17 protein-coding genes and 3 pseudogenes (2 of these 20 only partly in view) are annotated in these 57671 nt (G+C 72.4%); 9 read left to right on the top strand and 11 right to left on the bottom strand.

Translation table 11 applies throughout. The annotated features are described in order from the left end of the window. The 5 genes from ACIRC0_RS33985 to ACIRC0_RS33965 form a co-directional block, all read right to left on the bottom strand. A protein-coding gene (locus tag ACIRC0_RS33985; RefSeq protein ID WP_403624149.1) for a non-ribosomal peptide synthase/polyketide synthase crosses the window boundary here: on the bottom strand, positions 1 to 11380 show its 5' portion. 8564 nt of this gene lie to the left of the window's left edge; the window shows 11380 of its 19944 coding nt (coding positions 1–11380); its start codon is at positions 11378 to 11380; its stop codon lies beyond the left edge, outside the window. Positions 11381 to 11393: 13 nt separating this feature from the next. Further along, positions 11394 to 30011 carry a non-ribosomal peptide synthase/polyketide synthase gene (locus ACIRC0_RS33980; RefSeq protein WP_403624146.1) on the bottom strand — a complete coding sequence of 6206 codons (18618 nt, stop codon included), beginning with the start codon at positions 30009 to 30011 and terminating at the stop codon, positions 11394 to 11396. A 445-nt stretch (positions 30012 to 30456) separates the two neighbouring features. Further along, positions 30457 to 31809 (bottom strand): serine hydrolase domain-containing protein, encoded by a 1353-nt coding sequence (locus ACIRC0_RS33975; RefSeq protein ID WP_403624143.1) that lies wholly within the window; start codon positions 31807 to 31809, stop codon positions 30457 to 30459. A gap of 101 nt (positions 31810 to 31910) precedes the next feature. Further along, complete coding sequence (locus ACIRC0_RS33970) at positions 31911 to 33122, bottom strand: cytochrome P450 (protein WP_403624140.1); 1212 nt, start codon at positions 33120 to 33122, stop codon at positions 31911 to 31913. 1213 nt (positions 33123 to 34335) lie between these two features. Beyond that, positions 34336 to 35121 carry a thioesterase II family protein gene (locus tag ACIRC0_RS33965; RefSeq protein ID WP_403624137.1) on the bottom strand — a complete coding sequence of 262 codons (786 nt, stop codon included), beginning with the start codon at positions 35119 to 35121 and terminating at the stop codon, positions 34336 to 34338. A gap of 287 nt (positions 35122 to 35408) precedes the next feature. Between ACIRC0_RS33965 and ACIRC0_RS33960 the strand changes: the two genes are divergently transcribed. Then, entirely contained in the window at positions 35409 to 36053 is a 645-nt protein-coding gene (locus tag ACIRC0_RS33960; protein ID WP_403624134.1) for a dihydrofolate reductase family protein, read from the top strand. Between the two features lie 149 nt (positions 36054 to 36202). Here ACIRC0_RS33960 and ACIRC0_RS33955 read toward each other — a convergent pair whose 3' ends face one another. Continuing rightward, entirely contained in the window at positions 36203 to 36562 is a 360-nt protein-coding gene (locus ACIRC0_RS33955; protein WP_403624132.1) for an excisionase, read from the bottom strand. 104 nt (positions 36563 to 36666) lie between these two features. Between ACIRC0_RS33955 and ACIRC0_RS33950 the strand changes: the two genes are divergently transcribed. The 3 genes and pseudogenes from ACIRC0_RS33950 to ACIRC0_RS33940 form a co-directional block, all read left to right on the top strand. After that, positions 36667 to 37602, top strand: coding sequence for a Clp protease N-terminal domain-containing protein (locus ACIRC0_RS33950; RefSeq protein ID WP_403624129.1), 936 nt, complete (start codon positions 36667 to 36669; stop codon positions 37600 to 37602). A 226-nt stretch (positions 37603 to 37828) separates the two neighbouring features. Continuing rightward, the gene (locus tag ACIRC0_RS33945; protein ID WP_403624127.1) at positions 37829 to 38944 is read left to right on the top strand and encodes an FAD-dependent oxidoreductase; all 1116 of its coding nucleotides are present in this window, start codon (positions 37829 to 37831) and stop codon (positions 38942 to 38944) included. A gap of 155 nt (positions 38945 to 39099) precedes the next feature. Then, positions 39100 to 39411: pseudogene (locus tag ACIRC0_RS33940) on the top strand (NADPH-dependent F420 reductase); the annotation flags it as partial. 423 nt (positions 39412 to 39834) lie between these two features. Here the strand turns inward: ACIRC0_RS33940 and ACIRC0_RS33935 are convergent. Next, a complete protein-coding gene (locus ACIRC0_RS33935) occupies positions 39835 to 41544 on the bottom strand; it encodes an MFS transporter (RefSeq protein ID WP_403624124.1) in 1710 nt (569 codons plus the stop codon). A gap of 382 nt (positions 41545 to 41926) precedes the next feature. After that, positions 41927 to 42247, bottom strand: a complete 321-nt coding sequence (locus tag ACIRC0_RS33930; RefSeq protein WP_403624121.1) for a hypothetical protein — start codon at positions 42245 to 42247, stop codon at positions 41927 to 41929. Between the two features lie 410 nt (positions 42248 to 42657). On the opposite strand from ACIRC0_RS33930, the gene ACIRC0_RS33925 reads away from it, so the two are divergent. The 3 genes from ACIRC0_RS33925 (at position 42658) to ACIRC0_RS33915 (ending at position 44833) form a co-directional block, all read left to right on the top strand. Next, positions 42658 to 43143 carry a DUF2975 domain-containing protein gene (locus tag ACIRC0_RS33925; protein WP_403624118.1) on the top strand — a complete coding sequence of 162 codons (486 nt, stop codon included), beginning with the start codon at positions 42658 to 42660 and terminating at the stop codon, positions 43141 to 43143. Continuing rightward, on the top strand, positions 43143 to 43364 hold the full coding sequence (locus tag ACIRC0_RS33920) for a helix-turn-helix transcriptional regulator (RefSeq protein ID WP_266636582.1): 222 nt from the start codon (positions 43143 to 43145) through the stop codon (positions 43362 to 43364). The genes ACIRC0_RS33925 and ACIRC0_RS33920 overlap by 1 nt, the downstream gene beginning before the upstream one ends. A gap of 833 nt (positions 43365 to 44197) precedes the next feature. After that, positions 44198 to 44833 (top strand): maleylpyruvate isomerase N-terminal domain-containing protein, encoded by a 636-nt coding sequence (locus tag ACIRC0_RS33915; RefSeq protein WP_403624115.1) that lies wholly within the window; start codon positions 44198 to 44200, stop codon positions 44831 to 44833. A gap of 390 nt (positions 44834 to 45223) precedes the next feature. Here ACIRC0_RS33915 and ACIRC0_RS33910 read toward each other — a convergent pair whose 3' ends face one another. After that, complete coding sequence (locus ACIRC0_RS33910) at positions 45224 to 45658, bottom strand: MarR family winged helix-turn-helix transcriptional regulator (protein ID WP_403624113.1); 435 nt, start codon at positions 45656 to 45658, stop codon at positions 45224 to 45226. On the opposite strand from ACIRC0_RS33910, the pseudogene ACIRC0_RS33905 reads away from it, so the two are divergent. Next, positions 45579 to 45740: pseudogene (locus ACIRC0_RS33905) on the top strand (transposase); the annotation flags it as partial. The gene ACIRC0_RS33910 and the pseudogene ACIRC0_RS33905 overlap by 80 nt on opposite strands. 54 nt (positions 45741 to 45794) lie before the next feature. Here the strand turns inward: ACIRC0_RS33905 and ACIRC0_RS33900 are convergent. Both ACIRC0_RS33900 and ACIRC0_RS33895 read right to left on the bottom strand, forming a co-directional pair. Continuing rightward, positions 45795 to 45917: pseudogene (locus ACIRC0_RS33900) on the bottom strand (hypothetical protein); the annotation flags it as partial. Further along, entirely contained in the window at positions 45886 to 46446 is a 561-nt protein-coding gene (locus ACIRC0_RS33895; RefSeq protein WP_403624110.1) for a DUF3322 domain-containing protein, read from the bottom strand. The gene ACIRC0_RS33895 and the pseudogene ACIRC0_RS33900, both read right to left, overlap by 32 nt. A gap of 714 nt (positions 46447 to 47160) precedes the next feature. Here ACIRC0_RS33895 and ACIRC0_RS33890 point away from each other — a divergent pair. Then, positions 47161 to 57671, top strand: the 5' portion of a protein-coding gene (locus ACIRC0_RS33890; protein WP_403624107.1) for a LamG-like jellyroll fold domain-containing protein. It continues 415 nt past the right edge of the window; 10511 of the gene's 10926 nt are visible here — the first part of the coding sequence; the start codon lies at positions 47161 to 47163; its stop codon lies off the right edge, out of view.

Here is a 57671-nt window from a genome sequence, read left to right as displayed (position 1 = left end):
GGATGCGCCAGGAGACGCCGTCGACGACCAGGTGGTGGGCGGTCACGACGAGTTGTCCCGCCTGGTGCGGGCCCCGGTCGAAGAACAGGAGGCGGGCGACCCGCCCCTCGGTGGGATCGAGGGCGGCCTGCGCCTCGTCCGTGGTCCGCTGAACCTCCGCCTCCAGGTTCGTTGCGTCCAGCCCGGACACCTCGTGGCGGGTGAAGACGGTGTCCGGCGCCTCGGCCAGGACCTCCTGACGCCAGCCGCCGTCGGCGTGCCGGAACCGGGTGCGCAGGGCCGCGTGATGGCGTACGAGCGTGTCGGCGGCCCGCTGCAGGGCCGACGGGTCGGTGCCCGGGGCCAGTTCGAGGCGCTGGGTCATGGTGAAGCGCAGCCGCTCCCCGGGGGCCCGCCCGTCGAGGTACCAGTGCTGGATGGGGGTGAGCGGTGCCTCCCCGGGCGGAGTGTCGCCGGTGGTCGCCGGAGGGGGAGCGGACTCGCCGGCGCGCAGGGCGAGTTCGGCGACCGTCTGATGGCGGAAGACGTCCTTCGTGGTGAGGGCGAGTCCGGCCTGGCGGGCGCGGGAGACGATCTGGATGCTGAGGATGGAGTCGCCGCCGAGCGCGAAGAAGTTGTCGTCGGCGCCGATCCGTTCGACGCCGAGCACCTCGGCCCAGATGGCGGCGAGGCGTGCCTGTGTGCCGGGCCGCGGGGCCACGTACGGGGTGCCGCTGTCCGGCTGGGCGGGCGGCGCGGGCAGCGCGCGCCGGTCGGTCTTGCCGCTGCTGGTACGCGGAATGCGGGCCAGTGGTACGAACGCGGCGGGCACCATGTGGTCCGGCAGGGTCCGCCGCAGCGCCACCCGGAGGGCGTCGGCCGACAGCACCGTGTCACCGGCCGGCACCGCATAGGCGACCAGCATGAGGCGGCCCGCCTGTTCGCGGGCGGCGACCGCGGCGTCGGCGACGTCCGGCTGGGCGAGGAGGGCCGCCTCCACCTCGCCGGGCTCGATGCGGAACCCGCGGATCTTCACCTGCTCGTCGACCCGGCCCAGGAACTCCAGCAGCCCGTCGCGGCCCCAGCGGGCCCGGTCGCCGGTGCGGTACATCCGTTCCCCCGGCGCCCCGAGCGGGTCGGCGAGGAAGCGGGTGGCGGTCAGGCCGGGCCGGTTCAGGTAGCCCCGGGCCAGCTGCGCCCCGGCCAGGTACAGCTCGCCGGGCACCCCGGGCGGCACCGGGCGCAGGGCGCCGTCGAGGACGTAGGCCCGCAGGTTGCCACCGGGGCGGCCGATGACCGGCCGGCCGGGGCCCTGCGTGACGCGGCCGTAGACGGCGTCCACGGTGCACTCGGTGGGCCCGTACATGTTGTACACGGCGACGCCCAGCTCCCGTTCCGCGGCGGCGAGTCGCCGCCAGGTGGCGGTGGGCACGGCCTCGCCGCCGACGAGCAGCAGGCGCGGGTGGTGGCGGCCGGGGGCGAGCAGTCCGGCGGTGAGGAGTTCGCGCAGGAAGGACGGGGTGACGTTGACCAGGTCCAGCCGGTGTTCGGCGACCCGGGCGCAGAACGCCTCCGGGTCCAGGCGGGCGTCCTCGTCGATCAGGTGCACCTCGTGGCCGAGCGCGAGCAGCAGTGGCCCTTCCCAGGAGGTGTCGAAGGAGAAGGAGGCGCTGAGCGCGGCCCGCAGCCGCCGCCCGTCGGCGGTGTGCGGGGCGAGCAGGCCGGCGCGGTGGTCGTGGCAGAGGTTGACCAGCTGCCGGTGCTCGACGGCGACGCCCTTGGGGCGGCCGGTGGAGCCGGAGGTGTAGACGACATAGGCGGTGTGCTGCGGCAGCAGCGGCCGGTGCCGGTCGGCATCGGTCGGGTCGTGGGCGGGCAGCCGGTCCCAGGGCACCTCGCCGAGGCCGGTCAGCAGCGTGTGCGGCCGGGCGTCGTCCAGCAGCAGACGGACGCGCTCCTCGGGAAGCGCGGGATCGAGGCAGAGGAGGGTCGCACCCGCCTTGAGGACCGCGAGCAGCGCCACCACCAGCTCGGACGTGCGCGGCAGCCGTGCCGCGACGATGTGTTCGGGACCGGCCCCGAGCGCGATGAGGTGGTGGGCGAGCCGGTTGGCCCGGCCGTTCAGCGTGGCGTAGTCCAAGGTGGCGTCCCGGGCCGCGAGGGCCGTGCGGTGCGGGGTCCGGGCGGCCTGTGCCTCGAACAGGGCGGGGAAGGTGGCGTCCGGCTCGGGAAGCCGGACGCCTTCGCCCTGCCGCAGCACCTGGCTCCGCTCGCCGTCGCTCATCAGCGGCAGCGCGCCGACGGCACGCCAGTCGTCCTCGGCGACGGCCTCCAGCAGGATCCGCAGCCGGTCGGCAAGGCGTTCGGCGGTGTCGGCGTCGAACAGCCGGGTGTTGTACTCCAGGTGGCCGGTGAGACCACCGTCGCGCTCGACGAAGTCGAAGGCGAGGTCGAAGGTGGCGTTGCGGACCGGCACAGTCACGGGTTCCACCTGCAGACCCGGCAGCCGGGGAGCCTCCGCGCCCAGGTTGTGCAGGGCGACCATGACCTGGAACAGCGGCGTGCGGCTGGTGTCCCGCTCGGGCTGCACCGCGTCCACCACGCGCTCGAAGGGAACCTCCTGGTGGGCGAAGGCCTCCAGGACGGTGGTGCGCACCTCGGCCAGCAGCTCGCGGAACGGCAACCGGGGGCGCACCCGGGCACGCAGCACGAGCGTGTTGACGAACATGCCGACCACGTCGTGCAGTTCCGGTCGCTCGCGGCCGGCGGTGACGGTGCCGACGGTGACGTCCTCCTGACCGGCCCAGCGGGCGAGCAGTACCTGACAGGCGGTCACCAGGGTCATGTACAGGGTGGCGTCCGCCTCACGGCCGCGTGCGCGCAGCCGTTCGGTGAGCGCGGTGGGCAGGGTGAAGGTCACCAGGGCTCCGTCGCGGGTGCGGACGGCCGGGCGCGGCCGGTCGGTGGGCAGCTCCAGCGGGGTGACGCCGTCCAGGGCTCTGCGCCAGTGAGCGAGGTCGGCCTCCGCGCGGTCGGCGCGGGAGCGCTGCCAGGCTGCGTAGTCGGTGTAGCGCACGGGCAGGGCGGGCAGCTCCGGGGGCCGATCGTCGTGGGCCGCCGTGTACAGCTCGCTCAGATCGCGGCCGAGGACGCCCATGGACCAGCCATCGGTGACGATGTGGTGCACGGCGAGGACGAGCACGTGCTCGTCGGCGGTGAGCCGGGCCAGCCGGGCCCGCAGCAGTGGCCCGGTGGTCAGGTCGAAGGGGGTGGCGGCCTCGCGCTCCAGCAGGGCGTCCAGGGCGGCGGCGTCCGGGCAGTCCTCCAGCGGGAGGTCCACGGGGCCCGGCGAGTGGACGACCTGGCGTGCCTGGCCGTCCTGCTCGGCGAACGTCGTGCGCAGCGCCTCGTGCCGGGCCACCAGTGCGTCCAGCGCGGTGCGCAGGGCACCGGTGTCGAGCGGGCCGCGCAGCCGCAGGACCGACAGGGTCGTGTACTCGGTGCTGCCCGGCTCGAACCGGTCCAGGAACCACAGGCGTTGCTGGGCGTAGGACAGGGGCGCCGGGGCGTCCTCGGCGGCGGCCTGAATGGCGTCGGCCGCGGTGGTGTCCCCCGCGGGCGGCTCGCCCAGGGCCGCCGCGAGGTCGGACAGCGTGGAGTGGGTGAACAGCAGCCGGGGCGACACGTCCGTGCCGAAGGCGGCGCGCAGCCGGGAGGTGACCCGCACGGCCAGGATGGAGTCGCCGCCGAGGGCGAAGAAGTTGTCGTGCGCCCCGATCTCGCCGGTGTCCAGGACGTCCGCCCAGGCCGCGGCGACCAGCCGTTCGGCGGCTGTGCGCGGGGCGGTGCGCTCGCCGTCGGTGGCGAAGCCGTCCGGACCGGGCGCGGGCAGGGCGCGCCGGTCCAGCTTGCCGTTGACGGTGAGCGGCAGCGCCACCATCGGCACATAGGCGGCCGGCACCATGTGCGCCGGCAGCAACCGTTGCAGGTGGGCGCGGAGTTCCGCTGCGGGCGGGGGAGGTGTCACCCGGTCGCCGCTGCCGGTGCCGACGACGTGGGCGACCAGCCGGCGGGTCCCGGCGGTGTCCTCGTACACGCCGACGGCGGCCGCGCCCACGCCCGGGTGGGTGTGCAGGGCGGCCTCGATCTCGCCGGGCTCGATGCGGTAGCCGCGGATCTTCACCTGCTGGTCGGCGCGGCCCAGGTACTCCAGGGTGCCGTCCGCCCGCCGACGGGCCCGGTCCCCTGTGCGGTACATCCGGCTGCCGGGGCGGCCGAAGGGGTCGGCGACGAAGCGGGCGGCGGTCAGGCCGGGCCGGTTCAGGTAGCCGCGGGCCAGGCCCTCCCCGGAGACGTACATCTCACCGATCGCGCCCGGCGGTACGGGCTTGAGCCTGTCGTCGAGGACGTGCACGCGCAGGTCGGGGATCCCGGTGCCGATGGGGCTCCCCATGCCGGTGGCGGCGGTCGTGCGGTCCAGCGGGGCGTAGGTGACATGCACGGTGGTCTCGGTGATGCCGTACATGTTCACCAGACGGGGTGCGGTGTCCGGGTGGCGGGCGTACCAGTCGGCGAGCCGGGACACGTCCAGCGCCTCGCCGCCGAAGACGACCGTGCGCAGCGCCAGCCGGGCGCCGGTCTCCGGGTGTTCGGCGTCGGCACGGACCAGCGGGTAGAAGGCGGACGGGGTCTGGTTGAGGACGGTGACCCGTTCGTCGGCGAGCAGGCGCAGGAACTCCTCGGGGGAGCGGGCGGTGTCGTCCGGGACGACCACGAGCCGGCCGCCGTGCAGCAGCGGGCCCCACAGCTCCCACACCGAGAAGTCGAAGGCGTAGGAGTGGAACAGCGTCCACACGTCGTCCGGGCCGAAGCCGAACCAGTGCCGGGTCCGGGCGAACAGCCGCACCACGTTGGCGTGCGGGACGACGACACCCTTGGGGCGGCCGGTGGATCCGGAGGTGTAGATGGCGTAGGCGGGGCTCTCGGGCAGCGGGCGCAGACCCGGGTCCGCCGGGCCGCCGACCGGGCGCCGGGCCAGGTCGGCACGCACGCCGGGGTCGTCCAGCAGCAGGACGGGCGCGGTGGTGTCCGGGGCGGCCTGCGCGGTGGTCACCACGGCCACCGGCCCGGCGTCGGCGAGGAGATGGGTGACGCGTTCGGCCGGCAGCCCGGGGTCGAGGGGCAGGTAGGCGGCGCCGGCCTTGAGCACGGCGAGGACGGCCACGACCAGGTCGGTCGAGCGGGGCAGCGCGAGCGCCACGAACTTCTCCGGCCCGGCGCCGAGTTCGGCGAGCCGGTGGGCGAGCCGGCCGGACCGCGCGTCCAGCGTGGCGTAGTCGAGGCGGTCGTCGCCGCAGGTGACGGCCTCGGCGTGCGGGGTGCGGGCGGCCTGTGCCGCGAAGAGGTCCACCAGGGTCTCGGTGGGCCGGCCCGCTTCGGTGCCGTGCCACTCGGCCGGCATCCGCCGCCGCTCCTCGGCGGTGGTCCAGGCGAGGGCGTGCAGCGGGCGGTCCGGGTCGTCGGCCAACTCGGTGAGCAGCAGGCAGAGTCGGCCGGCGAGATCCCGTACGGTCGTGGCGTCGAACAGCTCGGGGTCGTAGGCGAGGTCGAAGCCGAACCGCTCGCCCTGATAAGCACGCAGGACGAGGGCGTAGTTGGTGGCGTCGTGCGAGGACACGTCGGACACCCGGATCCCGGACGTGGCCGAACGCGCCTCGTCGAAGGGGTAGTTCTCGAAGGCGACCATGCTGTCGAACAGCGCGCCGCCGGACGGCACGTCGCTCAGGCCGGTCACCTCGGCCAGGGACACGGTCGCGAACCGCCGCGCCTCGGCCTGTGCCTCCTGCAGCTCCCTCAGCCAGGCGGTGGCGGTGCGCGCGGGATCAACCCTGACGCGCGTCGGCAGCGTGTTGATGAACATGCCGACCATCGACTCGACGCCGGGCAGGTCGTCGGGGCGGCCGGAGACGGTGGTGCCGAACACCACGTCCCGTTCGGCGCTGTAGCGGGACAGCAGCAGCGCCCAGGCGCCCTGCACCACGGTGCCCAGGGTCAGCCCGGCCTCCCGTGCGCTGCGCGCCAGCCGCGCGGACACCTCATGCGGCAGCCCGGCCGTGTGCACGCCCGCGGAACGGGTCTCGTGCCCGGGCCGCCGCACGCGGTCGACCGGCAGCGGGGTCGGGGTGGCGAACCCTTTCAGGGCGCCCCTCCAGTACCCGCGGGCGGCGTCGGCGTCCTGGCCGGCCAGCCAGCGCACGTAGTCACCGAAGGGCCGCCGCAGCGGCGGCCGGGCCTCGGTGCCGGTGGTCAGCGCCGTGTACTCCGCGAACACGTCGGTGAGCACCTGGGCCAGGCTCCAGCCGTCCAGGATCAGGTGGTGGGAGGTCCACAGCAGGTGCAGCCGGGCGTCGGGCAGCCGGACCAGGGTCAGCCGCATCAGGGGGGCCGTGCCGAGGTCCAGCCCGCGCGCGAGGTCGTCGGCCCGCAGCCGGGCCAGCCGTTCGGCGCGCTCTTCGGGGCCCAGCTCACGCCAGTCCAGTCGGGTGACGGGCATGTCGACGTCCCGGTGCACGACTTGGAGCGGTACCGGTACGCCCTCCCACACCACGGAGGTGCGCAGCGCGGGTGTGCGGTCGGTCACCCGTTGCCAGGCGACGGCGAGGGCGTCCGGGTCGTTCACGCCCTCCAGCAGCAGTGCCGCCTGATCGACGTACACGTCGTCCGGGCCGCCGACCAGGCGGTGGAAGAGCATGCCCTCCTGCAGCGGGGTGAGCGGCAGCACGTCCTCCACGTCCCGGCCGTCGCCGACCAGGCGGTCCACGCCGGCCTGGTCCAGGTGGGCCAGCGGGAAGTCGGACGGGGTGCGGCCACCGGCGCCGGGGCGGGCGCAGTGCTCGGCGATGGCGGCCAGCGCGCGGACCATGCCGTCGGCCAGCTCCCGCACGGTGCCGGCCCGGTGCACCTGGTCGCTGTAGTGCCAGGTGATCTCCAGCTCGCCGTCGGTCACCGCGGCCGAGACGTCCAGGAGATGGTCCAGCCGAGCGCCGGGGTCCGTGTCCCGGCCGGGCACGTCCGCGGCGGGCGCGAAGTCTCGCCCGCCGGGAGCCTCCCACTGGCCGTGGTAGGTGAAGCACACCTCGGGCAGCGGCAGGTCACGCAGGGCGCGTGCCTCCTCACGGGAGCCGAGGTGGGTCAGCGCCTGGTAGCTCAGGCCGCGGCGGGGCACGGCCCGCAGCCGCTCCTTGACGGCCTTGAGGGTCGCCCCCCAGTCGGGTGCGGAGGCGGGGCCCACCGGGGCGAGGGTGACGGGATACTGGCTGGTGAACCAGCCGACCGTGCGCGACAGATCGACGCCCTCGACCAGGTGCTCCTCCCGGCCGTGGCCCTCCAGCGCGACGGTCACCCGGTCCGCGCCCGCCCAGTCCGCGAGCACCCGGCCCAGCGCGCTCAGCAGCACGTCGTTGACCTGGGTGCGGTAGACGCCCGGCACCCGGCGCAGCAGCGCCTCGGTGGTGGCGCGGTCCAGCCGGGTCCGTACGGTGCGCACGGACCCGGCGAGCGGGCTGCCGGGCAGGTCCACGGGGAGCGGAGTGCGCGGTACGGCGGCCTCGGCCGTCCAGTACGGCAGATCGTCGTCCAGGTCGCCGGCCCCTACCCGCTCGGCCAGCTGCCGTGCCCAGTGGGTGAACGGGGTGTGCTCGGGGTCGAGCCGGGGCGGTGCGCCCGCCGCCGCCTGCCGGTAGGCGAGTTCGAGGTCGGCGAGCAGTACGCGCCAGGAGACGCTGTCGACGGCCAGGTGATGGACGGCCAGGAACAGCCGGGGGCGCTCCTGGCCGGTCAGCAGGGCCGCGCTCAGCAGCGCTCCGGTGCTCGGGTCCAGCAACGCGCGGGCGGCGTCCGCCGCCTCGGTGGGCGGGGTCCCGGGGGCGGGGCGGGTCAGCGGTCCGGTGGCCGGGCCCGCTCCGGGTTCCTGCCGCCAGGTGTCTGCCGTCCGGGTGAACCGGGCCCGCAGGGCCGGGTGCCGGTCCACGAGCGCCCCCAGCGCCTGCTCCAGGGCACGCTCGTCCAGGTCGTGCGGCAGGTGGAGCAGCATCGACATGCTGAAGTGCCGCAGCGGGCCGTGAGTGGCGAAGAACCACTCCTGGACCGGGGTCAGCGGGGCGGGTCCGTCGTCCCACTGGTGCCGGGGCGCGGGCGGGGCGGTGGTGCGGTGGGAAGCGGCGGCGGCCAGGTCGGCGACCGTCTGGTGGCGGAAGACGTCCTGCGAGCCGATCCGCAGGCCGGCGGCGCGGGCCCGGGAGACGGCCTGGATGCTCAGGATCGAGTCGCCACCCAGTTCGAAGAAGTTGTCTGTGACGCCGACACGGCTCACGCCGAGCACCTCGGCCCAGATGCCCGCGAGTGTCTCTTCTTCCGGAGTGCGGGGCGCGATGAACTCCCCTCGCCGTTCGACGACTTCGAGGGCGGGGGCGGGCAGGGCGCGGCGGTCCAGCTTGCCGCTGGTGGTCAGCGGCAGCGCGTCGAGCGCGGTGAAGGAGGACGGCACCATGTGGTCGGGCAGGACGCGGCGCAGGGCGGCACGGAGGTCCCCGGGGGCGGGCCGCGGTGCGCCCGGTGCGGGGACGACGTAGGCGGCCAGCCGGGCGTGGCCGTGGGCGTCGGGGACGGCTACGACCGCCGCCGCCCCGATGTCCGGCAGGTCCAGCAGGGCGGCCTCGATCTCGCCCGGCTCGATGCGGTGGCCGCGCACCTTGACCTGGTCGTCGGCGCGTCCCAGGTAGTCCAGCCGGCCGTCGGCGGTCCAGCGGGCCAGGTCCCCGGTGCGGTACATCCGCGTCCCCGGCGGGCCGAACGGGTCGGGCAGGAAGCGCGAGGCGGTCAGCCCCGGCCGGCCGGCGTAACCCCGGGCCAGTTGCCCGCCCGCGAGGTACAGCTCGCCGCCGACCCCGGGCGGCACCGGCCGCAGCCGGTCGTCCAGGACGTAGGCCCGTACACCGGGCAGCGGACGGCCCACCAGCGGGCGGTCCGCGGCCTCGATGCGGCAGGCCAGGGCGTCGACCGTGCACTCGGTGGGGCCGTAGAAGTTGTAGGCCGCCACGTCCGGGAGCGCGGCCAGCTCCCGCCACAGGGCGGGGCCGACGGCCTCGCCGCCCAGCATGAGGACCCGCGGCCGGTGCCGGGGATCGGTGAGCAGCCCGGCGGGCAGCAGCTGCCGCAGATACGAGGGGGTCACGTCGAGGAAGTCCACGCGGTGCTCGACGACGTACTCCACCAGGGCGGCCGGGTCCATCCGGGTCACCTCGTCGACCAGGTGCAGCGGATGGCCGTCGGCCATCAGCAGCACGCCCTCGAGGGAGGTGTCGAAGGAGAACGAGGCGGTCAGGGCCACCCGCAGCGGGCCGCCGCCCGCGTCCGCGACGAAGCCCGCCCGGTGCGCGGCCAGCAGGCCGGCCACCGAGCGATGGGTCACGGCGACGCCCTTGGGGCGGCCGGTGGAGCCGGAGGTGTAGATGACGTACGCGGTGTGTGCCGGGTCCGGTGCGGTACGGGCCGGGTCGGTGTCCGCAGCGGTGGCGGGCACGGCCCGCAGCACCGCCTCGTCCACGACCAGCGAGGGCCGGGCGTCCTCCAGCAGACGGCGGACGCGTTCCTCGGGCAGGGCCGGGTCGAGGGGAAGGTAGCCCGCCCCGGACTTCCACACGGCGAGGATCGCCACGATCATGTCGGCGGTGCGCGGCAGCCGCAGCGCCACCAGCCGTTCGGGGCCGGCGCCGCGGGCGATGAGGTGGTGGGCGAGCCGGTTGGCGCGGGCGTTGAGGGTGGCGTAGTCGAGGCGTTCGGCTCCGGCGACGAGGGCGAGGGCGCCGGGGGTCTGGGCCGCCCGGCGCTCGAAGAGCTCCGGGTAGGTGGTGTCGTCGATGTCGTGGGCGGCCGGGTTCCAGTCGTGGACGACCCGCCGCACCTCCTGCTCGGACAACAGGGGCAGCGTGCCCAGCGGGCGGTCGGGTTCGGCGGCTGCGGCCTGAAGCAGCCGGAGCAGCTGGTCGGCCATCCGCTCGGCCGTGGCCGGTTCGAACAGGTCGGTGCGGTACTCCAGCAGACCGGTCAGGGCCTCCCCGTCCGGCACGAACTCCACACTCAGGTCGAAGGTGGCCGCTTGCCGGGGCACGGTGACCGGGGCGGTGGCGAGCCCGCGCGGGGCCGTGGCGGCGGGCGGCTCGGGGTGCAGCAGCACCATGACGTCGAACAGCGGATTGCGGCCGGCCTCGCGGGAGGCGCCCACGGCCTCCACGATCCGCTCGAACGGCGTGTCACCGTGCGCGAAGGCACCGTTGACCGTACCGGCCACCTCGCCCAGCAGGTCGCGGAAGGACCCGGCCGGCTCCACCGGTGTGCGCAGCACCACGGTGTTCACGAAGAAGCCGACGGCCCGCTCGAGGTCGGTGCGGGACCGGCCCGGGGTCAGGGAGCCGACGCTGATGTCCTCCTGCCCGGACCACCGGGCCAGCAGCGCCTGGGTGGCGGCGACCAGGGCGGTGTACAGGGTGGTGTGCCGCTCTCTCGCCAGGCCGCGCAGCCGCGCCGTGAGGTCCGCCGGAACGGTGAAGGTGAGCACGGCGCCCGCGCCCGCCTCCTCGCCGTCGCGCGGCCGGTCCAGCGGGAGCTGCGGGGCCACCGCGCCCGCCAACCGCTCTTTCCAGTAGGCCAGATGACGCTCCAGACGGGGCCCGGAGAGCTGCTCGCGCTGCCACACCGCGAAGTCCGGGTACTGGGCCGCCACCGGCGGCAGGTCCACGGCCGCACCCCGGGCGAGGGCGTCGTACGCGGTGCACAGCTCGTCCAGGACCACACCCATCGACCAGCCGTCGGTGACGATGTGATGTGCCGTCAGCAGCAGGACGTGGGAGGTGGCCGACTCCCGCAGCAGCAGAGCGCGCAGGAGAGGGCCGCGCCCCAGGTCGAACGGGCGGGCGTACTCGGTCCGCAGATCCGCGTCGAGATCCGTGACGTCCCGGACCGGCAGCGGCACCGGCCCTGCCGGGTGCACCGTCTGCACCGGCCTGCCGTCGGCCTCGTCGAACGTGGTGCGCAGCGCTTCGTGGCGGGCCACCACGACGGCCAGGGCCCGCTCCAGCACCTCCCGGTCGAGCGCGCCGGCGAGCCGTACGGCCACCGCGCTGTTGTAGCGGGCGTCACCGGGCCGCAGCCGGTCCAGGAACCACAGCCGCTGCTGGGCGAAGGACAGCGGCAGCGGCCGGTCGCGGTCCGCGCGGGGGATGCCCTGCCGGGCGTCGGGGGCGGCGCCGCCCGCCCGTCCGGCCAGCCGACGGCGCAGCGCTTCCCGCAGCTCCTCGGGCAGGGCCTCGGCACGGTCTCGCTTCGAAGGCTTCGAGGACGTCATGGTCGTCGGATCCTCACCGTTCGTCGTGGTCGTGGCCGCCGGATGCGGCGTCTTCGAGTTCGCTCAGCACCTGCTCCTCCACCAGTTCCGCCAGGGCGGCGACGGTGCGGGAGACCAGGACGTCGCGGGGGGTGAGCGCGACGCCGAACGCGTCGTTCGCGCGGGAGGCGATGAGCAGGGCGCGCAGTGAGTCGCCGCCCAGCAGGAAGTAGTCGTCCTCGGCGCCCACGGGACTGTGGAGCGCTTCCTCCCAGATGGCCGCCAGGGCCTCCTCGGTGGGCGTCCGGGGTGCCACGTGGGCGGCGGGTTCCGGTTCCTCGGCCACCGGTGCCGGTGCGGGCAGCGCGGCCCGGTCGGTCTTGCCGTTCTCGGTGAGCGGGAAGCGGTCGAGGACCACGAACGCCGTGGGCACCATGTAGCCCGGCAGCGAGCGGGCGGCCAGGTCCCGCAGCCCGGCTGCGGTGGGTGGTTCGGCGCCGGGTGCCGTGAGCAGGTGGGCGACCAGGCGAGGCAGGCCCGGTTCGTCCTCCTGTACGGTCACCACCGCGTCCAGCACACCCGGGTGGCGGACGAGTGCTGCCTCGACCTCACCCGCCTCGATGCGGTGGCCGCGCAGCTTGAGCTGGTGGTCGGTGCGGCCCAGGTAGTGCAGTTCGCCGTGGGCGTCACGGCGCACCAGGTCACCGGTCCGGTACATGCGCGTGCCGGGCGGCCCGAAGGGGTCGGCGACGAACCGGGTCGCGGTGAGCCCCGGCCGGTCCAGGTAGCCGCGGGCCAGGGCCGGGCCGCTGAGCCAGAGTTCGCCGGCCGCACCGTCGGGCACCGGCCGCAGCCGGGCGTCGAGGACGTAGGCGCCGGTGGCGGGCAGCGGACGGCCGATGGCGGGGGCGCCGCCGTCGGGTACCAGGGGCGCGGACCAGGTGGCGACGACGGTGGCCTCGGTGGGGCCGTAGGAGTTGACCATGCGGTGGTACGGGGCCCAGCGGGCGACGAGTTCGGCGCTGCACGCGTCGGCGCCGACGATGAGCGTCTTCAGGTCCGGCAGTGTGCCGGGGGTGTCCGCGGGCACGGTGGCGAGCGCGGCCGGCGGCAGCAGCGTGTGGGTGATGCGCTCGGCCCGCAGCACACCGGCCAGTTCGGCGCCGAGCAGGGGACCGGGCGGGGGAACGACCAGGCGGGCGCCGTGCGGCAGGGACATGCACAGCTCCAGCACGGAGGCGTCGAAGCTGGGCGTGGCGAAGGCCAGCACGCGGTCGCCCTCCGCCACCTGGTAGTGGGCGGCCTCGGCGGCGGAGAACGCGGCGAGCCCGCGGTGGGTGACGACGACGCCCTTGGGCGTGCCGGTGGAGCCCGAGGTGTAGATGACGTAGGCCGGGTCGTCCAGGTGCAGCGGCCGGGTCCGGTCGGCGTCGGTGGGCCGGTGCCCCGGCACCTCGCCGGGGGGCGCGGCGAGCAGCCCCGCGATCTCCTTCGCGTCGAGGGTGAGGGCGGGAGTCGCGTCGCGCAGCATCAGCGCGATCCGCTCCTCCGGATAGGCGGGGTCCACGGGCAGGAACGCGGCGCCGGCCTTCGCCACCGCAAGCTGGGCCAGCACCATGTCCGCCGAGCGCGGCAGCAGCAGTGCCACGAGGTCACCGGGGCCCGCGCCGCGGGCGATGAGCCGGTGCGCGAGCCGGTTGGCATGCGCCTCCACCTCGGCGAAGGTCAGCCGCCGGCCCGGGGCGCCGAGCGCGGGTGCGGCCGGCCACCGGTCGACGGCCGCCTCGACCAGGGTGGACAGGGTGGCGGGGGCCACCTGGCCGAGTGCCGGGCGGACCGGTCCGCGCAGCAGCCGGGCCCGTTGCGCGGGCGGCAGGACGTCGACGGCGTCGAGGCGGCCGGTGCCGTCCGTGCCCGCCAGCGCGCGCAGCGTGTGCAGCAGCTGCCCGGCCAGGGCGCCGGCGGTGGCGGCGTCGAAGTACCGCGGGTCGTAGCCGAGTTCGACGGTGAGCCGGTCGCCGGGCGAGACGACCACGGTGAGGGGGTAGTTGGTGGCCTCCCTGGCGTCCAGGTCCCGGAGGGTGAGGCCGTGCGCGCCCGCGGTCGCCTCGCCCACCGGATAGTTCTCGAAGACCACCAGGGAGTCGAAGAGCGAGGTGCCGGGCGGCAGTTGGGTGAGCGTGTGCAGCTCGCTCAGGGGCATGTGGTCGAAGCGGCGGTCCTCGGCCCTTGCCTCCTGCACCGCGCGCAGCCAGTCGGCGCAGCGGGCCGAGCCGTCGACGGTGATCCGGGCGGGCAGGGTGGTGATGAACAGGCCGGTGATGGTGTCGGCACCGGGCAGATCGGCGGGCCGCCCGGAGACGGTGGTGCCGAAGCACACCTCCCGCTCACCGCTCCACCGCGACAGCAGCACAGCCCAGGCACCGTGGACCAGTGTGTTCAGGGTGAGACGGTGCCGGCGGGCGAACTCCTGCAACCGGTGCGTCTCCTCGGTGCCCAGCCGCTGGGACAGCCAGGTACCGGAGCGGGCCGTGCCACCGGGTGCGGGCCTGCGGTCGTACGGCAGCGGGGTCGGCGTGGTCAGGTCCGCGAGGACGCCGCGCCAGTGCTCCGCCGCACGGCCGGTGTCGCGGGCGGCCAGCCAGGCAGCGTAGTCCGCGAAGGGCCTGCGCTCGGGCAGCCGCGGACGCTCACCCCGGGCCAGGGCCGCGTGCGCGGCCATGACGTCGGACAGGACGTGGAAGACGCTCCACCCGTCCAGCAGCACATGGTGGAACGTCCACACCACCCGCACGGCGTCCGGCCCGAGCCGGACCAGGGCGAGCCGCAGCAGCGGGGGCCGGTCCAGGGCCACGCCCCGGGCGCGCTCGTCGGCGAGCAGCCGTTCCAGTTCGGCCTCGTGCCGGTCGGCAGGCAGGGCGCTCCAGTCGTGCTCGGTGACCGGCAGGGTGGCGCTCCGGTGGACGACCTGGAGCGGCACGGGCACCTCGCGCAGGGCGACGGACGTGCGCAGCACGGGGGTGCGGTCGACCACGTGCTGCCAGGCCGCGGCCAGGGATCGGGGATCGCGGGCGCCGTCCACCACGAAGGTGATCTGCTCCACGTACAGGCCCTCTTCGGCCTCGTCCAGGCCGTGCAGGACCATGCCGGCCTGGGTGGGGGTGAGCGGATAGACGTCCGCCACGTCCTCTCCGGTGCCGACGAGTCGGTCGACGGCCGCCTGGTCCAGCGGCGCCAGCGGGAAGTCGGACGGCGTGCGGCCGCCGGCGCCCGGCTCGGCGCAGTGCCGCACGATCGCCCGGAGTTCGTCGGCCAGCTCGGCCGCGAGACGGGCGACGGTCTCCCGCCGGTGCACCTCGCGGGAGTACGACCAGGTGAACTCCAGCCTGCCGCCCGTCACATGACCGAGGACGTCCAGCAGGTGGGGCCGGTCCGCCGAGCGGTCCATGCCGCCGCCGAGACCGCGGAGGGGCGCGTGCAGGAGACCGCCCGGCAAGGCGGCGTTCCAGTCCTGCTGCCCCAGGTAGTTGAAGCAGATCTGCGGCAGGTCCGGCAGATCCGGTCCGGCCGTGGGGTGGAGGTACCGCAGCGCGCCGTAGCCGATGCCTCCGCTCGGTACCGCGCGGAGGTTCTCCTTGACCGCCTTGAGCGCGGTGCCGGTGTCCGCGTCCCGCGGCACGTCCAGGGCGACCGGGTACATGCTGGTGAACCAGCCGACGGTACGGGAGAGGTCCACGCCGCCGAAGAGTTCCTCGCGGCCGTGGCCCTCCAGGGTGACCGCCACCCGGTCCCGGCCGGTCCAGCGGGCCAGGACGCGGCCCAGCGCGCACAGCAGGACGTCGTTGACGCGGGTGCGGTACGCCTCCGGAACGTCCTGGAGCAGGCGGCGCGTCTCCTCGGCGTCGAGGCCGGCCGTCACGGTCTCCTCGACGGCGGCCGTGTTGGCGCCGCCGCTGTGGTCGGCAGGCAGGGGAGTGGGGGTGCCGAGGCCGCACCAGTGCGCGAGTTCGCCGTCGAATCCGCCGGCCCGGGTATGGGCGGTGAGCCGCTGGGCCCAGGCCGGGAACGACGTCGTCTTCGGGCCCAGGCCGGGCCGGTCGCCGTCGCGCAGGGCACGGTACGCGGTGTCCAGGTCCTCCAGGAGCACCCGCCAGGACACCGCGTCCACGACCAGGTGGTGCGCGGCCAGCAGCAGCACCGGCCGCCCCGCGTCACCCGGCCGCCCCGCGTCACCCGGCCGCCCCGCGTCACCCGGCCGGCACAGCGCGGCCCGCAGCAGCGGCCCGCCGGTCAGGTCGAAGCCGGACGCCAGCGCCTCGGCCACCTCCTCCGCCGGGACGCCGCGATGGACCTCCAGGTGCGGGGTGCCTCCCGGTGCGGTGCCGTGCTGCCGCCACCGCCCGTCGCCGTCCGGCTCGTAACGCAGCCGCAGCGCGTCGTGGTGCTCCAGTACGGCGGCCAGGGCGGCCCGCAGCAACGTCTCGTCGGTGTCGGGGTCCGTCTCGAAGGAGACGGTCTGGGCGAAGTGGGCCGGGTCTCCGGGGAGGGTGTCGAACAGCCAGTGCTGTACGGGGGTCAGCGGGGCATCGCCGGTCACCGGGCCCTGTTCGGCGACGGCCGACGGGGCCGGCACCCGCTCCGCCGCGGAGGCGAGTTCGGCGAGGGTCTGGTGCGTGAACAGGTGCCGGGGCGTCAGCGCCAGGCCGGCACGGCGGGCGGCCGAGACGATCCTGATGCCCAGGACGGAGTCCCCGCCGAGCATGAAGTAGTTGTCGTCCGCGGCGACTTCGGTCACCCCGAGCACCTCCGACCAGATCGCCGCGAGGGTTATCTCGGCCTCGGTGCGCGGCGGCCGGCTGCCGCCCGCGGCCGGGACGGCCCACACGGGGGCGGGCAGCGCCTTCCGGTCCAGCTTGCCGGTGGCGCCGAGCGGGAGCCGCTCCAGGGGCACGACGAGGGCCGGGACCAGGTGGTCGGGGAGGCTGCGGGCGAGGAAGGCGCGCAGCTCGGCCGGATCCGGAAGCCCGCCCTCGCGGGGGACCGCGTAACCGACCAGCCGGCGGTGGCCGTCGTGCTCGACGACCCGGGCCGCCGCCCCGGCCACGGCCGGGTGGCGGGCCAGCGCGGCCTCGACCTCGCCGAGTTCGATGCGGAAACCGCGCACCTTCACCTGGTCGTCGCCGCGGCCGAGATAGACGAGGTCGCCGTCGGCCGTCCAGCGCACCAGGTCGCCGGTGCGGTACATGCGGCTGCCGGGCGGGCCGAACGGATCGGGCGGGAAACGGGACGCGGTCAGGCCGGGCCGGAGCAGATAGCCGCGGGCCACACCGGTGCCGGCGAGGAACAGCTCGCCGGGGGCACCGACGGGAACCGGGCGCATCCGGTCGTCCAGGACGTAGGCGCGGGTGCCGCCGAGCGGCCTGCCGATGGGCGGGTCACGGTCGGGGTCGGCCGGGTCGCAGGTGAAGGAGCTGGCGTAGACGGTGGCCTCGGTGGGGCCGTAGATGTTGCGCACCCGGCATCCGGGGATCGCCGCGCGCACCCGGCGCACCGTGCGGGCGGGCAGGCCCTCGCCGGCCAGTACGACCGTGTCGGCGGTGACCCGCACGGCGTCCTCCGCCAGCAGTCGGTCCAGGGCCGAGGGGACCGCGCTGAGCAGTCCGGCGCGCCACGGTCCGGGACGCTCCGCCAGGGACAGCAGGTCGCGGACCACCTCCACACAGCCGCCGGACAGCAGCGGCGAGAAGATCTCGAAGACCGACACGTCGAAGTTGAGGGAGGTGGAGGCCACCACGTGCTCCAGTCCCCGGCCGGTGAACTCGGCCGCCGCCCAGTCGGTCAGCGCCAGCACCGAGGCGTGGCTGACCACGACACCCTTGGGGCGGCCCGTGGAACCGGAGGTGTGGATGACGTAGGCGGGGTGGCCGGGGAGCAGGGGGCTGTGCCGTTCGCCGTCGCCGACAGGGGCGGCCGAGGCGCGGCCCGGGTCGTCCAGCAGGATCCGGGTGAAGTGCCCCTCGGGCAGGCGCCCCTCGGTCTGCGCACAGGTGACGACCGCGTCGGGCCGTACGTCCTCGAAGAGGAACGCGACCCGCTCGGCCGGGTACTGGGGGTCCACCGGCAGATAGGCGGCGCCGCTCTTGAGCACCGCGAGCAGCGCCACGATCAGGCCGGCGGTTCGCGGCAGGCAGAGGGCGACGAAGCGCTCGGGTCCGGCGCCGGCGGCGATGAGCAGACGGGCCAGTTCGTTCGAGCGCTCGTCCAGTTCACGGTAGGTGAGGCGTTCGTCGCCGCAACGGACGGCCTCGGCGTCGGGGGTGCGCCCGGCCTGCCGCGCGAACGCCTCGGGCAGCGTGCCGTACGGTGCCGGTACGACCGCTCCGCTGAACCGTTCCACCAGGTCACGGCCCGGGCCGGGGTCCAGGAGCGGCAGGTCGGCCAGGCGGCGGTCCGGGTAGGTGGCCATCCCCGTCAGAAGGGTGCGCAGGCTCTCCCCGAGGCCCTCCACCGTCTCGGCGTCGAACCCGGTGGGGTCGTAGTCGAGGTTGACGGCGAGGGTCTCCCCGGGCGCGACGACCACGCTGAGCGGGTAGTTCGTCGGCTCCAGATCCCGCTCCTGCTCCATGGCCAGGCCGTGCCGGCCCAACGCCCCTTCGTCGAAGGGGTAGTTCTCGAAGACCACGATGGAGTCGAACAGGCTGGTGCCGCCCGGCACCTCGCTCCACGCCTGCACCTGGGCCAGCGGGACGAAGTCGTGGCGCCTCGCCTCCGACTGCGCGGCCTGAAGCTCGAGCAGCCACTCCCGCAGCGGGCGCCGTCCGTCGATCCGGACCCGCGTGGGCAGCGTGTTGATGAACAGGCCGACCATCGAGGTCACGCCCGGCAGTTCGGCGGGCCGGCCGGAGACGGTCGTACCGAACACCACGTCGTCACCGCCGCCGTAGCGGGACAGCAGCAGCGCCCAGGCGCCCTGCAACACGGTGTTGACGGTCAGGCCCGCCCGCTGAGCGGTCTCCCGCAGCCGCGCCGACACACCGGCGTCCAGGGTCACCCGCACCGACCCCGACGAGGAACTGCGGTGGGCGTCGGCGGGCCGCCGGTCCCGGGGCAGCGCGGTGGGTGCCGGGAACCCGGCGAGGGTCGTGCGCCAGTACTGCTCGGCCCGGGCGGTGTCCTGCCCGGCCAGCCAGCGCAGGTAGTCGCCGAACGGCCTGCGCTCGGGCAGCTGTGGGCGGCGCCCGGTGGTCAGGGCGGCGTAGCGCTCGCACACCTCGTCGAAGACCTGGGCCGCGCTCCAGCCGTCGAGCAGGACGTGGTGGAAGGTCCACACGATCCGCACCCGGTCCGGCGACAGTCTGATCAGGGTCAGCCGCATCAGCGGCGCCGTGGCCAGGTCGATGCCCGTCCGCCGGTCCTCGGCGAGCAGCCGGTCCAGCTCCCGCGCGCACCGCTGCGCGGACCACCCGGACCAGTCGTGGTGGGCGACGGGCACGGTGGCCCGGTCCTGCACCACCTGGAGCGGCTCGGGGGTCTCCTGCCACACCAGCCGGGTGCGCAGCGCCGGGTTGGCGTCGGCGGTGCGCTGCCAGGCCTCGGCGAGGGCCCGCGGGTCGGTGACGCCGGACAGCACCAGCTGCACCTGGTTGACGTAGGTACGGACGTCGGGGTCCAGCAGGCTGTGGAAGAGCATGCCCTCCTGCATGGGTGTCAGCGGGTGGATGTCCGCGATCCCGCGTCCGTCCCCGCAGACCCGGTCGACGGCCGCCTGGTCCAGGCGGGCCAGCGGGAAGTCCGACGGCGTACGGCCGCCCGTCCCGGGACGCCCGCAGTGGGCGACGATGTCCTGCAGTGCCCGCAGCATGCCCTCGGCGAGAGCGCTGACGGTCTGTTCCCGGTGCCGTCCGCGGCTGTAGTACCAGGTGATCTCCAGCCGGCCGTCCTCGACGCGGGCCACCACGTCCAGCAGGTGCGCCCGTTCGGTGCCGGGCGCCTCGGCGCCGCCGAGTCCGCCGGGCACCGCGCCGATCAGGCCGCCGCCGTCGGCGCTCCAGTCGAAGCGGCCCAGGTAGTTGAAGCTGACGCCGGGCGCGGGCGCGCCCGTGAGCCGTTCGTCGCGGGCCAGGTAGCGCAGCGCGCCGTGGCCGAGGCCCCGGTCGGGTACGGCCCGCAGCTGCTCCTTGACGGACTTCAGCGCGGTGCCCCAGTTGCCCGCCGGAACCCGAAGGGCGACCGGGAAGAGAGAGGTGAACCAGCCGACCGTGCGGGAAAGGTCGACGTCCTCGAACAACTGGTCCTCGCGGCCGTGCCCCTCCAGGCCGACGGCGACGGTCTCGCGTCCGGTCCAGTCGGCGAGAACCCGGCCCAGCGCGGTGAGCAGGACGTCGTCGATGCGGGTGCGGTAGACACCGGGGATCCTGCGCAGGAGGTCGTCGGTGCCGTCCCGGTCCAGGTGCACGGTCACCTGACGCACGTCGGCCATGGTGTTTCCGCCGTCGCCGTCGACGGGCAGCGGGACGGCGCAGTGCCGGGCGGCCTCCTCCCAGTGGGCGCGCTGGTCCGCGAAGCCGCCCGCACCGGTGTGGTCGCGCAGCCGGCGGGCCCACTCCTGCACGGAGGTCGTACGGGCGGGCAGTTGCACGGGCTGCCCTGCCGCGGCCTGCCGGTAGGCGGTCTCCAGGTCCTCCAGGAGGATCCGCCAGGACACGCCGTCCACCACCAGGTGGTGCACGGCCAGCAGCAGCCGGGCGGGCCGGGTGCCGTCGGTGGTGAACAGGCGGGCGGTGAGCAGTGGGCCGGTGTCCAGGCGGAATCCGGCGTGGGCGGCGGCCGTGACGCGGGCCTCGGTCTCCTCGGCGGTCCCCGCCCCGAGCGGGCAGACCTGGAGCAGCTCGGGCACCGGGGCGTCCGCGGCGGTGACGTACTGGCGCCAGGCGCCGTCGCCATCGAGGACGAACCGGGACCGCAGGGCGTCGTGACGTGTCCACAGGGCGGCCAGGGCGCGGCGCAGGGCGTCCGGGTCGACGGCGCCGGGTGTCTCGACGACGACGGACTGGTTGAAGAACCCGGCGTGCGCGGGACGCGGGTCGAGGAACCAGTGCTGGATCGGGGTCAGGGCGGCCTCTCCGCTGACCGGTGCGGTGCCGGCGGCGGAGGCGGCACTGCCACTGGCGGCGGCCGCTTCGGCCACCGTGGGATGGCGGAACAGCTCGCGGGGCGTGAGCGCGAGGCCCGCCGCCCGGGCCCTGGAGACGACCTGGATGCTGAGGATCGAGTCGCCGCCCAGCATGAAGAAGTTGTCGTCGACGCCGACCCGCTCCACGCCGAGCAGGTCGGCCCAGATCCCGGCGAGCACCCGCTCGGCCTCGGTGCGCGGGGCGCGGTAGGCGGTGTCGTCGCCCGCGGACCAGTCGGGGGCGGGCAACCGCCGCAGGTCGACCTTGCCGTTGGCCGTCAGCGGCAGTTCCGGCACGGTGACGAACGCGGCGGGCAGCATGTAGTCGGGCAGCGCCTGGGCCAGGTGGGCGCGCAGCTCGGCGGCGGGCGGCAGCGCCGCACCGCCGGCCGGTACGAGATGGGCGGCCAGCCGCTTGCGACCGCCGTCCGTGCAGAGGGACACGACCGCCTCGGCGATGTCCGGGTGGGCGGTGAGCCGGGCCTCGATCTCGGCGGGTTCGATCCGGAAGCCGCGGATCTTGATCTGGGCGTCGGCCCTGCCGACGAAGTGCAGTTCGCCGTCGGCGCTCCAGCGCACGATGTCGCCGGTGCGGTACATCCGCTCGCCGGGCGGCCCGAACGGGTCGGCGACATAGCGGGCGGCGGTCGCGCCGGGCCGCCCCGCGTAGCCCCGGGCCAGTCCGGCGCCCCCTATGTACAACTCGCCCGGAACACCTGGCGGTTGGGGCTGGAGGGCGTCGTCCAGGACGTACACGCGGGTGTTGTCCAGGGGGCGTCCGATGGGCAGCACCGCGGGCAGCGGGTCCCCGGCGCGGAAGACGCGGCGGGTGGCGAAGGTGGTGGTCTCCGTGGGGCCGTAACCGTCCACGACGGTCAGTCCGGGGCAGGCCTCGAGGACCCGGCGCACGACCGCGCCGGGCACGGCCTCGCCGCCCGTCCACACCTCGCGGGCACCGCGCAGGCAGGCGGGGTCCTCCTGGGCGAGGAGGCGGAACAGCCCCGCGGTCAGCCACAGGCATCCGACTCCGCGTTCCGTGACGGCGCGGCGGACCTGGGCCGCGTCGAGGTCGGCCGGTGGCGCCAGCACGGCCGTACCACCGCGCAGCAACGGCACCCACACCTCGTAGGTGGCCGCGTCGAATGCGTGCGGGGAGTGCACGAGAACCCGGTCGTGCCCGGTGAACGCGCGGTCCAGGGCGAGCGCGGCGACGTCCCGCTGGCGCACCGCGACCCCCTTCGGCGTGCCGGTGGAGCCGGACGTGAACATCAGGTACTGGACGTTGTCGGGGTGCACGGCGAAGGAGGCGGTCCGGTCGGTGCCGGGGCCGAGCCGCGTGCCGTCCGTACCGCCGCTCCCGGGACCACCCGCCGTGCACTCGTCGACACGCACGACGCCGTCACCGGGCAGCACGGCGCGGGCCGTCTCCTCCCAAGCGGCATCGGTGAGCAGCAGGTCCGCCCCGGCCTCGGTCAGCATCCGCCGCAGCCGCTCGCGCGGCGCCCTGCCGTCCAGGGGCACGTACACCCCGCCACAACGCACGAGCGCGAGCTGGACGACGATCAGCTGCGCGGAACGGTCCATCAGCACCGCGACCGGGCGTTCCGTCCGGACCCCGAGCGCCGCCAGGCGCCCTGCCAGCCGTGCTGCCCGCGCGTCGAGTTCCCGGTAGGTGATGTGCTCGTCCCCGGCCTCCAGGGCGACGGCGTCGGGGGTACGGCGCACCTGGGCGGCGAAGAGGTCCGCGACCGTCGCCTCGGGCAGCCCGGTGGCCGTGTCGTTCCAGGCGCGCAGCACCTGTTCGCGGCGGTCCGCGGTCAGCAACGGCAGCCGGGAGGGCGGGCGGTGGGCGCCGGCGGCCATGCCGCTCAGCAGGACCGTGAGGTACTCGGCCATCCGGTCGGCGGTGGCGGCGTCGAACAGCTCCGGGTCGTAGCCCAGGCGCAAAGTCAGCTCGGAGCCCGGGTAGGCGACCAGGCTCAGCGGGTAGTTGGTGGTCTCGACGCCGTCCAGGTCGCTCAGGCGCAGTCCGTGGGCGGCGGCGAGGCCGTCGTCCACGGGGTAGTTCTCGAAGACGACGATGCTGTCGAACAGTGCGGCCCGCTCGGGCAGTTCGGTGAACGTCCGCATCCGGGTGAGCGGCAGCCGGTCGAAGCGCCGGTCCTCGCTCTGGTCGCGCTGCAGCCGGCGCAGCCAGTCCAGCAGGGTGCCGTCGGCCGGGACGGTGACCCGGGTGGGCAGGGTGGTGATGAACAGGCCGGTCATGGACTCGGCGCCCGGCAGCTCGGGCGGCCGTCCGGACACGGTGGTGCCGAACACCACCTCCTCCCGGCCCGCCTGCCGGGCCAGCAGCAGCGTCCAGGCGCCCTGGACGAGGGTGTTGAGGGTCAGGCCGGAACTCCGCGCCACGTCCTGCAGCGCCCGGGTCGTGGCCGCGGGCACGGTGGCGCGGACCGCCTGCGTCGACTCGGCACGGTGGCTCTCGCGCGGCTCGCGATCGTACGGCAGCGGCGTGGTCTCGGCGAGCCCGGCCAGGCGGTCCCGCCAGTGCCGTTCGGCCGCGTCGGCGTCGCGTTCGCGCAGCCAGGCCACATAGTCGCGGTAGGGGCGGCGGTCGGGCAGGTCGTCGGCGGTGGCCCCGGCGTGGCAGGCGAACACGTCCGACAGGACCTGGAACAGGCTCCAGCCGTCCAGGAGCAGGTGGTGGAAGGACCACACCACGCGCACCGCGGTGTCGGAGACTCGGGCGAGCCGCAGCCGCTGCAGCGGGGCCCGCCTCAGGTCGATGCCGTCCGCGCGGTCCTGTTCCAGCAGCGCGCGCAGCCGGGCGCGGCGCGCGTCCTCCGTCAGGTCGCGCCAGTCCAGGTGGGTGACGGGCACGGTCGCGTGCCGCTGCACCACCAGAAGCGGCTCGGGTACGTCCTCCCAGAGGGCCCTTGCGCGCAGCACATCGGTGCGGTCGGTCACCCGCTGCCAGGCCGCGGCGAGGGCCGCCGGGTCGGGGACGCCGTCCAGGACGAAGGTCAGCTGCTGGAAGTAGACGCCGCGGTCGTCCTGCGCGACACCGTGGAAGAGCATGCCGGCCTGGGTCGGCGTCAGCGGCAGGATGTCCTGCACCGCCGCCGGGTCCGCTCCCGCGATCCGGTCCACGGCGGCCTGGTCCAGGCGGGCCAGCGGGAAGTCGGACGGGGTACGTCCGGCGGCGCCGGGCCCGGCCGCGTACCGGGCGAGGTCGGCGAGCTCACCGGCGAAGCGTTCCGCCAGGGCGGCGACGGTGTCCCGCCGGTGTACCTGCTCCGAGTAGAACCAGCTGAACTCCAGTGCGTCGCCGTCCAGTCGGCCGACGACCTCCAAGGGGTGCGGGCGCCGGGCCGCCGGGTCGGCGTCCAGCTCCAGGGGCCGGGCGATAGCCCTGTACAGGCCGTCCGAGCCCTCAGGCATCCCCATCCGCCCCAGGTAGTTGAAGCTGACCTGCGCGGCCGGGGTCCGCGGCGCCGCCGACGGCCCGGGCAGTCGGCGCAGCGCGTCATGGCCCAGGCCGTGCCGGGGCACGGCGCGAAGCTGCTCCTTGACCTGTTTCAGCACGCTGTCCCAGCCGGCCTCCGCCGGGACGGCGAGGGCGACGGGATAGCGGGTGGTGAACCAGCCGACGGTGCGGCTGATGTCCAGCTCGGGGAAGAGTTCCTCGCGACCGTGTCCCTCGACGTCGACCACCACCCGGTCCCGTCCGCTCCAGGCGCACAGCACCCGGCCGAGCGCGCCGAGCAGCACGTCGTTGGCGCGGGTGCGGTAGGTGTCCGGCAGGGTGCGCAGCAGGGCCGCGGTGTCCTCCGGGGTCAGACGCACGGTCACCGCGCGGGCGGAGGCGTAGGTGTCGGGGCCCGTCAGGTCGGCGGGCAGGCCGGCCGCGGTGTCCGGGAGAGCCTGCTCCCAGTACGCCCTCTCGTCGGCGAAACCGCCGTCGGCGGCGTACGCGCCGAGCCGGCGCGCCCACTGCCGCAGCGGCGAGGACTTCGCGGGCAGGGCCGCGCGGCCGTCCCGGCCGGCGCGGCGGGCCCGGTAGGCGCGGTCGAGGTCCTCCAGGAGCAGCCGCCAGGAGACCCCGTCGACCACCAGGTGGTGGACGGCGAGGTGCAGGACGCACGGCCGGCCGGGGCCACGGTCGTGCAGCACCGCCCGCACCAGCGGCCCCCGGGCGAGGTCGAAGGGGCCGAAGTGCGGGGTGTCGGTGTCCGGTCCGGTGTGGCGGGCCAGGCGCAGCCGGGGTGCCTGCTCGTCGATGTGCCAGCGGACCTGTTCGCCTTCGCCTTCGCCGGCGACGAAGCGGGAGCGGAGGGCGTCATGGTGGACGGCCAGGTCGTTCAGCGCCGCCTCCAGCGCCGCGGCGTCCAGGTCGTCGGGCACCTCGACGGACACGGCCTGGGCGAAGTGACCAGCGCGCTCGGCGAAGTCCTCGAACAGCCAGTGCTGAATGGGCGTCAGGGGAGCCGCCCCGGTGGCCGCCTCCGGCTCGGGTCCCGCCGCCCGCAGGGGTCCTGTGGCGTCGGCGTGGCGGGCGAGCGCGGCGACCGTCTGGTGCCGGTAGACGTCCCGGGAGGTCACCGCCAGCCCCTCCTGCCGGGCCCGGGCCACCACCTGGATGCCGAGGATGGAATCGCCGCCGAGTTCGAAGAAGTTGTCGTCGACGCCGATCCGCTCCACGTCCAGGACGTCCGCCCAGATCGCGGCGAGGGTGCGCTCGGTGCGCGTACGGGGCGCGACATGCCGTACCGCGCGCACGGCGGGGCCCGGGTCGGGGAGCCGGCCGCGGTCGAGCTTGCCGTTCGGGTTGAGCGGCAGGGCGTCCAGCACGACGACGGGCGAAGGGACCATGTAGTCCGGCAGCGTGCGGCCCAGTTCCCGGCGTACGGCTTCCGGCTCCACCCGCTCCCCGGGGGCGGCGACGACATAGCCGACCAGGCGACGGTGGCCGTCGCCGTCGGTGACGGTGGCCGCCGCCTCGGCCACGCCCGCGCAGCGGCGCAGCGCCTCCTCCACCTCACCCAGTTCGATGCGGAAACCGCGCACCTTGACCTGCTGGTCGATCCGGCCCAGGTACTCCAGTTCGCCGTCCGCGCGTCGGCGCACCAGGTCGCCGGTGCGGTACATGCGCTCTCCCGGCGCGCCGAACGGGTCGGCGACGAACCGGGCGGCGGTCAGTCCGGGGCGGTTCAGGTAGCCGCGGGCGAGTCCGGCGCCCCCGAGGTACAACTCGCCGGTGACCCCGACGGGCTGGGGACGCAGGGAGCGGTCCAGGACGTAGGCGCGGGTCAGGGCCACCGGCCGGCCGATGGGCGGGGCCTGGTCGGGCAGCCGGTCGCCGGCGAACCAGGCGGTGGCGTACACGGTGGCCTCGGTGGGGCCGTAGATGTTGGCGATTTCGCATCCGGGCATGGCGGCGCGCACGTCGTGCACCGTCTGGGCGGGCAGCGCCTCTCCGGCCAGGACGACGGTGTCGGCCGTCACCGGTGCCGTGCCTGAGGCGACCAGTCGGGAGACCACCGAGGGCACGCCGCTGAGCAGCGCGGCGTGCCGTGGGCCCGGCGCGTCGGCGAGGGCCGGCAGGTCGGCCACCACGTCCACGGTGCCGCCGGCCGTCAGCGGGCACAGCAGCTCGAAGACCGACACGTCGAAGTTGAGGGAGGTGGAGGCGATCACGTGGGCCGGCCGGCCCGCGCCGAAGCGTTCCCGCGCCCAGCCGGCCAGCGCGGCGACACTGCGGTGGGTGACCACGACACCCTTGGGGCGGCCGGTGGAGCCGGAGGTGTAGATGACGTACGCCGGATGGTCCGGCAGGAGCGGCCTGATCCGGTCGGCGTCGGTCAGCTCGGTGTCGGCCACGGCCGCCTCCGCGCAGTCCTCCAGGATCAGGGGGTCGCAGTCCTCGGGGAGGGCGGGCGCGGTCTGACGGGTGGCCACGACGAGGGCGGGCCCGGCGTCGGCGAGCATGAGGCGGATGCGTTCCGCCGGGTAGGCGGGGTCGACCGGAAGGTAGGCCGCGCCCGACTTCAGCACCGCCCACAGCACGGGCGCCAGGTCGGCGGTGCGCGGCAGGCACAGCGCGACCAGGGTCTCGGGACCGGCGCCGCGCGCCACGAGCAGCCGGGCGAGCCGGTTGGCGCGCCGGTCGGTCTCGGCGTAGTCGAGCCGGACGGGGCCGCAGACGACGGCGGTCCGGTCGGGAGTGCGGGCCACCTGCGCGCGGAACAGTTCGGGGAGCGTGACCTCCGGGGTGTCGCGGGTGCGCCGGGCGGGCGGATTCCCGTCGTCCACCAGCGTGCGCTGCTCCTCCTCGGAGAGCATCGGCAGTTCGGCCAGCGTCCGGCCCGGCCCGTCCGCCATGCCTTCCAGCAGGCGGTGCAGATGGCGGGTGAGCCGGGTCACCGTCGGCGCCTCGAACAGGTCCGTGTTGTACTCCACGGTCAGCGCGCAGCCGCCGTCGGGGTGAGGCGTGAACTCCAGTACCAGGTCGAAGCGGGCGGCCGGGCGGGGCAGCGGGTGGTCCTCGAAGCGCAGGCCACCGGAGAGCTGCGGCGGGGCGGTGGCGGCCTGCTGGACGACGAGCGCCTGCACCAGCGGGGTGCGGCTGGGGTCTCGGGGCGGCGACAGCTCCTCGACCACCCGGTCGAACGGCACCCCGTCATGCGCGAAGGCGTCCAGCACCGTCGCCCGCATGCCTTCCACGAATCGGTCCACGGTCGCCCGCTCGTCCACCTCTCCGCGCAGCACGACGGTGTTGGCGAAGAAGCCCGGCACGTCCTCCAGGTCCCGGCGGGCCCGGCCGTTGGTGACGGTCCCGAACGCGACGTCCCGCTGCCCCGAGTACCGGGAGAACAGCAGCGCGGAGGCTCCCGCGAACAAGGTGAACAGCGTGGTGCCCCGCCCCCCGGCCAGGTGCCGCAGCCGGGCCACCAGTTCCGCCGGGAGGCGGTGCCGGTGGGCCGCGCCGGCGGTGGTGCGCACCGGTGGCCGGGGCCGATCCGTCGGCAGGTCCAGCTGCTGAAGGCCGGCCAGGTGCCGCTTCCAGTAGGCGAGGTCGTCCGCGTCCGTCTCGGTGGCCCGCTCCCGCTGCTCCCAGACGGCGAAGTCCGGATACTGGACAGCCGGCCGAGGCAGCCCGTCGGGCTCTCCGGTGACCTCCGCCCGGTAGAGGGCGGCGAGTTCGCGGGTGAGGATGCCCACCGACCACCCGTCGGTGACGATGTGGTGCTGGGCCAGCAGCAGCAGGTGCTCCTCGCCGGTCAGCCGGACGAGCAGCGCGCGGGTGAGCGGACCGGCCGCCAGGTCGTAGGGGCGGCCCAGTTCCTCGGTGAGCAGGCGTTCCGCGGCCTCGGCGCGGCGGTCCGCGGGGACGTCACCGAGGTCGGCGGTCCGCAGCGGCAGCTCGCCCTCCGCGGCGACGCGCTGGACACCCTGTCCGCCGACGGTGGCGAAGGTGGTCCGAAGGGAGTCGTGGCGGGCGGCGAGGCGGTGCAGGGACCGCTGCAGGGCGGCGGTGTCCAGGGCGCCGCGTAACCGCAGGGACACGCCGGTGTTGTACTCGGTGCCGCCGGCGGTGAGGTCGTCGAGGAACCACAGCCGCCGCTGCGCGCTGGACAGCGGCAGGGCGCCCTCCCGCGGGGCGGGCGGGATCGGCTCCTGCGGCGCGGTGCCGGACGGGGAGGCGAGCAGGGGGGCCAGGGCGGCGATCGTGCGCGCGGTGAAGACGTCCCGTACGGTCAGCCGCACGCCCAGGTCCTCCCGGATCCGGGCCAGGGCACGGGCGGCGAGGATCGAGTCGCCCCCCAGGTCGAAGAAGTCGTCGGCCGTGCCGACCGGGTCGACGCCCAGGACGTCCGCCCAGACGGCGGCCAGCGCCCGCTCCTCTGGAGTGCGGGGCGGGACGTGGCCGGCCTCGGCCGTCCGCTCGGGGGCGGGCAGGGCCCGACGGTCGATCTTGTGCTGCGCGGTGAGCGGCAGCCGGTCCAGAACCACCACGGCGGAGGGCACCATGTGGGCCGGCAGCACGGCGGCCACGGCCGTGCGCAGGGCCGCCGGGTCCGGCCCCCGTCCGGGGGCGGCGGGGGTGACGTAGCCGACGAGGCGCGCTCTGCCCGGCTCGTCCTCCCGGACCACGACCACGGCCTCGCCGACCCCGGCGTCCCGGCGCAGAGCCGCCTCTATCTCCCCCGGTTCGATGCGGAAGCCGCGGATCTTCACCTGCCGGTCGAGCCGGCCCAGGAACTCCAGTTCCCCGTCGGCCCTCCAGCGGGCCCGGTCCCCGGTGCGGTACAGGCGCGCACCGGGCGGCCCGAAGGGGTCGGCGACGAAGCGGGCGGCGGTCAGTCCGGGGCGGTTCAGGTAGCCGCGGGCGACCGCGTCGCCGCCCACGCACAACTCGCCGTCCACGCCGGGCGGTACCGGCCGCATCGCGGCGTCGAGGACGTACACCCGGGTGTGGGGCAGCGCCCTGCCGATGGTCGGCGTGCCCCGGCCGGCGGTGAGCGGTCCGGTCCAGGTGGCGACGATGGTGGCCTCGGTCGGGCCGTACGAGTTGATCATGCGGCGGCCGGGGGCCCACCGGTCGACGAGCGCGGCCGGGCAGGCCTCGGCGCCGACGATCAGCGTGCGCAGGTGGCGTGCGGTGCCGTCGGCCGGGTCGGGCAGGGTGGCCAGGGCGGCCGGCGGGATCAGGGCGTGAGTGATCCGGTGCCGGTCCAGGACGGCGGCGAGTTCGTCACCCAGCCAGGGGCCGTCGGGCGGTACGACCAGGGTGGCGCCGGACAGGACGGAGACGCACAGCTCCAGGACCGAGGCGTCGAAGCTGGGGGAGGAGAACTGCAGCACCCGGTCGCCCGGACCCACGGCGTAGCGCTCGGCGGCGGCCGCGGTGAAGCCGCCGATGCCGCGGTGGGTGACCGCGACGCCCTTCGGGGTTCCGGTGGAACCTGAGGTGTAGATGACGTAGGCGGTGTGGCCGGCGTCCGTCCCGGACCCCGGTGCCGCGCCGTCGCAGCCGTCCATCAGTTCACGTACTTGCCGCAGGTCGTCGAGGGTGACCGTGGGCGCGGCGTCGGCGAGCATCAGCGCCCGGCGCTCCGCGGGGTAGGCGGGGTCCACGGGCAGGAAGGCGGCGCCCGCCCGGGCTACGGCCAGCTCCGCCGCGACCAGTTCCATGGAGCGCGGCAGGACCAGGGCGACCACCCGCTCCGGTCCGGCACCGTGCCGCAGGAGATGACCGGCCAGCCGGTCGGCGCGCGCCGCCAGTTCCCGGTACGTCCAGGTGCGCCGGCCGTCGGTCAGGGCCGGCGCGTCCGGGGTGCGGGCCACCCAGGCGGTGAACAGCGCGCCGAGCGTCGAATGGGGCGGCGCCGGGGCCGCGGCGCTCTCCGGGGCCCCGTCGGCGGGGCCGTCCTGCGGCTCGGAGGCCGCCGGTGCGGGCTTGTCGTGGAGGTCCGTCATGGGTGAAGTCCTTTGGAGAGCGGGACGATGCGGAGCGGGCGGCCCTGGGGCTCACCGCGGAGGTCGGGCACACGGGCACCACGGGCGCACGCAGGGTGCCGTGGCGCTGGGGGCGGTCGACGGTGCCCGGCGCTGCCTCGGCGGGCGAGCGGGCCCGCGCGGTCCGCCCCGCACCGGCGCGAGTCGGTCCGCCGTCGGCCGACCGGGCGCCGGCGGCGGTGTCATCCGGGCCCGGCAGAGCCACCGGGACTCGGCGAGGCGTGGACAGCTCGGCTGGCCGCCGACCGTCGGTGGCTCGGGCGTCGTGCCGCTCGGCGGCGCGGACGTCGTACCGCCGATGGCTCGAACGGCGTGCCGTGCGGCTCGGCCGCCGAGCCGTCGAGGCACCGCGACCCCGCCGTCCGGCCCGGCCGTCGAACCGAACTCGGCGCCCCTGCCGGACGGGTCAGCCGTCGTCGGTGCGGCGCGCGGTGCGTCCGGATATCTGCAGTCGGCTGACCCTGCCGGTGGCCGGATCCCGGTGGAACCGGCCACCGGGTTCCAGCCGACCGCCGGCCGGGTCGAGCAGATCGCACGACAGGTCGTCGTAGCAGACCAGCGGGATGGGCAGGTCGCCGTCCACGGACAGAGCCGGCGTGCCGTCCGGCCCCGGCGACACGGTGTACACGGTGCTGCCGTTGCGGTAGCTGCCCAGGCAGTCATGCACGACGACGGGACGACCGCGTTCCGCTGGTGGGACGGTGGCGGGCACCCGTACGCCGGTGGTCGCGGCCAGCTCGGCGGCGAGGTCGCGCCAGAGCGCGGTGGCGCCTGAGGCATTGCCGGTGAAGGCGATCACCACGCCGCTCTCGGGGTCTGCCCGCAGATGGCAGGAGGTGCCCTGGGCGTTGCCGTCGTGCCCGCACCACAGACGCTCGTCCTGCCGGTACAGGGCGAGTCCCGGGCCCCAGCCGTCGGCGAGTGCGCCGGGGCGGGCGGCGGTCTCCGGTCGGCGCATCTCCTTGGCGACGGCGGGCGGCAGGACGTCGCCACGGCCGATCAGGGCGTTGCCGAACGCGCAGAGGTCCTGCGCGCTCGCCAGCAGGGCACCGGCCGGCGCCTCCAGCGGCGCCAGGTTCTGCCGGGCCGGACGGGCCAGGCCCGTCGCGGTGTTGAGCGCGTGACCGGTGGCGACCGGGCGGAGGGGTGCCGTGTCGCCGACGAACGCGGGGACGGTTCCCAGGGGTTCGAGGAGCAGTGTGCTGACTGCTTCCCGCCATGGCATGCCGGTCACCGCCTCGACCAGCCGGCCGGCGGCGACGTAGCCGGCGTTGGAGTAGGAGAAGTCGGTGCCCGGCGCGAAGAGCGCGTCTTCGGCGGTGCAGACGGCAGCGAGATAGCGCGCGGCGGTCGTCGCGGCGGCGGTGTCGGAGTCGGGCCCGGTGGGCAGTCCGCCGGTGTGACTGAGCAGCTGGCGGACGGTCACGTCCGGGGCGCCGCGCAGCTCGGGGAGGTGGTCGGCGGCGGGCTCGTCGAGGTCCAGGTCGCCGTCGTCCGCCAGGAGCATGACGAGGGCGGCCGTGTAGGGCTTGGTGAGCGATCCCAGGGGCACGGCCGTGTCGGCCGTCAAGGGCGCGCCGGAGGCGGCGTCGGCCGTACCGGTGTGCAGCACTAAGAAGTCCGAGCCGGTGTCCAGGGCGAGTTGGGCGCCGGGCACCCGGTGGGTCCGGGCGAGCGCGTCGAGTCGGTCCTGCAGTTCCTGGCGCACCAGGGCCGGCGCACAGGAAGCGGCCGGAGCGGTGGGGACGGTGTAGGGCATGAGAAGGGACTCCCGTTGATGGGTCTCATGTGCGGGTGTGGTACGGCCCGGCCCCAGGGGTGAGCGGTGTCGGGGCAGGCCGGGCGCGGGGCACGCCGGCGTTACGTTCTGCTGACCTCGACGGGCAGGTGGCGTACGCCGATGATGACGGCCGGGTTCTGGAAGGCGACGTCCTCGTAGGAGGGCACCGTCAGGGTGCGGAATCGTTTATGCAGCAGTTGCAGGGCGATCCGTGCTTCCAGCCGGGCCAGTGGCGCGCCGAAACAGAAGTGAATCCCGTGGCCGAAGGTCAGATGCGGATTCGGGTGTCGGCTCACGTCGAAGACGTCGGGCGCGTCGAAGCGGGACGGGTCCCGGTTCGCGGCACCGAGATGAGCCATCAGCAGCGTGTCGGCGGGCAGTTCATGCCCGCCGAGGACCACGGGCCGGGCGACGCGGCGCCCGAGTTCGGGGAAGGGGGGCAGCCAGCGCAGCACCTCCTCCACGGCGGCCGGGACGCCTGCCGGGTCGGCGCGCAGTGCGGCGTCCGTGCCTGGGTGCCGGTCGAAGGTGACGACGGCGTTGCCCAGCAGTGCCGTGGTGGTGATGTGCCCGGCGACCAGCAGCAGGGCCACGAATCCGACCATCTCCTGGTCGGTGAGGCGGACGCCGTCCACCTCGGCGGCGATGAGCCGGCTGGTGAGGTCGGTACCGGGGTGGGCTCTGCGGTGGCGGATGTGGTCCAGCATGTAGCCGTTCATCTCGCGCACCGTCGGGGCGATGGCCTCCAACGCCCGTTCCAGGTCGGCCATGTCGGGGGCCTCGCCGAGCTGGTCCCCGCCGAACAGCACGCTCGCCCACTCCTGGAAGAGCCGGTGTTCCTCCGCGGGGATGCCGAGCAGTTCGGCGATCACAATGATGGGCAGCGGATAGGCCAGCGCATCGACCAGGTCGAACCGGTCGCGATCGGCGACGGCGTCCAGCAGCCGTACGCACACGGCCTCGATACGGGGCGCGAGCCCCTGAACGACGCGCGGGGTGAACGCCTGGCTCACCAGTGTGCGGAGTTTGCGGTGTTCCGGCGGGTCCATGCCGACGAAATTGCCCTGCCGGAAGGTCTCGAAGTCTGCCTGGGTGGGTGTGAGGGCGGACAAGTCCGAGGAGTAGGTGGCCGGGTCGGCGAGCACGGTGGCGACGGTCTCGTGGTCCAGGACCTGCCACACGCCCTGCGCCTCGTCGTACCGCACCGGCCCGGCCTCACGTAATTCCCGCCAGCGGTGGGGTAACACCTCCAAGAGGAGCGGTTCACCTGCCAGTTGGTTACTGATCACCATTTCTCCTTGGTAGCGGCGCGCGGGCACGGAGGACGAGGTCCACGAGAGTGGTGTGGGTCGATGGCGGCGCTCGGCGCAGACGCCACGAGCGGCCGGGCATCGCTCGCCGGCTGTTCGGCAGCCGGGACTGCCGGCGGCGCGGCTGAGCGGTGGCTTCCGCGTGGCTTGTCGAGCGTGGCGCGACGGTCAAGCGTCGTCGGCCGGGTGCCGGGCGGCCCGAAGCCCCTCAGCACGTCCGGTGAAGGGCACTGCGGTTGCGCGACCGGCCACGGTCCCGCCGCGCACCCCGTCCTGCAGTGCACCAGCCCGGCATGACCCATCCCCCTCGGCGACACCTCCCGCGCGACGGCCACGCGGGGTCCTCCCGGCTCCAGAGCGGACAGCGGGGCCCGTTGACCCGACCGCTCGAAACGAAGTCTGAGAATATGCAGCCGTGGGTTCCTGTCGCCCCACGATTGGCATGATGAGCGGTCCCGTGACCTTCGTTTCGATGGAACTCAGCCACAGTTTTCACGTTCCGTCACTCTGAAGCAACCCCCAAAAGTTGAACGCTGAGTATGTAGGCGGTGCATTTGCGTCACCGCCGGCCAACTTCGGCGGGGACTTAGGCGCGTGCAGCGCTCCAGCCGGAACGTCGCTCCGCGTGTGCCCCGGGCTTTCGCCCGCAAACCGGGGACGCCGGAGAAAGTTGCCGTCGGACCGCTCAGCGGTCGCCGTCCGGCCCCGCGCGGCCGTCCCGGGGCCGACTGCCGCTCCGATCGGCAGATGGCCTGAAACCACTGCTGTCAGCGGGGATTTGATGCGGCCGTCGGGCGGGATCCGGACGGCCGTGGGGGAGGGCGAAGAAATACGTCACCTGCGCGCCCTTGGACGTCGGTGACCGCGGCGCCGCTTGGGGGCGGAACTGCGCCCTCAGCGGGGTCGCACCGATGCCCCGAGCCCGGCGCCCGTAACGGCTGTCGCACCGATGCCCCGGCCGCTGCCGGAACGCGCTGTGGATGTGGCGGGACGCGTTCTGACCGGTCCCGGAGTCCAGATTCGCCGACGTCTTCGCCCCGCACTGGCGAGGTCCAGGGCGATCACGCTGGTGCTGCGCGCACAGCCCAGTGGGGGAGGACCCGAGAGTGCGGGGAGGACGAGGACTACCCGGGATGCTGGACGAGGTCGTCCGCGACCCGGGCCACCCGCTGGCGGGGTCATGAGCGGCGTGGCCTCAGGGCGCGTTGACGCACGGCGGGAGCCGGGAGCCGATGTGCTCCAGTAGCGCCTCCTCGTGCTCCCGCAGATAGAAGTGGCCCCCGGAGAAGACCACGGTCTCCTGGCCGGCGTCGGTGACCTCCGCCCAGCTGTCCAGGTCCGCGACCGGGCAGGCCGGGTCCCGGTCGCCGCCGTAGACCGTGACCGGGACAGGCAGCCGCTCGGTCGGCGGGCCCGGGCGGTAGGCGTCCAGCAGCCGGTAGTCGGCGCGCAGCGACGGCAGCAGGACGTCGCGTAGGTCCGGGTGTTCGTAGGCCGCCGCATCGGGCCCGGCCAGCCGCTTCACCGACTCCAGCAGCCGTACGTCGTCGAACGCGTCGCCGGCCGAGGCGCCGTGCAGGTGGGGCGCACTCCGAGCGGACACCAGCAGTGCGACGGTCTTGGCACCGGCCGTACGCGTCAGGCGTCGCGCCACCTCGTAGGCGACGGCGCTGCCCATGCTGTGCCCGAACAGGGCCACCGGCACGTCGAGATGGGGGACCAGCGCGGCCGTGACGGCGTCGGCCAGCTCCGTCATGGACGTCGCGCACGGCTCGGCGAGCCGGTTCTGCCGCCCCGGGTACTGAACGGCGAGCAGCTCCGTCCCCTCCTCCAGCCGGGACGCCCAGGTCGAGTACAGCGTCGCGGCGCCCCCGGCATGCGGGAAGCAGACCAGTCGTAGCCGCGGACGTTCGACCCGGTAATGCCGGAACCACGGGTTCCGGGAGTCGACCCGTGCCCGTCGAGGTCCACATGAGTGCATCGTCATCCCCCACCGCGCCGGGAGCCCGGGCGGCCGTCCGCCCGGCACATGTCGATCGACCGCGTCAGCCTACCAACCGTCCCACCTCGGACATCGCCCGTTGAGCCTGCAGTGCCCCTCTTCCCACCCGCCGTTCCGATCCCCTGCACCGTGATCGACCAGAGCGGCTGCTCGACCTGATACACGAGCGTGCCACGAGCGTGCTCGGGTCCTGTCGCAGCGATGAGTCTGCCGACGCTCACAGGTCTACCTCCTGACCGAGACGACCAACTCATCGGGAGTAAGGCATGGGCCTGATCCATATCGAACTGTTCGCGACCCTCGACCTCGTCGGGCAGTCGCCCGGCGGTCCCGACGAGGACCCGGTGGGGTTCCCGTTCGGCGGCTGGCAGGCCCCCCTGCTGGACGAGGTCGCCGGGGCGCAGGTCGGTGCCGCGTACGAGGGCACGGACGCCCTCCTGCTCGGCCGGCGGACGTATGACATCTTCGCCGCCTACTGGCCGCACCAGGAGGGCGGCCAGGACAACGAGATCGCCATGCTCTTCAACAGCGTCCCGAAGTACGTGGCCTCCCGTGGCGAACCCGACCTCTCGTGGGCCGGGTCCACGCAGCTCGGCCCGGATCTGGCCGGCGCGGTGCGCGAGATCCGTGACCGGCACGCGAACGTGAAGGTCGTCGGGAGCCTGAACCTGGTGCAGACCCTTCTGCGCGAGAAGCTCTTCGACCGTCTCGACCTATGGGTGCACCCGGTAGTGCTCGGCGTCGGGAAGAAGGTGTTCGACGGTGGCGCGGTGCCTACGAACGTCACACTCCTCCAACCGCCGGTAGCCAGTCCGAAGGGCACCGTGTACCTGCGCTACGGGCTCGCCGCCGGGAGGCCCGAGACGGGAGACATGAGCGCACCAGATCGCGGTGTCGGGCGCGACGACTGAAGTCCCCCCGCACCCAGGTGGGTTGCTGTCGTCGGCGGTCAATCCGCCAGGTCGCCGCCGTCACGCAACGGCGCGTGGGGATGCGCCGAGTACGACCACTGGCTATTGGCGACGGTGGCACCGTTCGGGCCCGGCTCTGCCCGCGCCGGTCACTTCCGCTCCAGTGCGGCCAGCCGCAGCTCGAGCTGGTCGACCCGGTGCCGTAGCAGGGTGACTTGGGCTTCCAGGCTGACCTCTCGTTCCGCCCTGCGCTGAATGCGCGGTGACGCGGCGGCGCGCTGGATCACCGCGTCCAGACGGACCAGGCGCTGCGGCCCGTTCGGGCCGTCCACGAGCCGGGACTGGATTTCGCCGTTGCGGTACCAGGAGCGCAGAGCCGAGCGGGAAACGCCGGTCTCGGCTTCCGCCTTGGCCAGCGTGACCCAAGGGCTGTCGTCCAGCTGCTCGAACAGCTCCAGCTCATTCTGCCACCGCGCGAGCCGGTCCTCCCAGTCCGACGGTGTCTCCATCAGACCCTCCCTTCGACATGGTGACCCTGTCAATAACAGTGTATTGACAGGGTTGCGACCATAGAACCATGACATTTGAAAGGTTCACGGTGAAAGCCCGCCGGGTGGTCGTCGCGGCCCAGGAGCAGGCGAGGCTGCTCAAGCACGACTACATCGGCACGGAGCACATCCTGTTGGGGCTGCTCGACGTGCCGGACAGTGCGGCGGCGAAAGTTCTGCACCAGCTCGGGTACGACAAGGAGACGGCGCGGGTCGACATCACCGCGGTGGTCACGCCCGGCACGGAGGAGCTGAGCGGCCATATCCCGTTCGCGCCGCGCGCGAAGGAGACGCTGGAACTGGCCCTGCGCGAGGCGCAGCAGCTGCATCACACCTACATCGGTACGGAACACATCCTGCTCGCCCTGGTCAGGGAAGGTGAGGGCGTCGGCGCGAAGGTGCTTGCCAAGCGGATCAGTCCGGTCAGCAAGATCCGTGCCGCGGTGTTGGCATCAGTGGAGGGATCGCAGGACGTCACGGCCGGCCCATGGCCGACCGGCACACCTGCCACCGAGGACACTGTGGCCGCCGCCAGTGCGCTGGCCGGTGGCGCACCGGTCGGCAGCCATCACCTGCTTGAGGCGATGCTGCGGGCGGAGAACAGCATGGCGGCCAGGGTGCTGCGCGAACTCGGGGTCGACCCGGACGCGGTCGCCGCCAAGATCGACGAACTGGATCCGGAGACGACCACGGACGCGAACCCGGAGGAAGCCGCGGCGCGCAAGATGGAAATCCGGCTGGTCGACGATGAGGTGCACCTGATCCTGCGGGACCCGGAAACGGTCGCGATCGCCAAGAAGGTCACCGAGCTGTCCGACGGCCCGATCCAGGGCGTCGGACCGGTCGCAGGCATGTTCCTCCCGCTCTGGCGGTCGACCAACCAACTGCTGCTGCAGATCCAGCGCCTGCTGGAACCGGAGCCGGAAGAAGAGGATGGATCCGCCGCGAGCAAGGTGGCCAAGGCCGTGCGCACGGTCCTCGCGCCCCGGCTCCGCCGGTGAACCGGCTGATCAGCGGGCCGAAACCTGCCAGTGGGACAAGCGAGTACGGGGGCGTGGTGAGCGCCGGCGCGCCGGCGCCGTTCGCGCTGGCGGCCGCATCTGACCAGGTTCCCGGCCGAGGCGTCCGGCGAGTCCACGATCGCGTTCGGCGCCCCGCCGGTGGAGGCCCACGCGCACCACGGGTCGATCTCCCGCGAGCAGGCAATTCGGTGAATCGGAGGCAACCTTGAGCATCACCATCGTCGGAGCCGGACCGGGTGGCCTGGCCCTTGCCCGCGTACTGCACGTGAACGGCATCGAAGCCGTCGTGTACGAACGGGAACCGTCGCGCGGCGCGCGCGGTCAGGGCGGCATGCTCGATCTGCACTCCGGGACCGGGCAACGGGCTCTGCGCGAGGCCGGACTGATCGACCAGTTCCACGCGATTGCCCGTCGTGAAGGCCAGGACCTGCGACTTCTCCTGCCGGACGGCACCCTGCTGCTCCAGGAGGACACACCCGACGACGCGCCGCTCGAGCGACCCGAGGTCGACCGTGCGGATCTGCGCAACCTGCTGCTGGACTCTCTCCCCGAGCACGCGGTGCGCTGGGGGCACGCGTTCGAATCCGCAGACAACGGCCTGCTGCACTTCGCCGACGGCAGCAGTGCGACGTACGATCTGCTGGTCGGCGCCGACGGCGCGGACTCCCGGGTCCGCCCGCTGCTCACCGACGCCCGACCGGCGCACACCGGCCAAAACATCGTCGAGTTGGGTATCCCCGACATCGACCGCACCCGTCCCGACCTCGCGGCGATGGTCGGACGCGGCAACTATTGGGTGCTCGGCAACGGACAATCCCTGTCGGCGCAGCGCAACGGCGACGGCCGCGTACGCATCTACCTCAGCTTCCACAACACAGCCGAGGACTGGTTCGCGACCAGCGGGATCCCTTTCGGAGACCCGGCCGCCGCCCGGATGCGGCTGATCGAGCTGTTCACCGGCTGGGACCCACGGTTCACCGCACTGATCGCAGCCTGCGACGACACGGTCCTGCTACGGTCGATCACCACCCTCCCGGTCGGCCTGACCTGGCCTTCGAGGCCAGACGTCACGCTGCTCGGCGACGCCGCGCACCTCATGCCACCGGTGGGGCAGGGCGCCAACATGGCGCTGCTCGACGGCGCCCTGCTCGGCCTCGCGCTGGCCGCGCACCCGAACGACTTTCCCGCCGCCGTCAAAGAATACGAACGTGAGATGTTCGAACGCACCAGCGCCGCCGGCCGGCAGTCCGCGCTCGTCCAGGAAATCCTGATGTCGCCGGACGCCGGTCAGAAAATGCTCGCGTTCTTCCAACCGGGCTGAAGGCAGGGCCCCCAGGTCCGGTACGCCCAGCGCGGTCGCGGTCGCGCCCGGCACCGCGGAGGGGTCCCGCACGGGGGCCGGATCCACCAGCCACACCCCGTCCGGCAAGCCCTTGCGCATCGCGGTCGCCGCCTCCAGGGCGAGCCGGGTCTTGCGAAGGCAGCGCCGCCCGGCAGGCCGCACTGCTGCTGCCCGACTCCCGCGTCACCGCCGCCTTCCATCACCTGTCCGCCGTCCTGCTGATGGACCAGGGGATCGAGCGGATCGACACCGACGTGATGGTGTTCGGCGACGACCGCGAGTCGACCGCCACGATCCAGGCACTCGCCTCCCGCATCCCCGGGATCCGGGGCATCTACGCCGGCCGGCTGCGCAACGCCCACCAAGTCGAGTCGCTCGTGGCCAACCTCATCTCCGTCAACCGCCGCTACAAGGCGCACGCCGGACTGCGCATCACCGACATCTGAGCCCACCTTCTCTGCGTACAGACCGCCTGGACTGAAACTCCCGCTTGTGCTCGCCCGGACGCCGACGCGGACCAGCGGATCTCCGATGCCTGACGGATCCACTGCCGTAGTCAGCAGGGTGCCTATCCGTCCGGCCGCTGACGCCCCCTCATCCGCCGCAGCTACTTCAGTCCGTGCTCGAACGGGTTCCGGCCGACCGGCGTGCGCAGGACGCGATCCCCCACTGCAACAGTCCAGCCGGAAGTGTCGCACTTCCATACGCCGGGTCACCCCTCCGCCGCTCACGCCGCCCTTGCCCGACTCGGCCTGCTGGACCCCCGCCTCGCCCTTTCCTCCAGCGACTGCTCCGACCTGGATACCGACGCCACGGCCTGGGTGGGCAGCCCTCGCGCCGCCCACCCAGGCTGGAGGGTGGCCGTGGGATCAGTCGGCCTCATCGGCGAGGGCCGCCAGTTCACGCTCCACGGCGCGCTGGTGTTCCACTGCCTCCTCGCGTGCCTTCCGAGGGCTCCAACGGCCGGCCATGACGAAGATGAAGGGCAGGAAGAACACTTGTCCGGCCACACAGATCAGCCACCAGGTGCGCCACTGTTCGGGCCCCTGGGCCGCGGCGTTCTTCACCTGGGATCCGTAGCGTTGCAGCAGCGCCAACTGCGGTTGGGCCTTGCGCACGGTGGCCAGGCCGTCGGCCCCGACCTCTCGCACCGCCTGAGCCGCCAGTGCCGGCGGGACCGCCGTCGGAGGGTACGCCTCGAGTTCGGCGAACAGCCGCGGGTGCGCGTCGATGACGGCCAGAGCGGGGGCGGCCTGCACACTCGCGGCCTTCACCTGGGCACCATGCTCGACCAGTGGCGTGGCCGACGTGACCACGACCGGGACGAACGCCGTGGAGATCGCGACCACCGCCCGGATGATCCATCCCCACACGGCCAGACCGGTCGCCGTGGCGGCCGGGTTGTGTTTCTCGACGGTCTCGGTGAAGCTCGCCATCCAGGGTGCGTAGGTGACGCCGGTGAACACACCGATGGCGACGAACAGTGCGGCAAAGGTGTAGTAACCGGTTCGCTGGTCTGTGGCGTGAAGGGCGAAGAGCGTGGTAACCGCTATCGAACCGATGGCTCCGGCGACCATGAACGGCTTGCGCACCTTCAGCTTGTCGGAGACCAGCCCCGCCGCCACCAGCGCGACCGCGTTGGCCGCCCAGTACCAGTTGGCCAGCCCGTTGGTGCGCTGCTCGCTGTAGCCGAAGGTCGCGGCGAAATAGACGACGAAGTTTCCCACGGCGCCGAAGTAGAGCAGGAGGAAGAGGCTGATGGCGGTGGCCGAGCCGACGACGTCCAGCCGCAGCATCTGCCGCCAGTGGCTCTCTGCCGCTGTCCTCGGACTCATGCCCTTGGCCCGCGCTTCGACCAGTGCACGGTCGCGGAGGCTGACCATGATCTGATCACGCAGCCGGGGCGACAACTCGCGCAGCCCCACCAGCGCCAGAACGAAGACGGCAAGCCCGGCCCAGCCGGAGTAGCGCAACTCGTCCTGCCAGCTGGCGAAGGACAGTGTGCTGCTGGTGACGACGGTGACGACCAGGCTCCCGATGACCGGGCCCATGGTCCAGTAGCCCATTGCGGTGGCTCGGCCCAGTTGTGGGGAGAAGTCCCGGATCAGTGCCGGCGTGGCCACGAGCACGATGCCCTCGACGAAGCTGAGGCAGGCGAAGAGCACCAAGTAGGTGCCCTTGTCAGGGGCGTTGGGCAGGGCGAGGAGGCTGAGCAGGGCGGCGATGAGAAGACCGTAGACCACCATGTTGGCCCGGCCCCAACGGTCGGCGAGGCCCGCCACGAGCGAGGCGAACGCGCCGACCGCGTTGCCGATGACGGAGACCCACACGAAATAGCTGTAGGTCATGTGGAAGTGCGTGATGATCGACGTGGCGACCGCGTACTGCACATAGAGGGCGTAGTACAGGACCACGGTGGTCAACACCACGATGGCCAGGTACGCCATGCGGCGTGAGGTGACGGGGTAGTGGTTCAACTCGCGGCGCCACAACTGGGCGGCGCGGCCGGCTGTTTCCGGCGTGCCGGTATCGGTTGGTGTGAGATGCGTGTCGTCGGGCGAAGCTGGCATGGCAGTCATGCGGCGGCTCCTGGTTTCGGGCCCAAGGGCCCGGTGCGGTGGGTGCGGACAGTGCACGCCTTGCGGTGCGGCGGGCATGAGCACTGTTCGGCCAGGTGGGCCGAACCCCGGGTCTCTGTGTCCAGACGGGAAAGCTGTGCGCAGAGGCTAGTACCGACCAGTCGGTACGGCCTAGAGATGTGCATGGGGATGCCGAAACGTGACCTTGCACCTGGGGAGGTGCAGGGATATCCGGTCACGCCGGGAAGCCTGGGGGTGGCGATGGATCATCAGCCTGTTTCAGGCCGCACGTTCGTACTCGTGGACGGTTCCATCGAGACGATCGGCTGGGCCGGAACGACCGACGCGACCACCGTCACGTCCACGAGTACGCGCACGTCCATCACGTGTCCGAAGGGATCAGTCGGAACGGGGTCGGCACCTGAGTCCAGACGATCACCATGAGGATCAGGTGGAGCAGGCACAGGGCGTGGGCCGCCTTCCACCTGAAGGAGACCGCCGCGGCGGCGGCGAGGAACAACGCGGACAGGACCAGGCAGAAGAAGGCCCCCGCCGCCGTGTCGGGGTCACTCGTCGGCGTCGTCTCGACGCCCGCCGCCGGAAGGCTCAGCGCCAGCATGACGGCCGCAACGATGTACAGACCGGCTGCGAGGATTCCCCGCACCCACAGGCCCGCCTTCTGGTTTGTGACTGTCGCTCTCACTCCGTTCTGGATGAGCTGCCTGGTGGGGGTCTGCCAGGCATCGGAACCGGAGCCCGGCAGACCCCCGATGCAGCCGGTACCTGTCCGAGCAGGCCCGACAACATGGACTGGTTGGTCACGATCCTCCCCCCGCATGCCTGGGAAGGGGCCAGTGGCCCAGTAGCCTGAACCGCCCTTGTGCCAGACACCGACATTCCTGAGGTCATCCGTCGTGAAGGCCGCGGAGCCCTTACCGGGGGGCGACGGCGTCTCTGCCCTTCGACAGATGGCGAGCGCTCAGGAAGATGTTCTGCACGTTGTCCCCCAGCGGGCCCTTGATCTCGCTGCGCTGGTAACAGCTGAGATTGCACCTTGCTTCACCTATCGAATATCGATAGATTCCCATCGCTACTCGATGGGAAGGATGGGTCATGGGAAAGCTGGCGGTGGGTGCGCTGCGCGCCGTGCTGGTGGTGGTGCTCGTCGGCACCGTGTTCGTACAGGCATCGATGGTGTGGGCATTGGCCACCGACCCGGAGGACGGGTCGCTCCCGCTGACCCCGCTGCGCGTGATCACGATCCTGGGCATGGTGTCGGTCCAGGTCGCCGTGGTCTGCGTATGGCGGCTGGTGACGATGGTGCGACGCGGAACCGTTTTCTCCCACGCCGCCTTCCGGTACGTGGACGGCGTGATCGGCGCGATCGTGGCGGCTGCTCTCGTGTGGTTCGCGGTCACGATCCTCAATGCGCCGGGCCAGCGGGCCGATCCGGGCGTCACCGTCATCATGGGCGGGGTTGGCGTGGCCATCCTGGGGGTCGCTCTCATCGTGCTCGTGCTGCGGATGCTGCTCGCCCAGGCCGTCGCGCGCGACGTCGAAGCGGCGCGGATGCAGGCCGAGTTGGACGAGGTGATCTGATGCCGATCGTCGTCGACATCGACGTGATGCTGGCCAGGCGGAAGATGTCCGTGGGTGAACTCGCGGACCGCGTCGGTATCACGCCCGCCAACCTGGCGGTACTCAAGAACGGCCGCGCAAAGGCGGTACGCTTCGCGACGCTCGCCGCACTCTGCGAGGTGCTCAAGTGCCAGCCGGGCGACCTGCTGCGCTGGGAGGCCGAGGACGCCGCGGGCGGATGACATGCCCCAGGGCGTGAAAACCTCTGGCACCACCGGCCCGCGACACGGCGCGTCGACCGCATGGCCGTGTATCGCCGATCACCCGCAGCGCCGACCCGATCCCGTTGGGTGGGCCGGTCGACCTTCACCGACCGGCCTGGTCGACGATCGCGACCTGCGAACGTGACTCCCCAGCGCAACTCCCCGCGCCGCCGAGTGGCGGTGGGCGGATGGGCCGGTCGGGGGATGCCTGGCCCGCATGCCCGCCACGCCCGTGATTGAGGCGGAGCCGCCCAGGTCGACGGACACCTGATAGGCGACCCTGCCGTCCGCCCAGTCCTGCCTGGCCATCACGGTGGCCCACCGCCACTTCACCCGCGACCACCCCAGCCGCAGGGCTGGCGGATGCGTGCGGGGCCAGGTCCACACAGTCGGCTTCGGCCCATCCTCCGGGCGCCACGGCCGCGCTGGCACCGGCTCCGCCAACCTGTCGTTGACGTATTCGATTTTAGAGTGGCGCCGGATCTTGGCGAGCGGCCGCGGCGGGCGGTTTCCGTCGCCCGTGCGGTGCCGTCCGCGGCGGCCGCCGCGGTGACGGACAGACAGGTTGGCTGTGCTTGTTTCTTCCGGAGTCGTTTGTTGGTGACTTCGGGAGTCGCCCAGGCAGGTAGCAGCTTGATCAACGTCAATGACTTTTGATGTCGCTCGGCACGCTCGCCTGTCGCGGTGCGGGAGATTTGGGTATTTATGTCCTGCCGACGCGAAAGCGCCGGCTTGGATGGCCGTGTGGTGTCGGGCTGACCCCCTCAGCCGTACTGCGTAATGTTGGAGTCCGGACGGATCATGGGGGGCTTGTGAGTCTGAAGAACGCCTACTTGGAGACTGCCGCGCAGGCCGTAGCGTTGCTGGACGCACCGGAAGTGGCCGCCTCGTGGGAGAAACCCAGCGCGTTGGCGCACTGGACTGTCGGCGGTCTGGCCGGCCACCTCGCGTATCAGATTTTCAGCGTGGATCCGGCGCTGGAGGGACCTGGCTCTGAGCAGGAACCCATCTCCGTGCTGGAACACTACGCGCGGGCCGTGTGGATCGACGCGCCGCTCGACGGCGAGATCAACTCTGGAATTCGAGCGAAGGGCGAAGGCATCTCCTCCGAAGGCGTGCGGCCGCTGCGCGAGCGCGTCCATGCCACGCTCGACCAGCAACGAAGCGGCCTTGAGGAGGTGCACGGCGACCGGGTGGTGTTCCTGCCGCAAACAGGGTGGGCGCTGAGCCTGGACGATTTCCTCGTGACGCGGATGGTCGAACTCGCTGTGCATATGGACGACCTGGCGGTCAGCGTGGGCCTCAGCGCGCCGGAGCTTCCTGGCGCCGCCCTCGATCCCGTGGTAACGCTGCTGACCGGGCTTGCCGCCCGGCGCCACGGCCAAGCGGCAGTGCTGCGCGCCCTGACCCGTGCGGAGCGGGCACCAGCTGCGATCAACGTTTTCTGAACGCCGCGTGAGCTCGCATCAGTCCGTTCGGCCTGGGCTTTGGTGTGGGCGAGGCGGTGGGACGCGGTGCCGGTCTGGATGACGGCGCCGTTGAAAGCCAGCCGGTCGACGATGGCCGCGCAGAGCCCGGATCGGTGAACGCCTTAGGGTGGGGTCGGCCCGGTCCCGCCTGGCCGCGGGCGGTGAGCTGGCACAGGCTGCCACGCGGCGAGCATGTGATCACACGCTGCTTTGCGGCTGGTGTCTGCGCTTACAACGGCTGACACAATGAGGGCTCATCGCAGTAGAGGGTGTAGTCGGGGTCTGTCGGTTTTCGAGGTCGCCGGCACGGATTCTCAGGCTCGGCTGCACTCCTGTCCGAGCGCGACGAGACGTGCGCCGCGGAACGAGCTATGCATCCTCGTTGTCATCGCGCAGGGAATGGATCATCCTCTGCAGGATCCGGAACGCGTCTGACTGCTCGGTCTCGGTCAGGCCGGCCAGCATTCTGGCCTCGACGGACCGGACGGCTGCGCTCGCCTTCTCGAGGCTTCGTCGGCCGCGAGGCGTGAGCCGCGTAGGAAGCACCTTCCCGACGGGTGCCTCCGCAGGCCTGGTCACGTAGCCGTCTCGTTCCAGGGCCTGGAGTAGCACGTTCATCGTCTGCCGTGTCACGAACGCGCCCCGCGCGAGCTCGGAGTTCGACAAGCCCGGTCGTTGCGCCAGCAGCTCGAGGCAGGAGTAGTGCGTCACGCTCATCCCGAACGGCCGCAGCACTTCGGTGTTCAAGACCTGGCTCGAGGCCCAGACACCAGCGTTCCGCGACGGGATCGAGATTGTGGCCATGGACGGCTTCACCGGCTTCAAGACCGCCGCAGCTGAAGAAGTCCCCGACGCAGTCGCGGTGATGGACCTGTTTCATGTTGTCGAAGCGATCGCGCAGCACTGCCCGTCGGTCTGGTTCCAGGGCTGCCGTGACCTCGCGGACCTGCTGCGCAGCGACGTAGCAGACGATGTAGTCGTCGCCTTCGTGCAGCGGTACCCCGCCGAGAATCACGTGCGACAAGGGGAAGTCACCGTTGTCGAGGGCCAAGGCGCCATCCATGAAGCATCGGTGCAGCGCGTCCCACGATTTGTCGAGTTCGACCTGACGCTGCGGCGGCTCGCCACTGTTCGGCGCCTCCAAGTCCAGCGAGGACCGGATCATCGACCGCACCGGGCCGCAGCTTGCCCTCAAGCAGCGGCCGCGGCAGGAGAGACAGGCAATCTCGTTCTCGAACGACGAACACGGTGCACACCCCCGGGGGACCAGTCGGCGGGTTCCTCGGTTCTGACGCTGAGTTCGCGGAAGGGCAGGGGAGAGGCGCCGAGGTGGCGCAGGCGGATGTGGACGGGCTGTCGATCTCGCGGAGGTGGACCTGCTCGGCGGTGTGGCCGTGGATCCAGCAGGCGGTGCGCACGAGCTGGTGCCAGGTCTCGGTGTGCAAAAGGACCTTCATGGGGTGGTCGGCCATCCACCGGACGAGGGCGGGGGATTGGGGGCGGCGTGCTCGCTCGGCGGCGTGCCGGCGGGCATCCGCCGCCGCCCGTGCGGCCACCCCCCGAAGGCGATGCGGGGCAACGCCCGTGCCCATGGCTTCCGTGAGGTGGTCGCGCCCGTACGCCCAGCGCCAAGCACCGCGAACCACGCACCCCGATCACCGAGTACGCCCACCGGCTGCGCTCCGACGGGCTGTGCCGGATGACCCGTGGCTGCGAGTCCACGCCGGCACCGGCGCTTCCATCGACTCCATCGCCCCGGCCTCCATGACGGTCGGCGCCTCGCTGGCGGAGTGGCGCCGCTGGACCGGGCTGCCCTTCGACACCGCGGAGGAGGTCGAGGTGCCGGGGCGCGCTGGACCGGGACCAGCGCGCCCCGGAACGCGGGTACGCCGTGCACGTCAAGCCGAACGTCTGGATGCGGCACCCGCTGTGAGCACACGGGGCCGCGGGGGACGGAACCGCACACTTCCCATCGATCACCGACGAATGAAGAAGAGATCCAGGATGTGTGACGGTCGGGCAAAGCGATTTACAAGTTGTGAAGGGACGCCGAACAGCAAATCGGTCAGGTTCGGCAAGGATCAGTCAAGCCCTGCACAAGATCAGCTCTTGGAACGGTCCACGAGTTCTTCACAGAAGGCAAGATCAGAGCGTTTTTCTGTCGCTCTTGAATAACTGGAGTCCTAGCCGTGCCTCAGTGGCCGCTCAGCCGCCGTCTACGCCCCCAGCGCGCCGCGCGGCCCGCACGTCGTGCTCGTAGGGCGCGGCGCTCCATAGCCGTGCTGGTGCTGACCACGCTGGCGCTGATGCTGACTACGGATCAGGCCCTTGCCGAAGGCATGGAACTGGGCCGGATCCAGCTGCCGAGCCTCAGCCTGTCCTCGCTGGCGTCGTGGTTCACCGACCCGAACTGGGGCAAGCTGCCGCACCAGCAGTCCGGCACCGCGGCCGGCCGGCGCCACCATGTGTCGGCCGCCGCGACCGAGGCGCACCGTGGCGCGGGCCACAAGCCGGGCAAGGGTCGCGGCGAGTTGGCCGCCTACCAGGCGCACCGGTCCACGGTGAAGGCGGGCAAGAGCGCCTCGTTCCACGGCTTCGACGCCCGGACGAGCAAGCGGGTGGCTGCCAAATCGACGGCACACTCGACTTACTACCGCAACGCCGACGGCTCGTTCAGCCGAAAGGTTTCGCCGTTCCCGCTGAACTACAAGGACTCCAAGGGCGACTGGCAGCAGATCGACACGGACGTCGCCCGCGGCACCGACGGCCGCTTCGACGAGAAGTCCAACGCCATGGCCGTCGCCTTCGCTCCGAAGGCCTCTGACCAGAAGCTCGCGTCGTTCGGCAAGGACGGCAACAGCATCGCGTTCGGGCTCGACGGCGCCGCATCGGTCGCCGGCACCGCCAAGGGCTCGACGGTCTCCTACCCGAGGGTCCTCCCCGACACCGACCTGCAGCTGACCTCGACGTCCGTCGGCATGCGCCAGGAACTGGTGCTGCACTCGGCGAAGACCGCCAACTCCTGGATCTTCCCCCTCCAACTGAAGGGCCTGACGGCCGAACTCAACAAGTCCGGCGGGGTTGACCTGCGCGACGCCCAGGGCAAGGGCGTGGCGTCGATCCCGGCGGCGTACGCGTTCGACTCGAAGATCAACAAGGTCTCCGGCGAGCGCGCCACCACGCACGCGGTGACCTACGAGCTGATCACCGAGCACGGCAAGCCGGCGCTCCGGATGACCCTCGACAGCGCCTGGCTGCACGCCAAGGCCCGTAAGTTCCCGGTGACGGTGGACCCGGACACCTCGGTGTGGGACTACGTCCACACCACCTACGCGGAGTCGGGCTACTCGCCGGTGGACCGTTCGCAGGAGCAGACCATGAAGGTCGGCTCCTACGACTCCGGTACGCACTCCGCGGTCTCGTTCGTGCAGGACTGGCGGACCAGCTTCGACGGCTCCGGCGTGACCATGGTCTCGGCGAACCTGCACCTGTACGACATCTGGGCGTCGACGTGTACCCCGGAGTCGTTCAACGTCGCGCAGGTGTCGTCGGCGTGGGACCCCACGGACGCCATGACGTACCCCGGCCCCGCGCACGGCGCGTCGATCGGCAGCCTGACGCCCTCGGTGCCCCACGCGTGCGCGAACACCACCAGCAGTGCGACCGGCGGTGACTGGGTGACGGTGCCGCTGGACACGGCGTCCATCCAGAAGTGGGCCAGCGGCACCAGCGCGGACTACGGTCTGGCGATCTACGCCACGACCACGGACAGCCTGCACTGGAAGCAGTTCGCCTCGATGGCCGACCCGGGCGACGAGCCGTACATCGTGTACGACTACACCGGTGACATCGCGCCGATGGTCGAGGCGACCTTCCCGGCGAACAACTCCTCGGTCTCCACGGTCACGCCCGAGCTGCAGGCGTTCGCGGACTTCCAGCAGAACCCTGTCGCGCAGAAGTACGACTTCAAGGTCTACAACTCCGCGGGCACGCTGGTCGTGGACTCCGGCTGGGTGACGACCCCCAACTGGACCGTTCCGGCGGGCAAGCTGACCTGGAACACGACGTACAGCTGGACCGCCCAGGCCTACGACGGCACGAAGTACTCGACCGTGTCCCCGACGTCGGCGCTGACCACCGAGGTGCCGCAGCCGTTCATCACCTCGGAGCTGTCGCAGAACAGCAGCGACCACGGCTACGACGCGACGATCGGCAACTACACGACGTCCGACACGGACGCCTCCATCTCGACCGTCGGCCCCAGCCTCGACGTCGAGCGCGACTACAACTCCCGTGACTTCCGCACCTCGGGTGCCTTCGGTGCCGGCTGGTCCAGCATCTTCGACGCCAAGGTCACCGAGCAGAAGAACGCGAGCGGCACCCTGACCGGCGTCGTGATGACCTACCCGGACGGCTCCGAGGTCGGGTTCGGCAAGAACTCGGACGGTACGTTCTCCGCGCCCTCGGGCCGGTTCGCGATGCTGCGGTCGGTGACCTCGCCGACCGGCTACACGCTGACCGACAAGGACGACACCGTCTACACCTTCACCCAGTCCGTGGGCACGGGTGTCTACGGCATCACATCCGTGAAGGACGCCAACAACCGTTCGGTCGACTTCACCTGGACATCCGGTCACGTCACCAAGATGAAGTCCGCGGTCTCCGGCCGCTCCCTGAACCTCACCTGGTCCACGCCCAGCGGCGCGACGTCCGCACACGTGGCCACCGTGGTCACCGACCCGGTCGACCCGAACAACGTCAACAGCGCCCAGACGTGGACGTACGGCTACACCGGCGACAAGCTGACGCAGGTCTGCTCGCCGCTGTCCACCACCAAGTGCACGGCGTACGGCTACACCAACGGCTCGCAGTTCCGCACCGAGGTGGAGAACGCCGGCGCGTCCTCGCTCTGGCAGCTCAACGAGTCCAGCGGCACCGTCGCGGCCAGCTCGGTGGGTGACAGCGAGGGCACGGACAACGCGACGTACAACAACGTCACCCTGGGCCAGACCGGCCCGCTGGCCGGGTCCACGGCGACGGCGGCCCAGTTCAACGGCTCCTCCTCCTACCTCGAGCTGCCGCCGAGCCTGGCCTCCAGCTCCACCCAGCTGACCCTGTCGATGTGGTTCAAGACCACGACGGCTCCCGGTGTGCTGTTCTCCTACTCCACGCTCCCGATCAGCAGCAGCATGACCCAGGGCCAGTACACCCCGGGCATCTACGTCGGCAGCGACGGCAAGCTGAACGCGGAATTCTGGAACAGCAACGCCGTCCAGCCGATCGTCAGCACCGCCGCCGTCAACGACGGCGCCTGGCACGAGGTGGTCCTCTCGGGCGCCGGCTCCAGCCAGACCCTGTACCTCGACGGTGCCAAGGTCGGCTCGCTGTCCGGCATGATCTCCTACAGCAACGGCTACCACAGCGCGCTGCAGAACCACACGTACATCGGCGCCGGCTTCCTCGGCGGCACCTGGCCGGACGAGCCGCACTACTCGACCACGGACGACACCGGCTACCCGACCTACTTCAACGGCACCATCGCGGACGCCGCGTTCTACCCGAACGCGCTGACCGCCGACCAGGTCGCCCGGATCCACACCGCGGCCACCAAGGCCTCGCCGCTGCTGACGTCCGTCACCCGTCCGTCGGGCAAGGCGTTCGCCGGCATCACCTATGACACCAACGCCGCCCGTGTCACCCAGCTGACCGACGAGAACGGCGGTGTCTGGAAGCTCAACCCGCCGACCATCGCCGGTTCCAGCAACACCTACCGGGGGGCGGTGCTGGGCGGTGCCCCCAACCAGTACTACCGCTTCGGTGAGTCGGCGGGCGCCTCGACGGCACTCGACGAAGTGCGCGGTGGCCAGGGCACGTACAACGCGGTGACGCTCGGCGCGAGCGGTGTGTTCAGCGACCACACCACGGCGTCGTTCAACGGCACCAGCTCCGACGTGGCGCTGCCCAGCGGCACCGTGCCGGGTTCGGGTGCCGAGTCGGTCGACATGTGGTTCAAGACCTCGACAGCCAACGGCGTGCTGTTCGCCTCGTCGAAGGACCCCCTGACCAACGGCACCACACCCACGTCGTACACGCCCATCCTCTACGTGGGCAGCAGCGGCAAGCTGTACGGCGAGTTCTACTTCTCCGGCGGCTCTCCCAAGCCGATCGGGTCCGCGTCCGCGGTGACCGACAACAAGTGGCACCACGTGGCCCTCTCCACGTCCGCCACCAGCCAGTCCCTGTATCTGGACGGCAACCTCGTCGGCACCCAGACCGGCACCGCCGCCATGAGCGGCCAGAACTACACCTACGTCGGCGCGGGCTTCCTCGGTGGCAACTGGCCGGACGAGGCCCACAACAGCTCGACCAACAACACCGGCTACGCCACCTACTTCAAGGGCTCCATCGCCGAGGCGGCGTTTTACCGCTCGCAGCTGTCCTCCGACGACGTGGACGCCCAGTTCGAAGCGGCGCAGAACTCCTCCGGCCTGCTGCCGGTGAAGACGGTGACGGTGACCACGCCGACCAACGCGACGCTCACCTACACCTACGACGTCACGCACGGCAACCGTGCGCTGACCGAGACCGACGCCCTGGGCAACAGGACCAGCTTCGGCTACGACACGGCCGGCTTCGAGCACACCGTGACCGACCCCAACGGCTCGATGACCGTCACGGGTCACGACGTGCGCGGCAACATCGTCTCCTCGACGTCCTGCCAGGACCAGGCTGCGAACAAGTGCAACACCGAGTACTACACGTACTACCCGGACGACACCACGGCCCAGCTGACCACCGCCGACCCGCGCAACGACCAGCTGCTGACCGAGCGTGACGGCCGCTCCTCGTCCGCGACCGACAACACCTACCTGACGTCGTACACGTACGACTCGGCCGGCAACCAGACCGCGATCACCGGTCCAGCCGTCCCCGGCTTCCCGAACGGCCGTACCACGACGACCGTCTACAGCGACGGCACCAGCGCCTACCCGTCCGCCGACGGCGGCGTGGTGCCCGCGGGCCTGCCGGTGAAGACCATCAGCCCCGGTGGCGCGGTCAACCAGGTCTCGTACTTCAAGAACGGCGACGTGGCCTCCACCACCGACGCCATCGGCCTGGTCACCCAGTACACCTACGACGGTCTGGGCCAGGTCACCACCCAGAAGGTCGTCTCCGACACCTACCCGAACGGCCTGACCACGACGTACAAGTACGACGCGGCCGGCCAGGTGACCGAAGAGGACGACCCGCAGCTCACCGACCGCGTCACCGGCGCCACGCACGCCGCCGTGACCAGCACCGTCTACGACGAGGACGGCAACACCACCTCGCAGACCGTGGCCGACGCCAGCGGCGGCGACCGCTCCCGCACCCAGACGTGGACCTACGACCAGTACGACCACGTGGCGACCGAGTCGGACGCCAATGTGGCCTCGGGCACGTCCTACGGCAACACGACGACGTACACCTACGACTCGTCCGGCAACAGGACCAAGGAGGTCACCAGCGCCGGCAACGAGACCCAGTACACGTACGACGCCGAGGGCAACCTGCTCACCCAGGGCCTCATGTACAAGGGCGACCCGGTCAACCCGCAGACGCCGACCCTGCTCGTGGAGTCCTCCCGGGCCTACGACCCGGCCGGGCGCCTGGCGTCCATCACCGACGCGATGGGCAACACCACGTCGTACACCTACACCGACGACGGTCTGACCTCGACGGTGAAGCGGACCAGCGCCGACGGCCAGAGCACCTACGTGCTCGAGTCGGACACCTACGACGCGGCCGGCAACCTGCTCTCGCAGACCACGGACAACGGCGAGGACGTCACCAAGTACACGGTCGACGCCGCCTCCCGGACCACCTCCACCGAGGATGACCCGACCGGTGTCGACCGGGTGACCACCGTGTCGTACACGCCGGACGACCAGGTCGCCACCGAGAACGACCACGACGCCTCGGGCTACGACCGGACCACCACCAATACCTACGACGACATGGGCAACCTGCTCAGCGAGACGCTGTACGGGGACGCGTCGGGTCACCCGGCGGGCTGGTGGAAGCTCGACCAGTCGTCCGGCACGTCCGTCACGGACGCCTCCGGCACGGGCAACACCGGCCAGGCCACGGGTGTCACGTGGAGCGACAGCGCCGCGACCTTCGACGGCACGACCTCCAAGGGGATCGCCACCAACGGTCCGGTCCTGGACACCACCACGTCGTACACGGTCTCGGCGTGGGTGAAGATGAGCTCGCTGCCGACGCACAACGCGGCGGTGGTCGCGCAGACCGGTACCACGAACAGCGCGTTCATGCTGCAGTACAACTACGCGCACACCAACGCGCCGCTGTGGAGCCTCGTCGACACGAGCAAGGACGCGACCAGCCCGACGTTCCCGGCGGCGTACTCCTCCGGCGCGGCGACCAGCAACACCTGGACGCACCTGGTGGGTGTCTACGACTCCACCACCGGCGCGATGAAGCTGTACGTCAACGGCGCCCTGTCCGGCTCGGGCGGCACCAACACCACGCCCTGGGCGGCCACCGGCCCGCTCACGATCGGCCAGGACAAGTACGCCGGCGCCGCCAGCGACCCGCTGCCCGGTTCCGTCTCGAACGTGCAGGTCTACCAGCGGGCGCTGTCGTCCTCCGAGGTGTCCTCGCTGTACGGCAAGGGCCGCACCGGCGGCACGGTCGGCTCCTCCGACGCGCAGACCACCAAGTACACCTACGACAAGAGGGGCCTGCCGACGTCCATGACGGACGCCGAGCAGCACACCACCAACTACTCCTACGACGAGGCGGGCAACCTCGCGGTCACCACCGCGCCCGCCGTCCAAGCGGAGCCGGACGGCACCACGGCCTCCACCGTGCGCCCGGTCACCACCAGCGGCTTCAACACCTTCGGTGAGGCCGTCGAGGAGCAGGACCCCAACGGCCTGGTCACCACCACGGCGTACGACGCCGAGGGCAACAAGGTCTCCGAGACCCTGCCGCCGTACACCCCGGCGGGCGGCTCGACGGCCAACGCGGGTACCACCGTGTACACGTACGACAGCGAGGGCAACCAGACCTCCGTCACCACGCCCGGCGGCAAGACCACGTCCTACCTGTACGACCAGATGGGCAACCTCGCCCAGACGACCGCACCGGACGGGACGAAGACGCACGCGACGTACGACGCGGACGGCGACCGGCTGTCCGCGACGGATCCGACCGGCGCGCAGACCCAGGCCACATACGACTTCCTGGGCCGGCAGCTCACCCAGACGACGCTGGAGCGCTACCCGTCCACGAAGACGCTGACGTCCACGAACTCCTACGCGGTCACGTCCGGCAACCCCTACGGCGCGCACCTGGCCTCGACGACATCACCGGGTGGTGTGACCACGTCGTACGGCTACAACCGGGCCGGTGACATCACCTCGGTCACGGACGGTGCGGGCAACACCACCCGCTTCACGTACGACTTCATGGGCAACCGTCAGAAGACGATCCTCGCCGACGGCACGTACACCGAGACGGACTTCGACGCCTCCGCCGACCCGGTGGTGACGAAGCAGTACGACGCCAGTGGCACGAAGCTCTGGGAGACCGACCAGCAGTACGACGGTGTCGGCAACCTGACCGCCTCCACCGACGCCAACGGCCACACCAGCCACTTCACCTACGACGCGGCCGGTACCGTCACGCAGGAGACCCAGCCGGTCGACGCCTCCACGTCGATCACCACGACGTTCGGCTACGACGCCGCGGGCAACCGCACGCGCTTCACCGACGGCCGTGGCAACTCCTGGCGGTACACGTACACGCCGTGGGGCCAGCGGGAGAAGGTGATCGAGCCGACCACCGCCAAGTACACCTCGGCGGCCGACTCGACGACGACCTTCGCCTACGACGCGGACGGCCAGCTCACCAACGTGACGCTGCCGGGTGGCGTGACGACGTCGATGACGTACGACTCGCTGGGCCAGCTGAAGTCGATGTCCGGCCAGGGCGCCGACGCGGCCTCCGCGACACGGCACTTCACCTACGACGCCGACGGCCGGGTGCTGTCCGCGGACACCGACGAGGCGGGCATCGCCGGAGCGGTGGACCACCAGGCGGCCACCCACGACGCGTTCACCTACGACGACCGCAGCGATGTGCTGACGGCGTCGGGCTCGGGCGGCTCGTCCAGCTTCGCCTACAACAACGACGCCCAGATGACGTCCCGCACGGACGCGGCGGGCACGACGACGTACGGCTATGACACGGCCGGCCGCCTGTCGTCCCTGAACGACGCCACGACGGGCACGCAACTGACGTACGGCTACGACAACCTGAACCAGCTGAAGACGATCAAGTACGGATCGACGGGGCAGACCCGCACCTTCGGCTACAACAGCGCGCACGAGCTGACCAGCGACACCCTCGTGCAGGGCGCAACGACCCTGGCGAGCTTCAGCTACGGCTACGACAACAACGGCAACCTGACGTCGAAGACGACAACGGGCGTGTCGGGTGCGTCGTCGAACACCTACACCTACGACTGGGCCAACCGCCTGACGTCGTGGAACAACGGCACGACGACCACGCAGTACGCGTACGACGCCTCGGGCAACCGCATCCGCAACGGCTCGAACGTCTACACGTACGACGCGCGGGACGAGCTGACCTCGGACGGCGTGCACAGCTACGACTACTCGGCGCGCGGCACGATGACGCAGGAGTCGTCGGCCTCCGGCACGGTGGCGTACAAGACGGACGCCTTCGGCGGCCAGGTCGTCGCCGGTGAGCAGTCGTACACGCTGGACGCGCTCGGCCGGAACGTCTCAGACCGTGACACGGGCACCGGCTCCACCCGGACCTTCGCCTACTCCGGCGCGGACAACACGATCGCCTCGGACGGTGACGACACCTACAGCTACGACCCGGCGGGCGGCATCGTCGGCATCAAGCCGGTGGGCGGCAGCGGTGTCCTGGCCCTGACGGACCAGCACAACGACGTGGTCGGCACCTTCACCTCGGGTGCCACCTCGCTGGCCGGCTCGGTGTCGTACGACCCGCTCGGCAAGGTGGTCTCGCCGACCAACACGATCACGGGCCACCTGGGCTTCCAGTCCGGCTGGACGGAGCCCGGCACGGGTGACGTGGGTACGGCGTCACGCTGGTACGACCCGGGTACGGGCCAGTTCCTGAACAAGGACAGCGTCTCGCTGGACCCGGTGCCGAACTCGGTGGCGGCGAACCCGTTCGCCTACGTCGACGACAACCCGCTGGCGGGTACGGACGACTCGGGTCACTGCTCCTGGTACGACGTGGTGTGCGGGGCCAAGAAGGTCGCCCACCATGTGGCGCACGCCGTCAAGCACGCGGTCCACAAGGCCTACCACGCGATCAAGCACGTGGCCCGCAAGGTGGTCCACGCGGTCAAGCACGCGGCGCACAAGATCGCGCACCGGGTGCGGGACGTGTACCGCGCCACCGTGCGAGTGGTCCGGCGCGTGTACCACTACGCGGCCAGGCACGTCAGACGCATCTATCACCGCGTGGTCCATGCGGTTCACTCCGCGTACCACAAGATCTCGCATGCGGTGCACCGTGTGGTGCACGCGGTGAAGAAGGCGGCGAAGAAGATCGTCCACGCCGTGAAGAAGGCCGCGCACGCGGTCGCCCACGCGGCCAGGACGGCCTACCACGCCACCGTCAAGGCCGTGAAGTCGGCGGCGAAGTTCGTCAAGCACCACGCCGCGGCGATCACCTCCTTCGTGGTCTCCACTGCGGTCTTCGCCGGTTGTGAGGCGATCACCGGCGGCGTCGGCTCCATCGGCTGCGCGGCCGCCGCGGGTGCGGCGGGCTCGCTGGTCGAGCAGGGCTTCAAGTGCGCGGAGAACGGCGGCGGCGACTGCAGCGTCGGGGCGTTCGCGGGCTCGGCGGTCACGGGCGCCGTGGCCGGCGCGGCCGGCGGCATCCTCGGCAAGATCGGCGGTTCCCTGCTGGCCAAGGCGGCCCCGAAGGCGATGAAGGTCGTGGGCGGGCTGTTCGGCAAGGGTGTGACCGACGCAGGGGAATCCGCGGCAGCGGACGCCACGGACGGAGCGGCATCCGCTGCGGAAGCGGAGGAGGCCGGGACTTCGGCTCAGTCGCATTCCGACGATGCAGGTCCGAGCTGCCGGATCGGCGGTCCGCACAGCTTCACCGGGACGACCCGGGTACTGATGGCCGACGGCACGACCAAGGCGATCGACCAGATCAAGGTCGGCGACACCATCGCCAACTCGGTTCCGGGTGCTGCGGGCACGGAAGCGCACAAGGTCACCGATGTGATCGTGACGCACACCGACCACGACTTCGTGGACGTGACGATCAAGCGGTCCGCGAAGGCCGGTGCCAAGGCGGCGGCCAAGTCCGTGGCCAAGAAGGCGGCCCGCAAGGCGGCGTTCGGCCTGGCGGCATCGGCTGCGATCCTGGGTGCCCTGTCGGCCGGCCACGGCCACGGTGATGCGCACCAGTCGGCTACGGCGCCGGTGGCGGCGGTCAGCGAGGCCGGGTCGGGTTCGCGCGACGCGCACCTGACGACCACCTTCCACCACCCCTTCTACGACGAGACCCAGTCGGCCTTCGTCGAGGCCAAGGACCTGAAGTCAGGCGACGTCCTCCAGACGCCGACCGGCACGGCCGAGGTCACCGGTGTCCGCCTGTACCACGCGAACACCACGACCTATGACCTCACGATCGGCACCCTCCACACGTACTATGTGGAGGCAGGCAGCACCCCGGTCCTCGTGCACAACTGTGGAACCGAGGAGGAGCCGGCTGCAGGGTCTCGCGCCAG

The organism is Streptomyces sp. NPDC093984 (assembly GCF_044764595.1).
Lineage (GTDB): Bacteria > Actinomycetota > Actinomycetes > Streptomycetales > Streptomycetaceae > Streptomyces > Streptomyces cynarae.
This window is presented reverse-complemented; position numbering and strand designations above follow the sequence as displayed.

What these genes read in the sequence shown, in the direction of transcription:
- ACIRC0_RS33980 (WP_403624146.1), bottom strand. Translation starts at nt 30,011, where the DNA reads ATGACGGACCTCCACGACAAGCCCGCACCGGCGGCCTCCGAGCCGCAG.
- ACIRC0_RS33975 (WP_403624143.1), bottom strand. Translation starts at nt 31,809, where the DNA reads ATGCCCTACACCGTCCCCACCGCTCCGGCCGCTTCCTGTGCGCCGGCC.
- ACIRC0_RS33970 (WP_403624140.1), bottom strand. Translation starts at nt 33,122, where the DNA reads ATGGTGATCAGTAACCAACTGGCAGGTGAACCGCTCCTCTTGGAGGTG.
- ACIRC0_RS33965 (WP_403624137.1), bottom strand. Translation starts at nt 35,121, where the DNA reads ATGCACTCATGTGGACCTCGACGGGCACGGGTCGACTCCCGGAACCCG.
- ACIRC0_RS33960 (WP_403624134.1), top strand. Translation starts at nt 35,409, where the DNA reads ATGGGCCTGATCCATATCGAACTGTTCGCGACCCTCGACCTCGTCGGG.
- ACIRC0_RS33955 (WP_403624132.1), bottom strand. Translation starts at nt 36,562, where the DNA reads ATGGAGACACCGTCGGACTGGGAGGACCGGCTCGCGCGGTGGCAGAAT.
- ACIRC0_RS33935 (WP_403624124.1), bottom strand. Translation starts at nt 41,544, where the DNA reads ATGACTGCCATGCCAGCTTCGCCCGACGACACGCATCTCACACCAACC.
- ACIRC0_RS33925 (WP_403624118.1), top strand. Translation starts at nt 42,658, where the DNA reads ATGGGAAAGCTGGCGGTGGGTGCGCTGCGCGCCGTGCTGGTGGTGGTG.
- ACIRC0_RS33920 (WP_266636582.1), top strand. Translation starts at nt 43,143, where the DNA reads ATGCCGATCGTCGTCGACATCGACGTGATGCTGGCCAGGCGGAAGATG.
- ACIRC0_RS33910 (WP_403624113.1), bottom strand. Translation starts at nt 45,658, where the DNA reads ATGGCCACAATCTCGATCCCGTCGCGGAACGCTGGTGTCTGGGCCTCG.
- ACIRC0_RS33895 (WP_403624110.1), bottom strand. Translation starts at nt 46,446, where the DNA reads ATGGGCACGGGCGTTGCCCCGCATCGCCTTCGGGGGGTGGCCGCACGG.